Source organism: Pseudaminobacter sp. Soil_N_29 (genome assembly GCF_057656055.1).
Genome location: NZ_JBDGLC010000011.1, coordinates 3257 through 60618 on the forward strand (window position 1 = coordinate 3257; position 57362 = coordinate 60618).

Genomic DNA, 57362 nt, shown 5'->3' on the forward strand with positions numbered 1-57362 from the left:
CGCCACTGGAGACACCGGCGCGACCGGCGATACCGGAGCGACTGGAGATACCGGCGCGACCGGAGATACCGGCGCGACCGGCGATACCGGCGCCACGGGTGACACCGGCGCGACGGGTGACACCGGCGCGACGGGTGACACTGGCGCCACGGGAGACACCGGCGCGACCGGCGATACCGGCGCCACTGGAGACACCGGCGCGACCGGCGATACCGGAGCGACTGGAGATACCGGCGCGACCGGAGATACCGGCGCGACTGGCGATACCGGAGCGACTGGAGATACCGGCGCGACGGGCGACACTGGCGCGACGGGTGACACCGGCGCAACCGGCGATACCGGCGCGACTGGCGATACCGGCGCGACTGGTGACACGGGCGCGACGGGTGACACCGGTGCCACGGGAGACACTGGCGCCACGGGTGACACCGGCGCGACGGGAGATACCGGCGCCACGGGCGATACCGGCGCGACTGGCGACACCGGCGCCACGGGCGACACCGGCGCCACGGGCGACACCGGCGCGACTGGCGACACCGGCGCCACGGGTGGCACCGGCGCCACCGGCGCGACTGGAGACACCGGTGCCACTGGCGATACCGGCGCGACTGGAGACACCGGCGCCACTGGCGATACTGGCGCGACGGGAGACACTGGTGCCACCGGCGATACCGGAGCCACCGGCGATACCGGCGCGACGGGCGACACTGGCGCGACCGGAGACACTGGCGCAACCGGCGACACCGGCGCGACCGGAGATACCGGCGCCACGGGTGACACCGGTGCGACGGGCGACACCGGCGCGACGGGAGATACTGGCGCCGCCGGCGATACCGGCGCGACGGGAGATACTGGCGCGACTGGCGACACCGGCGCCACGGGTGGCACCGGTGCGACGGGCGACACCGGCGCGACGGGAGATACCGGCGCGACGGGAGACACCGGCGCCACGGGTGGCACCGGCGCCACGGGCGACACTGGCGCGACTGGTGATACCGGCGCGGCGGGAGATACTGGCGCGACCGGAGACACTGGCGCAACCGGCGACACTGGCGCAACCGGCGACACCGGCGCGACCGGCGATACCGGAGCCACTGGCGACACGGGCGCGACCGGAGATACCGGTGCCACCGGCGACACCGGCGCGACTGGCGACACCGGCGCGACCGGAGATACCGGTGCGACCGGCGACACCGGCGCCACTGGAGATACCGGTGCGACTGGCGACACGGGCGCGACCGGAGATACCGGTGCGACTGGCGATACCGGCGCCACGGGTGACACCGGCGCGACCGGCGATACCGGAGCCACTGGCGATACCGGTGCGACTGGCGACACCGGTGCGGCGGGTGATACTGGCGCGACGGGTGACACCGGCGCGACGGGAGACACTGGCGCGACGGGTGACACCGGCGCGACTGGCGATACCGGCGCCACGGGAGACACTGGTGCGACCGGCTCGACAGGCGCGACCGGCGCCACCGGCAAGACAGGCGCGACCGGCGCCACTGGCAAGACCGGCCCGACAGGTCCGACCGGTGCCACGGGCAAGACCGGCCCGACAGGCGCGACCGGTGCCACCGGCAAGACCGGCCCGACCGGCGCGACCGGCGCTACCGGAAAGACCGGCTCGACAGGCGCCACCGGCAAGACCGGCCCGACAGGCCCGACAGGCCCGACCGGCGCGACCGGCAAGACCGGCCCGACGGGCGCGACCGGCGCCACTGGCAAGACCGGCCCGACGGGCGCGACCGGCGCCACTGGCAAGACCGGCCCAACAGGCGCGACCGGCGCCACCGGCAAGACTGGTCCGACGGGTCCAGCCGGTCCGACGGGCCCGACAGGCCCGAGAGGCCCGGCAGATCCGCCCGGCGGACATACCGGTGGGCATGGATGGCCTGGCTGGCCGAAATGGCTTCCCGGCTGGAGCAATCTGGGGCAGTTGAAAGACCACATGTCCTTCATGCCCGCTCAAAATGCCTATCGAGGCGTAGGGTCGACGGCAGACGGTGTCACGTTCGGCAGTGAAGTGTCTCTCCGGAGCATTGCGCAGGGGCTGAACGGAAACCTGACGCCAACCGATATCGTGCCGCATTGGGGATCGTCGTTGCCTGCAAGCAGCGGAAACACTGCGCTCGCGTCGATCGGAACGACCGTCCAGCAGACCGGTCACTCGGGCACGATGACCTCGCTCAACCTGGAGGACTACGCACGTAAACTGACGATGCCAAAGGACTAAGCCCGAATTGGTGAAAGGAGACCGGCCATCGTGGCCGGTCTCTTCACTTCGACAGAAACCTGCCAGCTTCTATCGAGTGATCCAAGATGAGCAAGAATATTGCGCCAACTGCCGATATGAATTTCTGCCCGGCTGGGCCGATGCCGCAAGAGGCTGCGGCTGACGGACCTGCAAATGCGGCCGCTGCAAGCCGCGGAGCGCGCCGGACGGGTGCACGCCTGGCTGCCGCCATGAAAGTTGCCCGCTATTACGGAGCCGATCCTGACCCGCTGAAGCTCGGTGCTGCGGGAGCCGTGCCTTCCCCGGCAGTTCTGACGGACTGGTTTCGCCAGTCGGGGCTGTGGGCACGCTGCGTGCGTCTTACCTTTCGTCAACTGCTGAAGATCGACAGCCCGGCACCTATCCTGTTGCTGCTCGCCGATGGCGATGCTGCCCTGGTCGTCGGCCGTGATCATGAGCATCGGATGCTTCTGGTGCGCGACCCATGCGCGCCGAACTCGCAAGCGCCGGTAGAAGTCGACGAACTCCGTCTCAGGCATGTCTGGGATGGCGCAACCTTGCTGGTTCGCACCTCACGCCAGGACAATGAAGACGAGGCACCGTTTAACCTCGGGTTGCTTACCCGCCTTGTGTGGGGAGAAAAGACGATCCTGCGCGACGTGGCGATCGGCTCGATCACCATCACCATCCTCAGCGTGATGCCCATCCTGATGATCATGACGACCCTGAACACGGTGGTGATGCATCAAAGCTCCAACACGCTCGCCCTGCTCGTCGTCATCCTGGTGATCGCACTTGCTTTCGAGATGCTCATCGCCTTGTCGCGGCGGATGCTGCTCGTCATTCTCGCCAGCCGCCTGGACACCAGGATGAACCTGGCCATCTTCGACCGGCTGGTGGCGCTCCCGATGGATTTCTTCGAGCGGAACCAGGCGGGCGAACTGTCTTACAAGGTCAGCCAGCTCTACCGCGTGCGCGAGTTCCTGACAGGGCGGATGATAACGACGTTCCTCGATCTCTCGATGGTTCTGCTGCTGTTGCCTGTGCTGTTCTACATGGAGGCAACGCTTGCATGGACCGTGCTGGCCGCCGCCTGCTGCGTCACGCTGGTCATAGCGGTCTTCCTGAAACCCCTGGCTCGCATGACGGCCAAGCAGGTCCAGGCAGAGTCTGACAGAGGCTCGACGCTTGTCGAAAGTATTTACGGCATCCGCACCGTCAAGTCGCTCTGCCTGGAAGACAGCCGCGCGGCGGAATGGGACCAACGGACGGCGAGGGTAGGCGAACTCAACCTGCAGATGGGCAGGCTGAGCAACTGGCCGATGGTGCTGGTGATGCCGTTCGAGAAATACACCCAGGCCGGCGTGTTGGCGCTCGGCGCCTATATTGCGCTTACATCCAGCAACCCGCTGTCGCTCGGCGGTTTGATCGGCTTCATGATGCTTGGCGGCCGCGTCGCCGGCCCATTGGTGAATCTCGCGCGCCTGCTGCAGGACGTGCAAGAGGCGCGCGAGGCGCTTTCGCAGGTCGGCTCGGTTCTCAACCGGCCAACCGAGAAGCGGGCGCTGACCCATGGGCTGCGGCCGAAATTCGAAGGCGCGATCAATTTCGAGGACGTCACCTTCAAGTACGAAGGCACCAAGACCCCCGCGCTCGACAAAGTCAGTTTCTCCATCGCGCCGGGCACCATGCTCGGGCTGGTAGGTCGCTCGGGCTCGGGCAAATCCACCGTCACGCGGCTGCTGATGGGTATCAACCGCGAGTATTCGGGGGCGGTCAAGATCGACGGGACAGATCTGCGCGAAATCAATCTGCGCCACCTGCGCCAGAGCTTCGGCGTCGTGCTGCAGGAGAATTTCCTGTTCCGCGGCACGGTCAAGGACAATATCCTCGCCGGGCGACCAGGCCTTAGCTTCGAGGACGCGGTGCGCGCGGCCAGGCTCGCCGGCGCGGAGGAGTTCATCGAGCGCCTGCCGCAGGGCTATGAAACCTGGATCCAGGAAGGCTCGCCCAACCTTTCCGGCGGCCAGCGCCAGCGCCTTGCCATAGCGCGCGCACTGATCGTCGATCCGAAGCTCATGATCCTCGATGAAGCCACCTCCGCGCTCGACCCGGAAAGCGAGGCGCTGATCAACGCCAACCTCCAGCGCATAGCGCGCGGACGCACGATGGTGATCGTCTCGCACCGGCTGTCTTCGCTGGTCTATTGCGACCAGATCCTTGTGCTCGACCGCGGCCAGGTCATCGATCTCGGGCCCCATGACGAACTGGTCGAGCGCTGCGCCGTCTATCGCCATCTCTGGCTGCAACAGAACCGCCATATCGATCCTCGAGGAAAGGCACATGCGAACCCGGCTCCGGTTCTCGCCCGCCAATGACAGCGCGTCGGCGGGCGCCGGCCCGCTGCCACTCGCCGCCCTGGAATTCGGCAGTCCTTCAGCCGCGATCATCGCCACTCCGGTGCCGAAGCTCGCGCGCGCGATGACCTTCCTGGTCTTTCTTCTGGTCGTTTCGATGCTGGCGGCGAGCGGGCTGATCCGCATCGACAAGATTGTTTCGGCCAGCGGCAAACTTGTTGCCGAGGCGCCCAACATTGTCATTCAGCCTTTCGATCAAACCATCATCGAGAGCATCGATGTGAGGAAGGGTGACATCGTCCGGAAGGGCCAGGTGCTTGCCCGTCTCAACCCGACTTTCAGCACCGCCGATCTTACCGCGCTGAAGGATCAGGTCGATTTGTTCAGTGCCGCGGCGGCGCGATTGCAGGCAATAGGCGACGGCGATGAATACGTGCCCGACCGGACCAACCCGCACGCCAGCCTGCAGATGGCGATCTTCGTCCAGCAGAACAACGAACGCAAATTTTCCCTGGAGAATTTCGACCAGAAGATCGACCAGCTGAAGACGCAGATCGCGGGCGATGAAGCGCAGGCCACCTATTATCGCCAGCGCATCGGCCTCGCCACCGGCATAGAAGAGATGCGCCTGAAACTTCAGGATCTGCAGGTCGGCAGCCTGCTCAACACGATGCTTGCAAAGGATGTTCGGCTCACGATGCAGGCTTCGCTTTCCCAGGCTGAATCGGATGCCGCCCAAGCGCGCCGCAAGGTGGCCGCCTTGCAGGCTGAGCGTGAAACCTTCGTCCAGCATTGGAGCAGCCAGAACTCGCAAGATCTCGCGGAGACGCGTCGCAAGCTGGTGCAGGCCCAGCAGGACTATTCCAAAGCCACACTGCACAGCGAGCTTGTAGTGCTCACCGCACCGCGCGATGCGGTCGTGCTTTCGGTGGCCAAGATTTCGGCAGGCTCGGTCGTCACCACGGCCGAGCCGCTCATCCAGCTGGTGCCGCTCGACGCGCCGCTTTCGGTCGAGGCCGATATTTCGGGCATCGAAAGCGGCTATGTCCGATCGGGCGACGAGGTAACGATCAAATTCGATACCTTGCCGTTTCTTCAATATGGCAGTGCACATGGCGTGGTGCGCTCGATCAGCGCCGATAGCTTCAGCCCCGAAACTACGGCGCAGGAAGGCGGCACGGCGCTGCCGAACCGGCCAAGCACGCTCTATTACAAAGCCGACATCGCAATTGGAAAGCTGTTGCTGCACGGCACGCCGCCTGGCTTCCGCCTCATGCCGGGCATGCCGTTGACCGCCGATGTGAAGGTCGGGACGCGTTCCATCCTGGCCTACTTCGTCAACAAGATCCTCCCCGTTGCCTATGACAGCATGCGCGAGCCGTGACTCGTATGACTGGATTGAACCTACTGGCCACGCCATTTGATCGTCTCGCATCCCGCTCGGCGAGGTGGGCACGCTCGCGTGCGCAACGCCTCGCGGAGAAGGAGCCGGAGCGATCTCTGGCCCTGTTCGTTGCGGCGGCCGAACGAGGCGATGCGGAAGCGGCGTTTATCGTCGGCGAGCGTTACCTTGGAGGCAACGGCACGGTGCAACATCAGGCCTCCGCGGCTCGCTGGTACTACCGCGCTGCCGAGGCCGGCCATGTGCGTGCGCAGTGCCGTCTGGCCCAACTCCATCTGTTCGGTTTGCCGCGGACTGCGGTGGAGCAGGGCGGCGGATTGTTTGAACCGGTTGCGGCGCAGAATGCGGAGCCCGATTACCACGCGGCCGCGCTCTGGGCCCGTCGCGCGGCCGAGGCGGGTGCACCGGATGCCCAGGCAATGCTCGGCTTCATCCTTTCGTCCGGACCCGATGATTTGCGCGATCCGGACGCAGCGTTCAGCTGGTACCGCAAATCGGCCGGGCAGGGTTGCCCGCAGGGCAGGCTTGGCTACGCCATTGCATTGATAGTACGCGCAAACAGAGCGACCATGACGATGGCCGCCCATGCCGAGCTCGCCCGCGCCGCGGAAGCAGGCTTGCCAACCGCGCATTACCTGCTTGGCGTTAGTGCCGAATGCGATGCTGGCGTGCCGGACGATGCAAAGGCGCGGCATCACTTCACAATCGCAGCAGAGGCCGGGCACTGCAAGGCCCAGGCGAGACTTGGCATGATGCTGCTCGAGGGCCGCGGGGGGCCGGCCGATCCGCTCAACGGTGAAAGCTGGCTGCGCCGCGCCGCTGTCGGCGGCGACCGCGACGCGGCAGCCATGCTCGGCGATATCTATGCCCGTGGCGGTTCCATGCCGCCCAACTACGCCGAGGCCGCGCACTGGCTCCACACCGCGGCCGAGCGCGGGCACAGGGCGGCGGCGCGTGCGCTTGGGATGCTTTATCTTACCGGTGCCGGCGTAGTGCGGGACGCGGACGAGGCAGCCATTTGGTTCAATCGGGCGGCTGAGGCCGGCGATCAGGAAGCCCAAACCGACCTCGCGGTACTGCTGCAGACGGGAGAGGCAGCCTCGCTCGCGGGCGAGCCACCGCCCGTGCATGAATGGTTCAAGCGCGCGGCCGAGCAAGGCGACCTGATTGGCGCGTTCAACTACGCCGTCTGTCTGGCTGAAGGCGTGGGCGAACCCCGCAACGACGAGCTTGCCGCTTTCTGGCTGAAGCGCGCCGCGGCGGGAGTTCCGAACGCGCAATACTGGTATGGCCGAATGCTTGTCGAAGGCCGCGGCGTGGCAAGGGACGATGCCGAGGCCGCGGCCTGGCTTGCCCGTGCCGCAGACGCCGGCGTAGAGGACGCCCAGCTTGCGCTTGCGGAGCTGCACGTGGTCGGCCGCGGCGTGCCGCGCGATCATCAACTGGCAAGATCCTGGCTCCTGCGCGCAGCGTGCGAAGGGCACTCGGGCGCAATGTTCGCTCTGGGCGTCCTTCACGGCGGCGATCATGATCTTGAAGCCGATCATCAGGAGGCCCGGCGCTGGTTCGCCAAGGCCGCCGACCAGGGCCACCCGACGGCTGCCCTGATGCTCGCCCGTTACGCCGCGAAAGGACTGGGCGGGCCGGAGGATCTCGAAACGGCAAGACGTTGGTACGCGCATGCGGCTTCCCTCGGAGCAGCCGAGGCGAGCGACGAGCTCGCCGCACTCGAGCGCGTGCCGCCTCGCCAGTCGGAAGCCATGCCTGGAACGGCTTCGCTGCCGGATATGGAAAGGGGGTAGGGGAATGGCTTACTCGGCCGTGGCAAAAGCAGGGGCCCATCCGAAACGGCGTCCGCTCAGGGGCCGGCGAAAAGCTCGCCCAGTCGCGCCGGCAAGAGGCCAGGCGCGTTCAGATCCGTGCAGCTCTTTTCCCAGAAGTTGAGGTAGTCGTGCAAGGGAACGCCGCTCCGCTCCGGCCATCGGTTCAGTGCTCCCAAGTCGGCGACCATGGCGGGATCGCCTTCCAGAAGATCGAGCATCGTCAGCACCGCGCCGCGCGCGGAATCAAGGCCCCCGTGCTCGTCAAGGAAAGGCTTCTGCCTCTTGTACCAGGCGCCGAACCCCGCCGGAACGCGTTGCTCCTGCGCGGTCTTGCGATAACCGGTCACAAGGGCTTCCCGGTATTTCCGAATGGAGCTGGCGTATTTCGCGTCGTTCGGGAAGGGAGGGGCGTGCATCCAGTCGTCGGCCAGGAGCCGCAGGCCGCGCAGCGAGAAGGCTTCGGCCAGCGCTTCCTCGATCCACTGGCAGGGGTTGCGCGGGTTGGCGTCCCGCTGCCAGCTGTTGCAGAACACGTGGCCGAATTCATGCCCGAACTGATAGGCGAGATTGCACCAGTCGCGAGTGCCGACGATGACTTTGATCCAGGCGGTCGTCGGCTTGTCGGTGTGAAGCCAGATGGAGGGATTGCTCCCCGACTTGTCGTCGACGCGAAGTCTTTGGGGCTGGCGGTCGGAGAGCAGGGCAACATCCGCCAGACAGGCCTTGCGCATACGCTCGATCACTGCGGCTGCATCTGCAGGCGCGGATCCGCCCCACTCACCCCCAAGCTCCAGTTCGGCGTTGAGCAGCGTCACGCCCGAAGAAGTGGGGCGCGCCATGGCATTCTTCAACGGAAGCGCTACGCCAATCCCGAGCAAAGACAGAAAATGCCGTCTCTTCATGGGATGGCCGCAGGCGGGCATGAGTGCACCTCATCATCCAGCTCTTCTCGACGGAGTATACGATGACCACCCCAAGCCGGAAAGTTTGCCTGAACATGATCGTCAAGAACGAGGCGGCGGTGATCCGCCGGTGTCTCGACAGTGTGCGGCCGATCATCGACTACTGGGTGATCGTCGATACCGGGTCCACCGATGGCACCCAGGACATTATCCGCGAGCACATGCGCGACCTGCCCGGCGAGTTGCACGAGAGGCCCTGGCGCGACTTTGCCCACAACCGCTCCGAAGCCCTCGATCTGGCCCGCGGGAAGAGCGAGTACACGCTGATCATCGACGCGGACGACGCCCTGGAGATCGGGCCCGGTGGTGGTCTTCCTCCACTGGCGGCAGATTCCTACTCGATAGACATTGCCGATACCTCGATCTCGTATCGACGCACGCAGCTGGTGCGCAGCGCCCTGCCGTGGCGCTACGAAGGCGTGCTGCACGAATATATCACCTGCGATGATGCCGGCCCGTCAGGGCACCTCTCCGGGATCCGCATGCGACGAAACCACGACGGTGCGCGCCGGAAGGACCCGCAGACCTATCGGCGCGACGCAGCGGTGCTTGAAGCCGCGGTGGAGACGGAGACCAACGCATTCCTGCTTTCGCGCTACCGGTTTTATCTGGCGCAGAGCTACCGCGATTTCGGCGAGCGCGAAAGGGCGTTGGAAAATTACCTTATCAGGGCCGAGATGGGGTTTTGGCCGCAGGAAGTATTCGTCAGCCTCTACTATGCAGCCCAGCTCAAGGAGTGGCTCGGCTACGCCGAGCAGGAGGTGATCGATGCATATGTTCGCGCGTCGGATGCCTTGGCCACCCGGTCCGAGGCGCTGCACGCAGCAAGCCGGTTCTGCCGTCACAGGAAGCGCTACGAGGAAGGGTACCAGCTTGCGAAGCGGGGACTGGCCATAGCCATGCCGGCCGACGGGCTGTTCGTCGAGCGCTGGATCTACGAGACCGGCCTTCTGGATGAGTTTTCTGTCAACGCGTACTGGTCAGGGCACTATGCGGAGAGCCTCGACGCCTGCCTGAAAATCCTCGCGACGGGAAAATTCGCGGGCGCCGACCTGTCTCGTTTGGTGTCGAACGCCCGGTTTGCCAGCGGACGATTGATGAAGGAGCCGGACCTGGGATCGGCGGCAACGAAGAGCTTCGCGGAACAACATGCCCTGATGCCGCCGAGATGGCTCCATTCGCGCGTCGCCGGATCGCCAAGGGTGCTTCTTGCCATCTTGGCCAAGCAGAAAGAGGAGTTTCTGCCGCTATATCTCCGGTGCATCGAAGCGCTGGAATACCCGAAATCTTCCATCTTCCTGTACATCCGCACCAACAACAACACGGATGGAACAGAACGTATCCTGCGCGATTGGGTGAGCTGTGTGGGGCATCTCTACGCCGGTGTTGAATTCGACGCAGAGGACGTTCAGACCCGCGTCCAGCAGTATGCAGTGCACGAATGGAACCCCGCGCGGTTCCGGGTTCTCGGCGAAATCCGCGACATCAGCCTGAGGCGCGCCGTCGAGAATGACTGCGATTTCTACTTCGTGGCCGATGTGGACAATTTCCTGATGCCCTCCACACTGCGCGAGTTGCTGTCGCTAGACATGCCGATTGTCTCGCCGTTGTTGCGGTCAATGAATCCTCATTTGATCTATTCCAACTTCCACGCGGAGATCGATGAGAACGGTTACTACAAGGACTGCGACCAGTATTACTGGATTTTGAACAGATGGATCCGCGGTGTCCATGAGGTGCCGGTCGTCCACTGCACCTATCTCGTACGCTCGGACGTCGCAAAGAGCCTGCGATACACCGATGATACGGGCCGTCACGAATACGTAGTGTTTTCAGAAAGTGCGAGAACGGGCGGGATTTCCCAATATATCGACAACCGGCAGGTGTATGGATACCTGGCATTCGCCAATGGCCATGAATACCATATGCCGGAAGGTACTGACGCGATAGGAAAATATATCGACGAATATCTAAGTTCCGGCCATGATTCAGGTAAGATTTAGCGGTTTGTTGAATGCGCCTGCGGCAGCGTGGCTCGACTGCCACGAACCCAGCGGCTGACCACCTGAGCGACGGAGCTTATTCGTCAGGGGCTGAGGTGTCCGTCGCGTTCCAGGACCTGGCAAGCGCCAGCCTGGTCAAGGCCGGCAGGGATTTCACACCTGTCTTTTTCATGATGGCGGAGCGATGGTTCTCGACCGTGCGTCGACTGATGCCGAGATCCGCAGCGATGTTCTTGCTTGGGTGGCCGGCGAGTACCAGTTCCATGATCTGTACCTGCCGGGGTGTCAGCCTCGAGATATGGCTGCCGGAAAACTCTTCCGGGTCGGGTGGCCTGAACCCTCGCCTCGACCACTCAAGCGCACGCTTGATACCAAGCAGCAGTTCGTCGCGTTTGACCGGTTTCGAAATGAAGTTCGACGCGCTTATCTTTACGACCTGAATGGCCATCGACATGTCGCTCTCGCTCGCAATGATGATGGCGGGCGACCAGCGGCAGGGTTCATCCGGTGAATGCAGACGGCAGGCTTCGAGATAATCGTCGGGCGTCTCACGGTCCTCGACGGTCCAGCCAGACTGCACAAGGATCGTGCGAATCCTGTCGCGAAGTTCATGGTCGTGGTCCGCAATGAATATGAGCGGGCGTTCCGGACGATGGTCCGGCTGTGACACGCGCGCATGGTCTGTGGTCGCCGGATCATATCCGGCGAGAAGGAGCCTCGGCTTTGTCTCGTCTCGAGTGGACCCGGGCGCCGTCGCGCGCAATTTCTTCGGTTGAGGTCGTTGCTTTGGCATACTTCCTCTCCCTCCAGATTGGGGTACACCGCCAAGTAGGTTTCTACCTCTGGCTGTCAAGTGCAAAAAATGCCAGCAAAGGTAGCGATGGCGAACCCACGCCCCAGCCGGGCAAGCTATGGTACTGCTCGGGCCCGCATTGCGCGGTCCCGCGAGGCCTTCAGGTCGACGATGGGGCGTGGGTAGGTTCCGCCGAGTGTCACGCCGGCGGCCGTTAGCTCGGTTTCGGGGGCTTCGAACGGGCGGTGCACCCAGATGGCGGGCAGGGCGGCCAGTTCAGGCACCCAGCGTTTGACATAGCTGCCGTCCGGGTCGAACCGCTGGCCTTGCAGGACGGGATTGAAGATGCGGAAATAGGGCGCGGCGTCCATGCCGCAGCCGGCCACCCACTGCCAGTTCCCGGGGTTGCTGGCCATGTCCGCGTCGACCAGCGTGTCCCAGAACCATCTTTCGCCCAGCCGCCAGTCGATGAGCAGGTTCTTTGTCAGCAGTGACGCCGCCAGCATGCGCACGCGGTTGTGCATCCATCCGGTTTCCCAAAGCTGACGCATGCCAGCATCCACGATCGGGAACCCGGTGAGGCCCCGCTCCCAGGCACGCAGCGCAGCTTCGTCGTTGCGCCATTCCAGGCCGGCCAGGCTGTCGCGCATATCGAGACTGGCGATGTCAGGGCGATGATAGAGCTGGTGATAGTTGAAGTCGCGCCAGATCAGCTCGGAAAGGAATTTTTCCACCTGCGCTGCCTTTGCCGGGTCTTGCGCCGAGACGGCGCCGGCGGCGTGCCACACCTGCCTGGCGCTGATCTCGCCGAAGCGCAGGTATGGCGATAGCGACGAGGTTCCGTCGATGGCTGGGCGGTCGCGGTTCTCGGCGTAGCCTGCGAGGCAATTGTCCAGGAAGCGCAGCAGAGCCGCGCGGGCGGCCTCTTCGCCCACGGCCCAGTGTTTCGCGAGCTTTTGCGACCAGGCCGGCTCGCCGGTGAGGGGGCCTTCAGGGTCCGGTGAAGACAGGGTTGTTCGGGAGCCTGCCTCAGGGTGAGAGAGTGGAGGCGCCACGTGATGCTGCCGCACCGCCTTGGCAAACGGAGTGAAGACCTGGTAGGGGCCGCCGCCGCCGGTGCGAACTCCCCAGGGCTCGACGAGCACATTGCCGGGAAAGGAAGCGGCGGCGGCTCCGTTTGCGCGCAGGGTTGTCTTTATGGCGGCGTCGATGTCACGCTCGGCGGCCGCATATCTGCGGTTCCAGCATACGAAAGCCGCCTTCAGGCGCGCGGCCCCCTTAGGCACGATTTCCCTGGCATCGCCGGTCTCGACCAGAAGCTCGATGCCCGCTTCAGCGAGACTGTCCCGAAGCGAAGCGAGGCTTCTTTCCAGCCACCAGCGTGCCGCGCCCCCGGGAGGCCTGAGACCGGGAGCGGTCTCGTGAACATAGAGCGCGACCACGCCTGCGCCGCGGGCGATTGCCGACGCGAGCGCGGGATTGTCGGCCAGGCGCAGGTCGTTGCGCAGCCAGACGAGCGAACAGCCACTCATGCCCGTTTCCATCTCTCCGCGAGGGTCCTGGTCGATCACGTCATCTGGTGGTCGGCGGCAAAACCCGCCGCAACGATGTTCACGTTATGGAACCGGAAAACCCTGCTGCAAGGATAATTTGGATGAAAGGCGCATATCCGCATTGGGTATTGTCCGTAAAAGACCTGTCAATGGTCGGGCATTGTCTCGAATAGACGCCACCGTCGGTGGTGTGCAACATTGCCATGTCGGCACCATTGCTGCCGATTGCCGGGGGGCTGCAGACAATCCGATTGGGAGAACGGGATGACTTCCCACAGTCACCGGCAATATCTTTCGTCCTCTGACATGGCGCTCATCGAGCAGGTCCTGGCCGACGCCGGCTTCGTTAAGGGTGTGCCTTCGGAAAAGGGACGAGATGCAGCAAAATTCCTCACGCGGAAGTTTCAGGACGGCGTGGTCGATGGGGCGGGGCTTGCCAAGGCCCTGAGGGGGCATCTGGTAGCGCTTGAGTTTCAGCATCGCCGCAGGACCGCCAGGTGGTGAACTGGCCTTGCCGGCCCGGGGCACGGAGCTCCTATGTTTTGCTGAACGGCGCCAGAACAAGCCTCTCCATGCGCTCCGCGAGAGACAGCAGCTGCGCGCCGTGGCGATCCATGATCCAGAGCGAGGCCATCGCCGCCAATGCGGCGAGCACGACGGAGCCGAGCATGTCGAGAGGGTAGTGGACGCCGATATAAATTCTCGACCAGGCGACGATGATGCCCGCCGCCGTCGCGATCCAGGCGGCTCCCTTGCGCCTGACCATGAAAAGCACTGCTGCACAGGTGGCAAAGGCGAGCGCGTGATTGCTGGGGAATGAAGAGTTCGGGCGGTGGTCGACCAATGCGTGGCCGAGACCGACCATGAAGGGGCGAGGCCTGAAGAAGACCAGCCCGACAATGGCGCTCATGACGATGGCGATTGCGAGCGCGGCGCAGAGAGCTATCGCGGTGAGGCGGCTGCGGCGCCCGCCGGAAATCCAAAGGCCAGCCAGACCGAGCGGAATCAAAAGAACGAGAAACCTGGTTATGAAAATAGCCAGCCACGCCACCGTGGCGTTGGGCGCCGAGCCGGCATTCAGAAGCAGGAACAGGTCGTTATCGAATTGGAACATGCGCAGTCTCGGGGGCGCCACGATGGTCATCGTAGGCGCTCAACAAATTATTAATCGACCAATCAGCTTTGGTGTTCGGCCAGTGAAACGACTCCGCCTTGCCAGCGGATTTGGATGGCATTGCGGCGAAATTTCCGCGCACCGGCGGACGGTGGTTCGGTGCGGAGATGGGGGAGGACGAGCCATCGGGAACCGGTGCTCTGACCGGGAAGGCGGCCACGCCGCCCGTGGGTGGCGACTCCGGGTGGGGTGTTGGGGGAACCGGAGCCGCCTGCATGAACTTCAGGGAGAATTTCATGCGTCGTGACCCTGCCTGACGCAGGGTTAACGACACTTAAACCGAACCCTTAAAATGATAAGGCTATCGAAGTTTTTCCACAGCCGCTTTTCTTCCGACGATCCTGAAGGGGTGGCGGCGGGCTCGGACCGGCACCGCTCGTCGCGAATTTTTGTGGGATCCGCCGGCTTGCCGCGACAATTGCGGAAAGATCCGACGGGCGCCTGAGGCGCTTTTTCCTGGACGGTCCATTGCGGATGCGCGGTTTCGGAAAGCCTCTTGTCATTTCGACAGAATACAATATATGAAAACGTATATTGAGTTCTGGAAAGGGAAAGTACCCATGCAGACGATCAAGATCGACGAGCGGCTCTCTGTCGCCGGGCAACCGCAACTCGCCGATTTCGCGCGGCTGGCGGAAGAAGGGGTTTCGAAGCTTGTCAACGTGCGCCCCGATGCCGAAGAAGCCGGACAGCCCGGAACGGCCGCCGAAAGGCGCGCGGCCGAGGGCGCGGGTATCGACTATGACTTCATCCCCGTCACCGGACAGACCATCACCGAGGCCGACATCCGCGCCTTTCGGGCGACAGTTGCACAGGCCAAGGGCCCTGTGGTGGCGCATTGCAAGAGCGGCGCGAGAGCGCTGGCGCTATATGCCTTGGGCGAAGTTCTTGACGGCCGCATGAAGGCGGATGAGGTGCTGCCCTTCGGCAAGGCGCACGGCCTCGACCTTTCCATGGCCGCCAACTGGCTGGCGCGCGACCGCAAGCATCCGGACGTGGAGGCGTTCTTCGACCCGCGCACCTGGAGCGTGCAATATGTCGTGACCGATCCCGAGACGAAGAAATGCGCCATCGTCGATCCCGTGCTCGACTTCGACGAGAAATCCGGCTCGACCTCGACGGACAGCGCCGACGCGATTCTCGCCTATGTCGAGAGAGAGGGGCTGACGGTCGAATGGATTCTCGACACCCATCCCCATGCCGACCATTTTTCGGCCGCCCACTACCTGAAGCAGAAGACCGGCGCGCCAACGGCAATCGGCGAGCATGTGGTCGACGTCCAGAAGCTCTGGAAGGAGATCTACAACTGGCCCGAACTGAAGGCTGACGGCTCGCAGTGGGACCGGCTGTTCGCCCATGGCGACAAGTTCAAGGTCGGCAATATCGAAGCGCATGTGCTGTTCTCGCCCGGCCACACGCTGGCCTCGATCACCTATGTGATCGGCGATGCGGCCTTCGTGCACGACACGATGTTCGTGCCCGACAGCGGTACGGCGCGCGCGGACTTTCCGGGCGGCAGCGCGCAGGTTTTGTGGCGCTCGATCCAGGACATCCTGGCGCTGCCCGACGAGACCCGCATCTACACCGGGCATGACTACCAGCCCAACGGCCGTGCGCCGCGCTGGGAAAGCACGGTGGCGGAGCAGAAGCGCGCCAACCCGCATATCGCCGGCATGGACGAGGCCTCCTTCGTGAAGATCAGGGAAGCGCGCGACAAGACGCTGCCGATGCCGAAGCTGATCCTGCACGCGCTGCAGGTCAATGTGCGGGGTGGCAGGCTGCCGGAGCCCGAAAGCAACGGCCGGCGATATCTGAAATTCCCGCTCGATGCGCTGGAAGGAGCAAAATGGTGAACGTGATGGAAAACATCCGGCCGGCGGGCAAGCCTCTGGCCGACATGGCGGCGAGCGCCGGAGAGGTGGCTGTGCTGCTCAAGACGCTGGCTCACCCTGTGCGCCTGATGCTCGCCTGCACCTTGGTGGAAGGCGAGTATTCGGTGGGCGAGCTGGAAGAGAAACTCGACGTCCACCAGCCGACCTTGTCGCAGCAGCTTACCGTGCTGCGGCAGGCCGGCATCGTGGAGACGCGCCGCGAGGGCAAGCAGATCTTTTACCGGCTGACGGAGGAGAGGGCGGCCCGGCTCATCGAGGCGCTCTATGGCATCTATTGTAATGAAGGAGAGCGGGCATGACCGCTTACTGGCCCTCGCTCGCGGGCGGAATGCTGATCGGGCTTTCCGCCGCAATCCTGCTTGTGCTCAACGGACGTATTGCCGGCATCAGCGGCATCGTCGGCCGGCTGGCCTGCGGGATCAACATTTCCACCAACCTAGCCTTCGTCGTCGGCCTTCTGCTCGGGCCGGTGCTGTTCCTGTCGCTGTTTGGGCAGTGGCCGGCGGTCACCGTCACGGTTGCCTGGCCGATCATCATCGTCGCGGGCCTGCTGGTGGGCTTCGGCACGCGCATGGGCTCCGGCTGCACCAGCGGCCACGGCGTGCTCGGCCTGGCGCGGTTTTCGCTGCGATCTCTAATGGCACGTTCGGCACAGATTTTCGTAGCACTTGCGGCTGGTTTGATCTTCGGCTTCGGCCTGGCGCTTTCGGGCATGCTCAACCCGGCGCGGGTGCAGGGCTTCCTCGACATATTCGGCAATTGGGACCCGAGCCTGGCCTTCGTGCTGGGCGGCGCCGTCGTGGTGGCGTTCGGCGGTGTGACGCTTGCCCGGCGCATGAACCGTCCCGCCTTCGAGCCGGCCTTCCACTTGCCTGAGATGAACCGGATCGATGGCCGGCTGATCCTGGGTTCGGCGATCTTCGGCCTTGGCTGGGGGCTTGGCGGCTTCTGCCCGGGCCCGGCGGTCGCGTCGCTATCGCTGGGCATTTGGCAGACCGCGCTTTTCGTTGCCGCAATGGTGACGGGCATGGTGGTGCATGACAGGCGCTATCGGAGGCTCCGGTCATGACCGGGACAATGCTGAGCGCGGTCGGCTCGGGCAGCCTGGTCGGCTTCATGCTCGGGCTGGTCGGCGGTGGCGGCTCGATCCTCGCCACGCCGCTCCTGCTCTATGTCGTCGGGGTGGCAAGCCCCCATGTGGCGATCGGCACCGGCGCGCTGGCGGTGTCGGTCAATGCCTTCGCCAACTTCACCGGCCATGCACTGAAAGGCAATGTGTGGTGGCGCTGCGCCATCGTCTTTGCCGTGATCGGCACGCTCGGGGCGCTGGCCGGCTCGAGCATCGGCAAGGCGATGGACGGACAGCACCTGCTCGCCCTCTTCGCGCTGCTGATGATGGTCGTGGGCGGTCTGATGCTGAAGCCTCGGCGGGACCGCGGCTCGGCCCAGCGGCCGGTGGACCTGCGCATGTGCCTGCTGACGGCGCTGGTCGCGCTGATGGCCGGCATGGCCTCCGGCTTCTTCGGCATCGGCGGCGGCTTTCTTATCGTGCCGGGGCTGATGTTCGCCACCGGCATGCCGATGTTCAGCGCCGTGGGGTCCTCGCTGCTGGCCGTCGGTGCGCTCGGCCTTGCCACGGCGGTGAGCTATGCCGCGTCGGGCCTCGTGGACTGGCCGCTGGCGGCGGAGTTCATCGGCGGCGGCGTTCTAGGCGGTGCCGTCGGCACGGCGCTTGCGTCACGGCTTGCAGGCAAGAAGGGCCTGCTCAACAAGATCTTCGCAGCGATCATCTTCGCGGTGGCGATCTACATGCTGTGGAACAGCCTCGCGGCGCATTGAGCTGACCGGGCTGGCGCGCCGGTGGGAAGGTGAGCGAGAAGAAAAAGGCTTCCGCCGACACCTGCGGAAGCCTTTTCCATATCAATACCAGGCGTCGTCCATCGATGCCTTGCGGCGTGCGATAAAATCCTTCAGGGCCTCGTCGATGCCTTCGTCGAGCGGCGGCGCCTCATACTCGGCCAGCGCCTTCTTCCAGCGCTTGTTGGCGCGGGTGGCGGCATCCTCCGAACCGGCGACCTCCCATTTCTCGAAGGCCTCGTTGTCGGCGATCTCCGAATCCCAGAAAGCGGTCTCGTAGTTCGCCATGGTGTGGGCGCAGCCGAAGAAGTGATTGCCTGGGCCGACCTCCTGGAAGGCGTCGAGCGCGAGCTGGTTGTCATCCACCTTCACGCCGTCGAGATAGCTGTGCAGAGCGCCGCAGAAGTCGGAGTCCATGACGAATTTCTCGTAGGACATGGACAGAAGGCCGTCGAGGAAGCCGGCAGAATGCAGGATGAAGTTGGCGCCGCAATGCACGGCTGCCAGCATCGACACGGTGCCCTCGTTCATGGCCTGGGCGTCGGGCAGCTTCGACGTGGTGAAATTGCCGGAGCACCTGAGCGGCAGGCCAAGCCTGCGCGCAAGCTGGCCGATGACCATCGAACCGACGGCCGGTTCCGGCGTGCCGAAGGTGGGCGAGCCGGACCGCAGCGACATCGAGGACAAAAAGTTGCCGAAGATCACCGGCGCGCCCGGGCGTTCCAATTGGGTCAGCGCGCAGCCAGCCATGGTCTCGGCCAGCGACTGGGCAATCGCGCCGGCATTGGTGACGGGCCCCATGGCGCCGCCCAGGATGAAGGGCACCACGACAGCGGCCTGGTTGGCGCGGGCATAGGCGCGCAGCGCCGTGGTCATGGTGGCGTCCCACACCAGCGGCGAGTTGACGTTGACGTTTCCAAGGATGACGCAGTTCTCGTCGGTGAATTGCTCGCCGAAGACGAGGCGGGCCATGTCGATGGAATCCTCGGCCCGGCTCTCGGCCGTGACCGAACCCATGAAGCCGCGATCCGAATAGCGGATGTGGGCATAGACCATGTCGAGATGGCGCTTGTTGACCGGCACGTCGACCGGCTCGCACACCGTGCCGCCGGAGTGGTGCAGCCAGGGCGAGGACTGCGCGAGCTTCACGAAGTTCTCGAAATCCTCGATCGTGCCGTAACGGCGGCCCTTGTCGAGATCCATGACGAAGGGCGAGCCATAGGCCGGCGAGAAGACGACATTCTTGCCGCCGATCTGCACCGAATTGGCAGGGTTGCGCGCATGCTGGGTGAACTCGACCGGCGCGGTCTTTAGGATCTCGCGCAGCATGCCGGGCTCGAACTTCACCAGCACGCCCTCGACCTTGGCACCGGCCCGCTTCCAGTGGTCCAGCGCGACCGGGTCGTCACGGAACTCGATGCCGATCTCGGCAAGGATGCGGTCGGCGGTCGCCTCGATGCGCAGCAGGTTCTCTTCCGACATCACGTCGTAGGTGGGGATGCCGCGCACGATATAGGGCCGGTGCAATCCGCTCGGCGAACGGGTCATGCGGGCGCGCCGGCGCGCTTCGCGTCCGCCCGATCTCTGTTCCTGGGTGGGCGTGGCAGGGGTGGTCATGGTCTCGAGTTCCGTTTCTCAGCTGCTGCGCCAGCATGATGGCAAGCGGCCCCATGCTTTGATTGCGATCTCCTCCCGCAAGAAACGCCGCTGTGAGGCAGGCCCGCGGAATCGACGATGCATAAACTCTCATCATGCGATAAAGCGTCAACGGCATTTTTTGGAACGCCTTGCATGAGGTTTTGTAATGTCAGGCTTTCGGCGGCAATTGCCTTCGATGACGGCTCTGGTGGTGTTCGAGGCGGCGGCGCGACAGGCAAGTTTTACCCGCGCGGCGGCCGAGCTTGGCATCACCCAGGCGGCGGTGAGCCGGCAGGTACAGGCGCTGGAAAGCAGCCTCGGCTTTCCGCTGTTTCGCCGCATGCATCGCGCGATCGAGCTTACCGAGCCGGGCAGGGCGCTGGCCGCCTCGATGTCGGAGGCGCTCGGCATCGTGGCGCAGACGGTGCGCACCATCACCAGCGGCAGGGATGCCGGCGAACTGACCATCTCGGCCACGGTGGCGTTCTCGCATTTCTGGCTGCTGCCGAAGGTTTCGAGCTTCCGGCGCACCGATCCCGATATCAAGCTCAAGATCGTGACCCAGGACCCCAGCGTCGACCTGCTGCGCGACGAGATCGACGTGGCGATCCGCTACGGCGACGGCAACTGGCCGGATGGCAAGGCGGTCCTGCTGTTCGGCGACGACGTGTTTCCGGTGTGCAGCCCTGACTATCTCGCCCAGCGCAGCGCGCCCGATTGCGTCGCCGACCTTGCCCGCCACAATCTTATCGCCAGCGACGCGCATGAGCCGACCTGGGTCGACTGGGACCATTGGCTGGGCGCGTTCGGGCACGGCGGCGAGCGCAAGAACATCACGCTTAGCTGCAATTTCTACACCGACGCGCTCTACGCGGCGATGCGCGGCGAAGGCATTGCGCTGGGCTGGCATCGGCTGGTGGATGATCTGCTGCAGCGCGGCCAGCTCGTGCGCGTGTCGGTGGAAACGTTGCGGCCGCGCTCGGCCTACTATGTGGTCATCAAGCACGGGGCGCCGAAGGCGTCGGTGGTGTCCTTCCTGAACTGGATACGGGCAGAGGCCGACGCGACACCGCCCAGGCCGCTTGGGAACAGCCTCTTCGCAAACGAAAACGTCCCCTCCGGTGGGTAGGGCTATCGCTATACGGATGCTTCGAGGCGGTTTGTAACCCCACCCCTAGCCCCTCCCCACAAGGGGGAGGGGGATGATTTCGCCGCCGTGATCACCAAAACGGTGAAGGTTGGTACCAGACGGCCAAGCCGCGAGATTCTCCTCCCCCTTGTGGGGAGGGGGTAGGGGTTGCTTCAAACGAAAACGCCCCCTCCGGCGAGGGAGGAGGCGTAGAAGCTGCCGCAGCGCGGCAATGCCGGGTTGCCTTATTCGGCGGCCATGCGGAATTCGGGGAACTCCAGCGCGCGGTCGCCGTCGGCATCCTTGATGCGCGTCGGCAGGCCGATCTCGTTGAGCACGCCCAGGAACGGCCGGGGCGGCAGGTCCTCGACATTGGCCATCTTCTTCACGTCCCAGTCGCCCTTCGCGACCAGGAGCGCGGCGGCCACAGCCGGCACGCCGGCCGTGTAGGAAATGCCCTGGCTGCCGACTTCCTGATAGGCTTCGGCATGGTCGGCGACGTTATAGATGAAGACTTCGCGTTCCTTGCCGTCCTTCACGCCCTTCACGAAGTCGCCGATGCAGGTCTTGCCGGTGTAGTTCGGCGCCAGCGAGGACGGATCGGGCAGGACTGCCTTGACCACCTTGAGCGGCACGACTTCCACGCCTTCGGCGGTCTTGACCGGCTTCTCGGACAGAAGACCGAGGTTCTTCAGCACGGTGAAGACGTTGATGTAGTGGTCGCCGAAGCCCATCCAGAAGCGGACCGTCGGAATGCCGAGGATCTGCGACAGCGAATGCACCTCGTCATGGCCGGTCATGTAGGCCTTCTGCTTGCCGACCACCGGCAGGTCCCACTCCTTGCCGACCTCGAACATCTTGTTCGAGACCCACTGGTTGTCCTGCCACGACCAGACCTGGCCGGTGAATTCGCGGAAGTTGATCTCCGGGTCGAAGTTCGTCGCGAAATACTTGCCATGGCTGCCGGCGTTGATGTCGACGATATCGACGGAGTCGATCTTGTCGAAATACTCGTCGAAAGCCAGCTTGGCATAGGCATTCACCACGCCGGGGTCGAAACCGGCGCCCAGAATGGCGGTGACGCCGGCCTTCTCGCACTCTTCACGGCGCTTCCACTCATAGTTGGCATACCATGGCGGCGTTTCGCAGATCTTGGTCGGATCTTCGTGGATGGCCGTGTCGATATAGGCCGCGCCCGTGGCGATGCATGCAGACAGCACCGACATGTTGAGGAAGGCCGAGCCGACATTGATGACGATTCGACTTTTGGTCTTCTCGATCAGCGCCTTGGTCGCCTCGATGTCCATCGCGTCGAGCGCGTGTGCTTCCAACACGCCGTCAGCCTTTTTCAGGCTGTTCTTCTGCCGGATAGACTCGATGATGGCAGTGCATTTGCCGAGTGTGCGCGAAGCGACGTGGATGTCGCCGAACACGTCGTTATGCCGTGCGCATTTGTGAGCGACGACCTGGGCCACGCCGCCCGCGCCGATGATCAGAACGTTCTTCTTCATTCGGGCGTTTGTCTCCTTCTGTCCCGTTGGCAAAACCCGGCAAGCCTCACGAGAGGCTTGCGACGTAATCCTCAAAACCGAACTCGCGCACCACGCGCACGGTGCCGTCCAGCTCGCGCACCGCGATGGACGGCATGCGCACGCCGTTGAACCAGTTCTTTTTGACCATTGTGTAACCGGCCGCGTCCTGGATCGAGATCCGGTCGCCGACCTTGAGCTTTTCCTCGAAGCGGAACTCGCCGAAGATGTCGCCGGCCAGGCACGACTTGCCGCAGACCATGTAGCTGTGCGGCCCCGCATCGGGCGAGACCTTGGCGTCCTGGCGGTAGATCAGCAGATCGAGCATGTGAGCCTCGATCGAGCTGTCGACAATGGCGAGGTCCTTGCCGTTGTTCAGCATGTCGAGCACGGTCACTTCCAGCGTCGTGCTCTTGGTGATGGCGGCTTCGCCCGGCTCCAGATAGACCTGCACGCCGTAGCGCTCGGAAAATGCCTTCAGGCGCGCGCAGAACTTGTCGAGCGGGTAGTTCTCGCCGGTGAAGTGGATGCCGCCGCCAAGGCTCACCCATTCGGCGCGGCCGAGCAGGGCGCCAAACTTTTCCTCGATCTGCGTGAGCATGCGGTCGAAGAGGCCAAAGTCCTCGTTCTCGCAGTTGTTGTGGATCATGAAGCCGCTGATGCGGTCCATTACGGCTTCGACCTTGGTCACATCCCACTCGCCCAGACGGCTGAAGGGGCGCGCCGGATCGGCGAGATCGAAACTGGACGAACTGACCTGCGGGTTGAGGCGCAGGCCGCGCGCCAGACCGTTTGCCCGATCGGCGAAGCGCTCCAGCTGGCCGATCGAATTGAAGATGATCTTGTCGGCATTGGCCACGACCTCATCGATCTCGTGATCGGCATAGGCGACCGAATAGGCGTGGGTCTCGCCGCCGAACTTTTCGCGGCCGAGCCTGACCTCGTTGAGCGACGACGAAGTGGTGCCGTCCATATATTCGCGCATCAGGTCGAAGACCGACCATGTGGCGAAGCACTTCAGCGCCAGAAGCAGCTTGGCGCCGGAATGCTCGCGCACATAGGCGATCTTTTCCATGTTGGGGAGCAGCCGGGACTTGTCGACAAGGTAGTAGGGGGTCTGGATCATCAATTCAGTGCTGGCTCAAGAGGCTTTCGGTTCAATGCACGCCGCATGCCGGGGCCGGCGATACGGTGCGCGTTGCGGGAGATTTTTGGCCTTTTAGGAAGTGACGGTCGCAATCTCAAGCAATTTGGGCTCGAAAGGCGATAAAGCCGTGTTCCCGGCGGTCCTGCCGTTGGGACCCGCCGAAGCGCGGCCCCGCATCATCAGGCTTCCATTTGTGGTTATCGCCCTTCGGCGAAATGGGTGCGGCTGGGTTGTAGTTGAGCAACCTGGCTGCCCCGGACGCGAAGCCAGGCTTCGATCGCGCCCGGGCTAAATTCCCGCTTTTATGCGCTGAGGCTCTCGCTGAAAGATGAGGCGGAATTCGACCATGCGCGCATGGTAACCATAGGTGGGGCGATGTCAAGCAAGCGCCCTGGGACATATTGCCGTTGCGCTGGCAGGCGGCACCTCTCGGCGGGAGGGCGTCAGGCCGGCTTGTCGCCGTCGTCGATCAGGATGCGGGAGGCGGCGCCGTCAAGATCGTCGTACTGGCCGCTTTTCAGCGACCAGAGGAAGGCGGCCAGGCCAAGGCCGCCCAGGAGCAACGCGATCGGGATCAGATAGACGAGGACCGTCATTTGGCCGGTTCCATCGTGCCCATTGCGCGGTGCGTGCCGTTTTCCTTGGACGCCTTGGCGGTGGATTTTTTCGCGCCCTTGAGACGAAGCGCGTTGGACACCACCAGCACCGAGGAGAACGACATGGAAAGCGCCGCTACCAGAGGGGTAACATAGCCCAAAATGGCGATCGGCACAGCAATGACGTTGTAGATGCCGGCAATGGCGAGGTTCTGCCGGATCAGCCGGCCGGAATCCCTGGAGATGCGCAGCGTCAGCGGCACGGCGGCCAGGCTTTCGCGCAGGAAGACGAAATCGGCGGCGTTGCGGCCGACATCGGCGGCGGTGGCAGGCGCCATCGAGACGTGAGCAGCCACCAGTGCAGGCGCGTCGTTGAGGCCGTCGCCGACCATCAGCACCTTGCGCCCGTCGGCTGCAAGCGCGGCCACGCGGCCTGCCTTGTCGCCCGGCAGCACGCCGGCGCGGAAGTCCCTGATGCCGAGCGCCTGGCTCAACCTGGCCACCGCCGCTGGCCGGTCGCCGGAGAGCACCTCGAGGCGCAGGTTCTTGCCGGAAAGCTGCTTGACGGCATCGGTTGCGCCGTCGCGCAGACGGTCCTCGAAGGCGAACTGCGCCAGCAGCTTGCCGTTTTTGGTCAGCACGGTGCCAGCCTCCGCTTGCGCCTGCCCTTCGGTCAGCGCCCAGTCCGCCCGGCCGAGGCGATAGAGGTCGCCGCGTGCGGTCGCCTCCATGCCGTAGCCGGGCAGTTCCTGGATGTCGCCAAGCGCGAAGCCGGGACCTTCGGCGCCGGTCTGGGCGAGCGCCTTCGACAGCGGGTGGCGTGAATGCGCGCCCATGGCGGCGGCGATGCCGAGCGCCTTGGGATCGATGGCTTCGACGTTGACCAGCCTCGGCGTGCCGACGGTCAGCGTGCCGGTCTTGTCGAAGACGATCGTGTCGATGGTGGCCAGGCGTTCCATCGCAGAGCCGTCCTTGACCATGATGCCGCTCTCGAACAGGCGGCGTGCGGCAACGACCTGCACGATCGGCACCGCCAGCGCCAGCGCACAGGGGCAGGTGATGATCAGCACCGAAATGGCGATGGTGATGGAGCGGTGCAGGTCGCCGGTCATCGCTGCCCAGCCGATAAAGGTGAGCAAGGCTGTGAGGTGGACGACCGGCGAATAGAGCGCGGAGGCGCGATCTGCGATGCGGCGATAGACGTTGCGACCGCCTTCGGCCGCTTCCATCATCCGCACCATTTCGGCAAGGAAGGAATCCTTCGCCGCCGCCAGCGCGCGGATGGTCAGCGGGCCGGTGAGGTTGAGCGTGCCGGCGCGGATTTCCGCACCCGGGGCCACATGCTGCGGCTCGCTTTCGCCAGACACCAGCGAGCAGTCGAGATCGGAGGCGCCTTCCTCGATGCGCGCATCCACCGGTACGCGCTCGCCTGCAGCGAGCAGGATGCGCATATCGGGCTCGATTTCGTCGACCGGCAGATAGTCGCGCGAGCCGTCGGGGCGCAGCACCATTGCACCGCGGGCGGCAAGCCGCGCCAGCCCCTTCACCGCCTCGCGGGCGCGTTCGCGCATGACATGGTCGAAGGTGCGGCCAATCAGCAGGAAGAACAGCAGCGTGGCCGAAGCGTCGAAATAGGCGTGCTGACCGTGATGCATGGTTTCATAGATGCTCATGCCATAGGCGAGCAGGATGCCGAGCGAGATCGGCACGTCCATGTTCATGCGGCCGCGCCTGAGGCCGTTCCAGGCCGAGCGGAAGAAGATGCGACCCGCAAAGACAAGTGCTGGAATGGCGATCAGCGCCGAAACCCAGTGAAACAGGTCGCGGGTCGAGCCTTCGGCGCCCGACCACACTGAAACCGAAAGCAGCATGATGTTGGCCGAGGCGAAGCCCGATATTCCCAACGCCCGGATCAGTTCGGCAAGCGTCTTGTCCTTCTGGCCGACCTCCGGGTCGAACAGGTGCGTTTCGTAGCCGAGGCCCTCGATGGTAGGCACGATCGGCGGCACCCGGCCTTCGTGCCAGCGCACGCTGACGCGCCGCGTCGACAGGTTGACGCGGGCGTTTTCCACGCCTTCGAGGCGGGAAAGGGCGCTCTCGATCTTCTGGATGCAGGCCCCGCAATGGATGCCGGGCACCGCAAGGTCGCTCTGGCGAAGTCCTTCGCCGACGGCCCGGCTGGCCAGCAGCATTTCCTCCGGCGAGGGGCCGGCGCGCTCGGCGCGCTCGAGGTCGGAGACGATTTCGGTGGGGGCGCAGCAACTCATTTGAAAGCTCCCTCCTTCACGACGACGCGCCGGACATCGCGGTAGGGCAAGGTTTCCCCGATGTCGGCCTCGACTTCCACGATCCAGATGCCGTCGCGGATCGTCCGTTCGGCGCCATAGGCGCCGTCAGGCAACGGCTTCAGCGTGATGGTCTCGTCTTCCGCTTCATAGGCGGGGCGGCGGAACTTGGCGGTCACGCCCTTGGGGTGCACCGCCGCGCCGCTGGCGTCGGCAAGGACGAAGCGCACCAGGCCCGGCTGCAGTTCCAGCGTGGTCTGCCAGCCGCGCGCGGCCTGGGCGCGGCCTTCGGCAGCCTTGCGGTTGAACTCCTGGCTGGCGACATAGGTGTTCTGGACCACGAGCCCGGTCCAGCTCGTATTGGCGTAGACCGCCATGACGATGTTCACGGTGATGATGGTGCCGAAGAAGAGCACCATCACGACCAGCATGTGCCAGCCGGTGAATTGCCTGGGGCGGAACGCGCGCGCAATCATCATCTCTTCTCCGGTGCCTTGAAGGTCGCGACATAGGCGTCATGCTCGCCGCTCGCCTGGTCCTCGACCATGAACTTGAAGGAAGTCGCGGTGCCCGGCACGCGATACCTCGGCAGTCGCACAAAGACCTTGAGCGTCTTCAGCCGGTCCGGCTCGAGCGCGACCTCGACCGACCGGTCTTCCGAGTGCTCCATGCCTACCACCGACATTGTGGCGCCGGGCAGGCCGTCGAGCGACAGCACGACGGTGCGCGGCTCGGGGATCATGTTGAGCAGCTTGACGGTGTAGCCGTTGCGGAACGAGCCGTCGGAAAGGGTGACGAACTGCGGGTTGCGATCGTGCAGAACGCTGAGCTCCAGCCGATCGCGGCTGAGCAGCGCGTAGAACAGCGCGAGCCCGACCAGCGACCATGCCGCAAAATAGATGATGGTACGCGGCCGCACCAGCTTGCGCAGGCGGAACTGCGCCACCTTCTCGGAAAGCGTGCCCGCGGGCGTGCGGACCTTGGCCGGGTCGATCGCATGGGCGCCGTTGCCGGTGGCGAGCGCCATGTTGGCCTGGTAGTCGTTCAGCGTGGCGTAGGAAATGAGCCCGCGTTCCTTGCCGATCTTGTCCATGACGCTGTCGCAGGCGTCGATGCAGAGCGCGCAGGTGATGCATTCGAGCTGCTGGCCGTCGCGGATGTCGATGCCCATCGGGCAGACGGCCACGCAGGCATTGCAGTCCACGCAATCGCCGATCGTCTCGCCGGCGGCGGCGGCCTTCTTGGCGTGGCGCGAGCGGGGCTCGCCGCGCCAGTCGTTGTAGGTGACCGTCAGCGAGTTCTCGTCGAGCATCGCAGCCTGGATGCGCGGCCACGGGCACATGTAGGTGCAGACCTGCTCGCGCATCAGCCCGCCGAAAGTGTAGGTGGTGGCTGTGAGGATGGCGACGGTAATGTAGGCGATCGGCGCGGCCTGGAGCGTGAAGAGTTCCTTCAACAGCGTGGGGGCGTCGGCGAAGTAGAAGATCCAGGCGCCGCCGGTGGCCACCGCAATCAGCAGCCAGATCAGGTGCTTTGTCACCCGCCTCCAGAGCTTGTCGAACGACCAGGGCGCGGAATCGAGCTTGATGCGGGCGTTCCGGTCGCCTTCGATGGCGCGCTCGATGACTAGGAACAGGTCGACCCAGACCGTCTGCGGACAGGTGTAGCCGCACCAGGCGCGGCCGACCGTCGAAGTGATGAGGAACAGGCCGATGCCGGCCATGACCAGCAGGCCGGCGACGAAGAAGAACTCCTGCGGCCAGATCTCGATGGGGAAGAAGTAGAAGCGGCGGTTGGCCATGTCGAGCAACACGGCCTGGTCGGGAGCGTATGGCCCCCGATCCCAGCGCAGCCACGGCGTCAGGTAGTAGATGCCCAGCGTGACCGCCATGATCAACCACTTGAAACGCCGAAAACTTCCCGAAGCACGCTTCGGGAAGATTTTCTTGCGCGGCGCATAGAGCGGCTGACGGCTCTTGGCCGAGTTGACCGGTGTGGCCTCAAGCCGTTCGATGTCGGCCCGCTCCATGGTGCGCTTGTCCAATGTTATTCTCCCCCGCCCAGCGAGTGAACATAAACGGTGAGTTCCTTCACCGTGCTGTCGCCCAGCCTGCCCAGCCAGGCAGGCATCACGCCATGCCTTGGTGCGCGAACCTGCCTGGCGACCTCGGCTTCGGTCGATCCGTAGAGCGAGATCGCGTCGGTGAGGTTCGGAGCGCCGAAGTCGCGGTTGCCCTTGGCGTCTTCGCCGTGGCAGCTGGCGCAGTTGTCGGCAAACACCTCCTTGCCGGCGGCGGCCGCCGTTGCGTCGGCGGCGTTGCCCGTCAGGCTGGCGACATAGGAGGAAACCTGCCGGATCTGTTCCTTGTCGAGAATGTCGCCGAACGCCGGCATCTCGGAGGAATGGCTGTCCGGGTCGCCGGCATAACGAATGCCGTGCGCGATCGTCTGGTAGATGTTGTCAGCGCTTCCGCCCCACAGCCAGTCGTCGTCATTGAGGTTGGGGAAGCCGGGCGAGCCTTCCGCGCCCGAGCCGTGGCACTGGATGCAGTTGACCTTGAAGGCGGCCGCACCCGCCGCGGTGGCGAAGTCACGCAGCTGGTCGTCGGCCATGATCTCGCTGACCGACTTGGCCGCAATGGCGTCGGCGAAGCTCTGCTTGGCGGCGTCGGCAACGGCCATTTCGTTCTTGAGGTCGCCGCGGCTCGAATAGCCGAGTATGCCGGAGGTGGCGGACGTCAGCATCGGCCAGGCCGGATAGGCGACGGTGTAGCCGACCGCCCAGACGATGGTGGCGTAGAAGCACAACACCCACCAGCGCGGCATGGGGTTGTTGAGTTCGCGGATGCCGTCCCACTCATGACCGGTGGTTTCGACGCCGGAAACTTCGTCGATATGCTTTTTCGTCATAGTCATTCATCCTTGAGCGGGATTTGCGCGGCCGCTTCGGCATGCTTGCGACTGCCGGGGCGGAAGGCGAACAGAACGACCCCGACGAAGAACAACACCATGGCCAACAGCCCCCAGCTGTCGGCGAAGTGGCGCATTGCTGTGTAGGTTTCCATCGCGACCTCCTCAGCGGTAACCGGCGGCGGCGTCATAGGTCGAGAAGTCGACCAGCGTGCCGAGCATCTGCAGGTAGGCGACCAGCGCGTCCATCTCGGTGAGGACTGCGGGGTTGCCGTCGAAGTCGCCTATTTTCGCCTTTGGGTAGCGCGCCAGCAGGGCCGACGTGTCCGCATTCGGATCGGCCTGGGCCTTCAGGTCGGCATCCGCGCTGTCGATCATCTCCTCGGTATAGGGAACGCCCACCGCCTTGTTGGCCTTGAGGTGATACTTGATGTCCTTCACCTCCAGCCGGCTGGTCGCGAGGAAGGCGTACGAAGGCATGACCGATTCCGGCACCACCGAACGCGGTTCGATCAGGTGCTGGACGTGCCATTCGTTCGAGTAGCGGTCGCCCACGCGGGCGAGGTCCGGCCCGGTACGCTTGGAGCCCCACTGGAAGGGATGGTCGTACATGGACTCGGCCGCCAGGCTGTAGTGGCCGTAGCGTTCCACCTCGTCACGGAAGGGCCGGATCATCTGGCTATGGCAGGTGTAGCAACCCTCGCGGATGTAGATGTTGCGTCCCGCCAGCTCCAGCGGCGAGTAGGGGCGCATGCCCTCCACCTTCTCGATGGTGTTGTCGAGATAGAACAGCGGCGCGATCTCGACAATGCCGCCGATGGTGACGACCAGGAACGAGCCCACGAAGAGCAGCGTCGCGTTCTTCTCGATGATGGAATGTTTGTCGAGCAATGACATTTAAAGCTCCTATTCGGCCGGCTGCAGCGCGGGTGTCGTGCCGGGGATCGGCTTTTCCTGGCGCTGATGGCCACGAATGGTCATGAACACGTTCCAGGCCATGATCAGTCCGCCAGCCAGGTAGAGGACACCGCCCATCATGCGCAGCACGTAGTAGGGCAGCATGGCGGCCACGGATTCGGCGAAGGAGTAGACCAGGAAGCCCTTCTCGTCGTATTCGCGCCACATCAGGCCCTGCTGGATGCCGGCGACCCACATGGCGGCCGCATAGATGACGATGCCGAGGGTTGCGAGCCAGAAGTGCCAGCTGACCATGCGGATCGAGTAGAGCCGCTCGCGGTTCCACAATCTCGGCACAAGGAAATAGACCGCGCCAAAGGTGATCATGCCGTTCCAGCCGAGTGCGCCGGAGTGCACGTGGCCGATGGTCCAGTCGGTGTAGTGCGACAGCGAGTTGACCGTCTTGATCGACATCATCGGGCCTTCGAAGGTCGCCATGCCGTAGAAGGCCACGGCCATGACCATCATGCGGATGATGGGGTCGGTGCGGATCTTGTCCCAGGCGCCAGAGAGCGTCATCAGGCCGTTGATCATGCCGCCCCAGGAAGGCATCCACAGCATGATCGAGAAGACCATGCCCAGCGTCTGCGCCCAATCGGGCAGGGCGGTGTAGTGCAGGTGGTGCGGGCCGGCCCAGATGTAGAGGAAGATCAGCGCCCAGAAGTGGATGATCGACAACCGGTAGGAATAGACCGGGCGCTCGGCCTGCTTGGGGATGAAGTAGTACATCATGCCCAGGAAGCCGGCGGTGAGGAAGAAACCGACCGCGTTATGGCCATACCACCACTGCGTCAATGCGTCCTGCACGCCGGCGAAGGCCGAATAGCTCTTGGAGCTGAGGAAGGAGACCGGAACCGCCAGGTTGTTGACGATGTGCAGCATCGCAATCGTCACGATGAAGGACAGGTAGAACCAGTTCGCGACGTAGATATGCGGTTCCTTGCGCTTCAGGATGGTGCCGAGGAACACGGCCAGATAGGCGACCCAGACGACCGTCAGCCAGAGGTCGACATACCATTCAGGCTCCGCATATTCGCGGCTCTGGGTGATGCCCAGCAGGTAGCCCGTGGCGGCCATGATGATGAAGAGCTGATAGCCCCAGAAGACGAACCAGGCGAGATTGCCGCCGAACAGCCGCGCGCGGGAAGTGCGCTGGACAACGTAGAACGACGTCGCGATCAGCGCGTTGCCGCCGAAAGCGAAGATCACCGCCGAGGTGTGCAGCGGGCGAACGCGCCCGAAATTGAACCAGGGCTCCAGGTTGAGGTCCGGAAAGGCGAGCTGTGCGGCGACGAGGACGCCGACCAGAAAGCCCACTGCGCCCCAGAACACGGTCGCGATGACGCCGTAGCGGATCGGACCGTCCAGATACTCGGACGTATCGGCTGCGGTGGCGGCCGCGCCGAAGCGGGTATTGCGCATCAGCAATATCGCGCCGGACGTCAGCGCGAAGAACAGCACCCACATATGTGCGCGGAACAGGTCGTCCCCCGCGAAGGCGGCGCCCAGTAGTGCCAGAAAGGCAGCGACTGTGACGCCGATGATTTCGACACCAAATTTCATGAACGGTCCCCTATGAGGCAATTCGACAGCGAATCCCCCGGAAGGACGGTCGATCCGCGGCCGGACATTGGCCGCCCCGCGGTGCCCTCTCCTTGATCTGGATCAAAGAGCAGGGGCATGCAGACGTGCATCTTGGTCGCACCCTGGGGGCCGTAAATCGGCGCTGTTGTGGGAGGGAGGGGGAATGTTCATGGCGGCGACGGAGGAAAGCAGCGTGCTTTCAGCAAGGCCCGAGAAAGACGACTTCGAAGACAAGGTTTGCCGGCTTGGCGATGGCCCACCTGCTGACGTCATGGCGCGTCTGCACGCCCAGAAGCTGGCGCTGTGCGACCTGCTGGAAGAAGTTGCCGATTCACTTCCGCAGGACCTCGACCGCGCCCGATGCGCCGAGATTGCCGCCACCCTGGAGCCGCTGATGCGGGCCGTTCACGCATACGAGGAAGAGGTGCTGTTTCCCGCCTATGTCGCCAGCCAGGGCGCGACGCCGCAGGCAGACGAACTGATTGCCCGCCTGAAGGCCGAGCACATCGAGGACGTGGATTTCGCAACCGAGCTGGCGGAGGGGCTGTCGCTAGTCGCCACCGGCTCGGACATGCCCAACGCCGACGCGCTGGGCTATATGCTGCGCGGCTTCTTCTCGGCGGTGCGTCGCCATGTCGCCGGCGAACGCGAGGCGATGGCGCCGCTGCTTTCGGAAAAGGCGTGAGCGACCTAGACGTTCGCTCGCTTTGCCAGGCGCGCAATATCGGGGATCGTGATCTGACGATTGTTCTCGATCTCGATCACGCCGTCCTTGCGCAGCTTGGTCATCTGGCGGCTGACCGTCTCGATCGTCAGGCCGAGGAAATCGGCGATGTCGGCGCGGGTAAGCGGCAGGTCGTAGGTGATCGGCCCGTCGCCGGCCGAAGCTTCCGGATCGATGCGGATTGCCACCATGTGCAGGAAGCTCGCGACCTTTTCCGCGGCCGTCTTTCGGCCGAGGGTCAGCATCCAGTCGCGGGCTTCGTCCAGTTCGTCCAGCGTCTGCTTCAGGAGCCTGTGCTCGAGCTCCGGGGCTTCCTTGATCATCCGATCGATGACCGATCTGGGGAAGGAACAAAGCGAAACCGGCGTGGCCGCAACCGCGTTGAGCGTGCTTTCCGACTTGAAGGGCCGCCCCAGGAAGTCGGGTGCGAACTGCAATCCGACGATCTGCTGGCGCCCGTCCGACAGAACCTTGCTGAGCTTGACCACGCCCGACAGCATGTTCGAGAAGGTGGTGATGGGTTCGCTGTCGCCGATGAGCTCGGTGCCAGCCGCGATCTCGTGTTTGGACGAGTGCTTGCTGAGCGCCAGCAGTTGCTCGGGCGCAAGCGCTCCGCAGACTCCACGGTGCCTCGACTCGCACGCCCGGCAAAGCACCGGAATGTCCGAATTGTGGATGTCTTGCCTGACATTCATCTTGATTGCCGATCTGACCATTGAAGTTCTTGTCATACAGCGTCCCGTTGCGGAAATCTCGCGTCAGTTTGTCTCCCGCCGCGCCGGACAGCACCTTGGCGCTGCGGCAATATGCTGTGCGCTGGCTTTCCCGGCGGCGACGAAAACCACTTGACAGCGGTTCAAGAGGCCGGAAGACTGTAGCCGACAATCAGATTTTGCTTGGCACTTGGGCCTTGTTCCGGAATTCATGTTCCGTGAGCGAGGCCGTTTGCGTTTTTGGAGTGGGCCGCAAGGCATGGGGAGATCGATACCGATCGGGTTGCTGTTTTCGCGGTCCGGGCCCTATTGGGCTCCCGGACAGCAGGGCTATTATGGCGCCCTGGCCGCGATCGAGGCGGTCAACGCCAGCGCCGATCATCCGTTCGAATTCGTCGCCCATGCGGCCGATCCAGAAGGCAACACGGACCGCTATGCCGGGCTGTGCCGCGACATGATCAAGCGCACGGGGCTGCGGCACGTGGTCGGCTGCACCACCTCCTGGAGCCGCAAGGAAGTCATTCCGGTCGTGGAAAAGGCGGACGCGCTGCTTTGGTATCCTTGCGTCTACGAGGGCTTCGAGGCGAGCGAGAATGTCGTCTACATCGCCGCCAGCCCCAACCAGCACCTTTTGCCGCTGCTCGACTACATCGTGCCGCGCTTCGGGCGTAACGCCTTCCTGACCGGATCGAACTACATCTGGGGCTGGGAGATGAACCGCATCGCCCGCGAGGTGCTGCACCATTCGGGCGGCAGCGTGTTGGGCGAGCGCTTCGTGCCGATCGGCGACGTCGACATCCATCACATCATGGGCGAGATTCGGGCGAAGAAGCCGGATTTTATCCTGAACAATCTGATCGGCCCTTCATCCTACGCCTTCCTGAAGGCCTATTACGAGCTCGGGCTCGCCGATCCGAGCTTCGCGCCGGGCGCGCGGCCGGTGCTGAGCTGCAATTTCTACGAAGGCGAGGGGGCGCTGCTCGGCGAAGCCGTGGCCGGCCACTACACGGTGAGCTGCTATTTCCAGTCCTTGCAGACGCCGGCCAACCAGGCGTTCCTGAAGGCCGTCGAAGGCCGGCCCGGCACCGAGCAGGTGACCAGCTTCTTCGCCCAGAGCTATACCAGCGTGCTGATGATCGCCAACGCGATCCGGCAGGCAGGCACGGACGCCATCACCGAGGTTCTGGCAGCCGCCAAGGCGCATCGCTTCTCGGCGCCCTTCGGCGAAAGCGTCGTGGATGCGCGCACCAATCACGTGCTGATGCCGGCCCATATCGGCAAGGCGCGGGCCGACGGCGACTTCGACGTCGTCCATGAGGCTGCCCAGGCAATCGAGCCCGACCCATTCTTGACGCGCACGCGCCTTGGCGTTCCGACGGCCGGGGGCGAGGCCAAGTCCGCTCATTTGAGGGTTGTCCAATGAGCATGTCGCGACCGACACCATCCTTCATCGGCTGGCGGGCTTTGGTTGTGCACAAGCCGCATCCAAACGTCGACGCGCTGCTTTTGCAGTTCGAGCGCATCGGCATGGCGGCTTCGCACTGCTGGCCGGAAATCACCGACCTGCCGGACCTCGACCAGTTCAACGTGGTGCTGATCGACGCCGACATGGGCTATGACGGGCAATTTCCCTGGAAGCCCGGCGAGGCGCCGGTGCCCACCATTGCGCTCATCGGCAGCGAGGCGCCGGGGCGCGTTTCCTGGGCCATGAACCAGGGCGCCGACGCCCAGATGCTGAAGCCGATCGGCAGCGCCGGTCTCTACAGCGCGCTGGTGGCGGCATCCCATGCATTTGCGCAGCGCAAGGCGCTGCTGGCGGAAGTCGCGGCGCTGCGCGCGCGCCTCGACAGCCGCGAACTCCTGGCCGAGGCGACGGCCGTGCTGATGCTGCGCGACAACATCAGCGCAAAGGCGGCTTTCCAGAAGCTGCGTCTCATGGCGATGGCCGACCGCGAAACGCTGGAAGCGGCTGCCGAGCGCCTCATCGACACATTCAGCGAGGCAAGACTGGCCCGATGACCACCATTGAAGCAACCCAACCCGCCGCGACCGCGCCATCCAGGGGCGTGTGGAGCCGGCTTGTCCGGCGCCCCCTGGCAGTGTTCGGACTGATCATCATCGCCGTCGCGGTGTTCGCCGCAGTCTTCGGGCCATGGATCGTGCCCTATGATCCCTATGAGCAGTTCTTCGACGGGCTGACCCTTGAAGGCGCGCCGCTGCCGCCGGATGCGAAATTCTGGTTCGGCACCGACCTCGTCGGCCGCGACCTGCTCAGCCGGCTTATCTATGGCGCGCGCACCTCGCTCATCATCGGCGTCGTGGCCAATGGCACCGCCGTGTTCACCGGCGCGGTGGTCGGCATCTGCGCCGGCTATTTCCGCGGCTGGGTCGAGACGATCCTGATGCGCTTCACCGACCTGATGATGGCCTTCCCGGCGCTGCTGCTGGCCATCGTGCTGGCCGCCATCTTCACGCCCAGCCTGTGGATCGTCGCTATGGTGATCGCCATGGTCAACTGGGTGCAGATCGCCCGCGTCATCTACACCGAGACGCGCTCGCTTTCGGAGCGCGACTTCATCGACGCCGAGCGCGCGATGGGTGCGGGGCACATGCGCATCATGCTGCGGCACATCCTGCCGCATCAGCTCTCCACCATCATCGTTTGGGCGACGCTCGGCATCGCCACTACCGTGCTGCTGGAGGCGACGCTGTCGTTCCTCGGCATCGGCGTTCAGCCGCCGATCCCGTCGTGGGGCAACATCATCTTCGAAAACCAGACCTATTTCACCAGCGCGCCCTGGCTGGTGTTCATTCCGGGTGCGGCGATCCTGCTGCTCGCGCTTGCCTTCAACCTCGTCGGTGACGCCCTGCGCGACATCCTCGACCCGACGCAGCAGGGACACCACTGATGCTCGCCTATATCTCCCGCCGCCTGCTGCAAACGGTGCTGATCCTGCTGGGGATCAGCCTGGTCACCTTCGTCCTGCTCTATCTCGTGCCGGCCGATCCGGCGCGCCAGATCGCCGGCCGCAGCGCCACCGCGCAGACGGTCGCCAACATCCGCGAGCAGCTCGGCCTGAACCTGCCGTTCTACCAGCAGTATCTGCGCTATCTGGGCGGGCTGCTGCAGGGCGACCTCGGCCGCTCCTACCTGCAGAAGACGGAAGTGGCCGAACTGATCTGGTCGCGCCTGCCGGCGAGCCTGCTGCTCATGTGCGGCGCGATTTTCTGCGAGCTCTTGTTGGGCTTGACCATGGGCGTCATCGCAGCGCTGCGCCGCGGCACCAAGGTCGACAACGGCCTGATGATCGTTTCCTTCCTCGGCGTCTCGGCGCCGCAGTTCGTGATCGGCATCCTGCTGCTCTACGTCTTCGCGGTGCAGCTCGGCTGGTTCCCGATCGGCGGCTACGGTACCTTCGCGCATCTCGTGCTGCCGTCGATCACGCTCGGCTTCCTCGGCGCCGGCTGGTATTCGCGCATGATGCGCTCGTCGCTGCTCGACGTGCTTCGGCAGGATTACATCCGCACCGCGCGCGCCAAGGGCCTGACGCGCGCCAAGATCCTGTTCGGGCACGCCATTCCCAACGCCATCCTGCCCATCATCGCCATGATCGGCATCGACATCGGCCTGTTCATGTCGGGCATCGTGGTGGTGGAAAGCGTGTTCGGCTGGCCCGGCATCGGCCAGCTTGCCTGGCAGGCGATCCAGCGCATCGACATCCCGATCATCATGGGCGTGACCATGGTGTCGGCCTTCGCAATCGTGCTGGGCAACCTGCTGGCCGACCTGATCGCGCCGTGGGTCGACCCTCGCATCAAGCTTCGTTGAAGTGCAATCCATGACAACAAGAACCCTGGAGTAAAGGAACAGAATATGAAGACAAAGCTTCTCAAGAGCGTTGCGTCGCTCGCTCTGGCCGTCGCCATCGCCGGCCCGGCCTTCGCCGACGATATCAAGAAGGGCGGCTCGATGATCGTCACCTACAAGGACGACGTCTCCACGCTCGACCCGGCGATCGGCTACGACTGGCAGAACTGGTCGATGATCAAGTCGCTGTTCGACGGCCTGATGGACTACGAGCCGGGCACGACGAACCTGAAGAAGGACATCGCCGAGGACTACACGATCTCGGAAGACGGCAAGACCTTCACCTTCACCCTGCGCAAGGGCGTCAAGTTCCACAACGGCCGCGAGCTGACCGCCGAGGACGTCAAGTACTCGATCGACCGCGTCGTCGACCCGAAGACGCAGAGCCCCGGCGCCGGCTTCTTCGGCTCCATCGTCGGCTTCGAGGAAGCCTCCGAGGGCAAGGCAGATGGCCTCTCCGGCATCACCGTCGTCGACCCCTACACGATCAAGTTCGAGCTCTCGCGCCCGGACGCCACCTTCCTGCACGTCATGGCGATCAACTTCTCGCACGTCGTGCCCAAGGAAGAGGTCGAGAAGTACGGCGCCGACTTCGGCAAGCATCCGGTCGGCTCGGGCGCGTTCAAGCTGGCCGAATGGTCGCTCGGCCAGAAGCTGGTATTCGAGCGCTTCGCCGACTACTGGAACCCGGACCTGCCCAAGCTCGACCAGATCACCTTCGAGGTCGGCCAGGAGCCGATCGTGGCGCTGCTGCGCCTGCAGAAGGGCGAGGTCGACATTCCGGGCGACGGCATCCCGCCGGCCAAGTTCATCGAGGTCAAGGACGACCCGGCGTTCAAGGACCTGATCATCCAGGGCGGCCAGCTGCACACCGGCTACGTCACCATGAACGTCAAGATCGCTCCCTTCGACAATGTGAAGGTGCGTCAGGCGGTCAACATGGCGATCAACAAGGATCGCATCGTGCGCATCATCAACGGCCGCGCGATTCCCGCCAACCAGCCGCTGCCGCCGTCCATGCCGGGCTATGCCAAGGACTATGCCGGCTATGCCTATGACGTCGAGAAGGCCAAGGCTCTGCTGGCCGAGGCCGGCCTGGCCGACGGCTTCGAGACCGAGCTGTTCGTCGCCAACACCGATCCGCAGCCGCGCATCGCCCAGGCGATCCAGCAGGACCTGGCGGCCATCGGCATCAAGGCTTCGATCAAGGCGCTGGCGCAGGCCAACGTGATCGCGGCCGGCGGCGAGCCGGACGGCGCGCCGATGGTCTGGTCGGGCGGCATGGGCTGGATCGCCGACTTCCCGGATCCGTCCAACTTCTACGGCCCGATCCTTGGCTGCGGCGGCGCGGTCCAGGGCGGCTGGAACTGGTCGTGGTACTGCAACGAGGATCTCGAGAAGAAGGCCACCGAGGCCGACTCCATCGTCGATCCCGCCAAGCAGGGCGAGCGCGAGGCCATGTGGCGCGACATCTACGTGAAGATCATGGAAGACGCGCCGTGGGCGCCGGTGTTCAACGAGGAGCGCTTCTCCGTGCGTTCGGCCCGCATCGGCGGCGCGGACAATCTCTTCGTCGATCCGGTCCACATCCCCGTCCACTACGATCAGGTCTACGCCAAAGATGTGCAGTAACTGCGACTACACAATCCACAGCCTTCACCATCACTATGGGTGGGATCGTTCGATCCCGCCCGTGGCGACGGTAGCGCCCGGGTCGAGCCTGAAGTTCGAGTGCGTCGACAGCGGCTCCGGCCACTTCAAGCCGGACAGCACGGTTGCCGACGTCTCGACGCTGGACTTCTCCAAGGTCAATCCGGTCACCGGTCCCATCTATGTCGATGGGGCCAAGCCGGGCGACGCGCTGAAGGTCACGATCCATCAGTTCGAGCCGTCGGGCTTCGGCTGGACGGCGAACATTCCGGGCTTCGGCCTGCTCGCCGACCAGTTCAAGGAACCGGCGCTGGCGCTGTGGAAGTATGATCCCGACACGATGCAGCCGGCGCTGTTCGGCAAGCATGCGCGCGTGCCGTTGAAGCCTTTCGCCGGCACCATCGGCGTGGCGCTCGCCGAGGAGGGACTGCACTCCGTGGTTCCGCCGCGGCGTGTGGGTGGCAATCTCGACATCCGCGATCTGGCCGCCGGAACGACGCTCTACCTGCCCGTCGAGGTGGAGGGCGCGCTGTTCTCCATCGGCGACACGCACGCGGCCCAGGGTGACGGCGAGGTTTGCGGCACGGCGATCGAAAGCGCCATGAACGTGGCGGTGACGCTCGACGTGGTAAAGGACGCAAACCTTTCCATGCCGCGCTTCACCACGCCGGGACCGGTCACGCGCCATCTCGACGAGAAGGGCTACGAGGTCACCACCGGCATCGGCCCCGACCTGATGAGCGGCGCAAAGGCTGCGGTGTCCAACATGGTCGACCTGCTTTGCAAGCAGCACAACCTGTCGGCGGAAGACGCCTACATGCTGTGCTCGGTGTGCGGCGATCTGAGGATCAGCGAAATCGTCGACATGCCCAACTGGGTCGTGTCGTTCTATTTCCCGCGCGTCGTTTTCGAATGAAATCGTGGGACGCGGGCATTCGTCCGCGTCCCACTCCCCCTCTCGGAGCTATCCAGGCATAATGAACAAGCCAACGCAGGACACGCTTCTCAGCGTCAAAGATCTCGTAACCCAGGTGGCGACGCCCGAGGGCGCAAAGATCGTGGTGAACCGGCTATCGTTCGACCTGGCTCGCGGCGAGACGCTGTGCATCGCCGGAGAAAGCGGCTCGGGCAAGTCGATGACGGCGCTGTCGCTGATGCAATTGCTGCCCAAGCCGATGGCGCGGGTTGCCTCCGGCACGGCCATGCTCAACGGCCAGAACATTCTGGCACTTTCCGAAAGCCAGATGCGCCATGTGCGCGGCAGGCACATCGGCATGATCTTCCAGGAGCCGATGACTTCGCTCAACCCGGTGCTGACCATCGGGCGGCAGCTTGCCGAGGCGATCGTCGCCCACAAGCCCGTCTCCGCGGCCGAAGCAAGGAAGGCGGCGAAGGACCTTCTCGACCAGGTCCAGATTTCCGACGCGGCACGCCGGCTCGACCAGTATCCGCATGAACTTTCGGGCGGCATGCGCCAGCGCGTGATGATCGCCATCGCACTCGCGCAAAAGCCCGAGATCCTCATTGCCGACGAGCCGACGACCGCGCTCGACGTGACCGTCCAGGCGCAGATCCTGGCGCTGATCCGCGAACTCCAGGCCCAGAACGGCATTTCCGTGATGCTCATCACCCACGACATGGGCGTGGTGGCCGAGATGGCCGACCGCGTTCTGGTGATGAACCGGGGCATGGAGGTCGAAAGCGGACCGCTGAAGCAGATCTTCACCCAGCCTGCTGACGAATATACCCGCACGCTGCTCGCTGCCGTGCCGCGCCTCGGCGAGATGACGGGCACCACGCAGCCCAAGCGCGCCCCCGCGCAGCCCAAGGCCGAGGAAGCCGCGCCCGCGCAGGCCGCCGCCGAGGCGCCGGTCGTGGAAGTCGACAACCTGGTGGTGCGCTTCGACATCAAGGGCGGCATTTTGCAGCGCCCGGTCAAGCGCGTGCATGCCGTCGAAGGCGTGTCGTTCCAGATCAAGCCGGGCGAGACGCTGTCGCTGGTGGGCGAATCCGGCTGCGGCAAGTCGACCACCGGCAAGGCACTGCTCAACCTCATTCCCTGGAGCGGCAGCATCCGCGTCGGCGGCAAGGAAACCGCCAATCTCACGCGACCCGAGCGCAAGCAGGTGCTGCGCGATATCCAGATGATCTTCCAGGACCCCTATGCCTCGCTCGATCCGCGCATGCGGGTGGGCGATCTGGTGGCCGAGCCGCTGGTGATCCACGGGCTGGCTTCTGGGTCGGAACTCAACGACCGCGTGGAATATCTGTTCCGGCGCACCGGCCTCTCGGCCGACCAGATGAAGCGCTATCCGCACGAGTTCTCGGGTGGGCAGCGGCAGCGCATCTGCATCGCGCGCGCGCTTTCGCTGTCGCCCAAGGTCATCGTAGCCGACGAAAGCGTGGCAGCACTCGACGTGTCGATCCAGGCGCAGGTGCTGGACCTGCTTCAGGACATCCAGAACGAGACCGGCATATCCTACCTGTTCATCAGCCATGACATGGCGGTGGTGGAGCAGATCAGCCACCGCGTGGCGGTGATGTATATGGGCCGTTTCGTCGAAACCGGCACGCGCGCGCAGGTGTTCGAAAACCCGCAGCACGCCTACACCAAGAAGCTGATGGAAGCCGTTCCTGTGGCCGATCCGGATCGCCTGCGCAAGCCTTTCGTGCGCACCGACGGCGACCTGCCAAGCCCGGTCCACGGGCTGGACTACGTGCCGCCGAAGCTGGTGATGCAGGACATGGGCGCCGGCCACATGGTCTGGAACTGACTATTTTACGGCGGGCGGCGCGACGACATAGCGCCGCCGCCGCTTAGGTGCCGCCGGCCGCGTCAGCGTTCGGATGCGGCAATCATCATGCCGAGCGCGTCGGCCGTCATATCCAGCGCATCATCCGAAAGCACCGAGACCAGCTTGCGCTCCACCTCGGCGTGCTCGGCCATGGCCGCATCGGCGATTTTCAGACCTTCCTCCGTCAGTTCCACGATAACGCCGCGGCCGTCGCGCTCGTCGGCCATGCGGCGCACCAGCCCGTCTTTCTCCATGCGGCGCAGCAGGTTCGACAGGCCCCCCGACGAAAGCAGCAGCGTGTCCAGCAGTTCGCCCGGCGACATGCGGTAGGGGCTGCCGGCCACGCGCAAGGTGGCCAGAACCGCATAGGTCGGATATTTCAGCCCGTGGCGGGCAAGCACGCGATCCACCGCGCGCAGGATGACGTCGTGGAGATGCAGGATGCGCCCGACCACGGCCTTGCCCGAACAATCGATGTCGGGGCGCTCGCGACGCCATTGCGCCATGCCGCGCGCGACCCTGTCATTGGCCCAGATCTCGGCGTTCTCAGCTTTCATCGCGTTCCCGGCAATCTGCTTCGGCATTCATCATATCCAATTTCGTACCGCAAGCCATGCAACGGACACATCGTTGCGGCAGGCTCCCGTTCAGGTAATTTATCTTCCGGTTTTCTTTCTTGAAAGACATATTCTTCCATGTTAGGCGTCCGGCCCGGCGCAGGCGCATCAGGCGCGGCGCCAGGAAAGATAAAAAGCCTGGAATTGGCCCCACGCACCGAAATGGGAGCGCACATGAAAATCACTGCCCGAATTGCCAAAGCCGCCGCTCTTGCCGGCGCCATCCTGTTCCCGGCTGCCGCCGGTGCCGAGGAACTGGTCGTGGGAGCCTTCGGCGGCTCCTTCGCCGACAATGCCAAGGCCTGCTATGTCGAGCCCTTCGAGAAGGCGACCGGCGCGACCGTCACGCTGAAGCTGGCGAACTCCTCGCAGCACGCCGCTTCCGTGCGCGCCACCGCGGGCGAGTCCGACATGGACGTCGTGTTCATGGACGATGCCTTCGCCGCCCAGCTCAAGAACGAAGGCCTGACCGAGAAGCTCGACCGCTCCAAGCTGACCCACGCCGACGAGATCGTCCCCGACGCCTGGGGCGCGGACGACGCCTATGTCGTGGCGATGCTGAGCGCGACCACTCTCGTCTACAACCCGCAGACGGTGACCACGCCGCCGACCTCCTGGAAGGACCTGTTCGACCCGAAATATGCCGGCCGCGTCACCATCGGCGACATTTCCGGCACCACCGGCTGGCAGTTCCTGATGGCCGTCAACAAGATGGAAGGCGGCTCGCTCGAAGATATCACCCCCGGCCTGAAGGCGATCAAGCCGCTGGCTCAGAATTCGGTGGTGCTCTACACGCAGGCCGACCAGGTCGTGTCGTTGTTCGAGCGCGGCGAAGTGGACATCGCCGTCTGGTATCCGGACCGCGCCGGCGTCGCCGCGCAGAAGGGCCTGCCGGTGGCGGTCGCCTATCCGCAGGAAGGCGCTGTCGCCATCAAGCCCAGCGTCGTCATGCCCAAGGGCACGCAGAAGAGCGATCTCGCGCTGAAGTTCATCGATCAGGTGCTGTCGGCCGAGAGCCAGAAGTGCTTCTCCGAAGCTGCCTTCATCGGCTCGGTCAACAAGAACGTGAAGCTCTCGGACGAGGCCTCCAAGATCGTGCCGACCGGCGAGGTCGTCGAAAAGCTCCTGTTCCTGGACCCCAACACCATGTCGCAGAAGCTGCCCGAGTGGACACGCCAGTGGCAGCGCGAAGTCGCGCGCTGACAAGCTTCATCGGCGGCGGGCATTGAAGCGCCCGCCGCGGAACCTCCGAGGTAGATCGTGAGCAGCCTGAAACTCGACCATCTTTCGAAGCACTACGGCGAGGCCGTTATCGTGCGCGACCTCTCGCTGGAGATCGCCAATGGCGAGTTCGTGTCGCTGCTCGGCCCTTCCGGCTGCGGCAAGACGACGGTGCTGCGCATGGTCGCCGGCCTGATTGCGCCGACCGGAGGCAAGATCACCATCGGCGAGCGCGAGATTACCGTGCTGCCGCCGAACAAGCGGCGCATCGGGCTGGTGTTCCAGTCCTATGCGCTGTTCCCGCATCTCACCGTGTTCGAGAACGTCGCCTTCGGCCTGCGCCGGCAGGGCGTGAAGGGTAGCGAGCTCGAAAAGCGGGTCAAGGACGCGCTGGCGCTGGTGCGGCTGGACACCTTCGGCGATCGCTATCCGCGCCAGATGTCGGGCGGCCAGCAGCAGCGCGTCGCCATGGCGCGCGCGATCGCGCCGCGCCCCGACGTGCTTTTGTTCGACGAGCCACTGTCGAACCTCGACGCCAAGCTGCGCGACGAGATGCAGATCGAGCTGAAGCGCCTTCAGCGCGAGCTCGGCATCACCACGCTTTTCGTCACCCACGACCAGGCCGAGGCGCTGTCGCTTTCGGATCGTGTGTGCGTCATGGCCCATGGCAATATCGAGCAGTTCGCTTCGCCAGAGGACATCTATCACCGCCCCGCGACCGCCTTCGTGGCGAGCTTCATCGGCAAGCCCAACCGGCTGCCCGGCAAGGTTGCGAGCCGCAACGGGGCAGGGGGCACGGTCGAGATCGGCGGCGGGCTGACGCTGAACGCCGACCGGCTGGAAGCGGCCGTCGGCGACGAGGTCGAGCTGTTCCTTCGGCAGGAAGCCATTGAGCTGCGCACGACGCCTGCCGAGGCTCCGGCAAACTCTATTCCCGGCACGGTGCAGCTGCGCTCCTTCTCGGGCGCGCATGTGCAATATGTGGTGCGCATCGGCGCGAACACCGAAATCGTGGTCGAGGCGCCGTCGAGCGGCGCTGCGAGCAACCTCGAGAAGGACGCTTCTGTCTACCTCGCCGTCGCGCCGGCCAATGTCTTCGCTCTCGCGGCCAAGGGAGCGCGCTCGTGAGCAACTGGAAGGCGGGCGCGCTGCTTTTCGGGCCGCTGGCGCTGCTGCTTGTCGGCGCCTTTATTGTCCCGGTGCTGCTGCTGGCTCCGACCAGCTTTCACGAATATTCGCCCGGCGTGGGCATCGTCACCGATTCCTGGACGCTGCAAAACTACATCCGCATCATCGCCGACGACTATTATCGCGAGGTGGTTTGGCGCACGCTCTATCTCGGGCTCGGCGTCACCGTTTCGTGCCTGCTGCTCGGCTATCCCGTGGCCTATCTCATCGTGCGCGGGCCGGCGCGGCTGCGCCTGCCGCTGACGCTGCTGGTCATCTTCCCGCTGATGCTCAACCTCGTCGTGCGCTCCTTCGGCTGGATCGCGCTTCTGTCCAATCGCGGGCTGGTCAACAATTTCCTGATGCAGACCGGGCTGATCGGCGCGCCGCTGAAGCTGATGTTCAACCTCACCGGCCTCATGATCGGCATGACCCATATCTACCTGCCATTCATGGTGCTGATGCTGGTGGCCGCACTCCAGAACGTGCCGCGCGATGTCGAGGCGGCCGCTGCTACGCTTGGCTCTAGCCGCAGCCATGTCTTCACTTCCGTGACGCTGCCGCTGACGGCGCCGGGCATCATCTCCGGCTCGATCCTGGTCTTCGTGCTCACCATCAGCGCGCTGGTCACGCCGCGCATGCTGGGCGGGCCGACCTACAAGGTCATGGCGACGCTGATTTATGACGAATACATGCAGCTTCTCGACTGGCCGAGCGGCTCGGCACTGTCTTTCTCGCTGACTGTCATCGCCATTGCCATCATCTGGGCTTCCAGCCGCATCACCAAACGCTGGGCGGGCATGGCATGAACGAGAGCAAACCCGGTCTCACCATCACCTCGATTGCGCTGCTGGTCATATTGTTCCTGCAGCTGCCGGTCATCGTCGTGGTGCTCGCGGCCTTCAGCACGACTTCCTATCTGACGATCCCGCCGCAGGGGCTGACCCTGAAATGGTTCGCCAAGGTGCTGAGCGATCCCGTCTATCTCGACGCGATCCGCATCAGCCTGACGCTGGCGGTCGGCTCCACGGCGATCTCGCTGGTGCTGGGCGTGGCGGCGGCCTATGCGCTGTTCAAGCGCATGCTGCCGGGTACGGAGGCGCTGACCTCGTTCCTGATGGCGCCGCTGATCCTGCCGTCGGTCGTGATCGGCGTGGCGCTGCTGCAATATTACAGCCTGATCGGCTGGCGCGGCAGCTTCGCCGCGCTGCTTCTGGCGCATGTCATCATCACAGTGCCCTATATCGTGCGCTCGGCGCTTGCCAGCCTTGCCGGCGTCGACATGTCGGTGGAGGAGGCCGCGCGCGTGCTGGGGGCCAATGGTTTTACCGCCTTCCGGCTGGTGACCCTGCCGCTCATCAAGCCGGGCCTCGTCGCCGGCGCGCTGTTCGCCTTCGTAACCTCGATGGAGAACGTGCCGGTCACCATCTTCGTCGCCAGCGCCAAGCAGACGACGCTGCCGATCCTCATCTTCTCCTCGGTGGAAATGGGCGTCGACCCAAGCATTGCCGCGGTCTCGACGCTGCTGATCGTCGCCACGGTCGTCGTTCTGTGGCTGGCCGAGCGCTGGACCGGCTTCCACCGCTTCATCTGAAAATACGGGTACCGACATGAGCTTGACCAGCAAGGGCTTTCCGCTGTTCCTCACCTTTGATCTCGACGCCGAGACCATGTGGACGGCGCGCGACCCCTCCTATGCCTCGCGGCCGATCCTGATGTCGCAGGGCGCGTATGGCTGGAAGGTCGGCACTGGCCGCGTGCTGGAACTGCTGGCGCGCTACGGCGTCACCTCCACCTTCTTCGTGCCGGGCCTCGTCATCGACCAGCGGCCTGAGTTGATGGAGCAGATCCTGAAGGCCGGCCACGAGATCGCCCACCACAGCTACAGCCACGCCTGGATCCTCAGCCTCACGCCCGAGCAGGAGCGCGAGGAGATGGAGAAGGGCATCGAGGCCATCCAGCGCGTCACCGGCCGCAAGCCGCGCGGCTGGCGTTCGCCGGCGGCCGAGATCAGCGCCGTCACCATGCCGATGCTGGTGGAATACGGCTTCGACTATTCCTCCAACTTCTTCGACGACGACTCGCCCTATCTGCACACGGTGGAGGGCAAGAAGACCGACATCGTCGAGCTGCCCTTCCGCTGGGTGCTCGATGACGCGCCGTTCTTCCAGTATTCGATTGTGCTGCCCGGCCGCACCATGCAGGCGCCCTCGGCGGTGGCCGAGGTGTGGAAGTCGGAGTTCGACACGCTCTATGCCGAAGGCCGCATGATGATGGTGGGCATGCACCCGCAGCTCATCGGCCAGCCGTCGCGGCTCAAGGCGCTGGAAGCGCTGATCGAGCACGCGCTGAGCCACCCCAATGTCTGGATCGGCCGCTGCGACGAGATCGTCGACGACATGCGCCCGAAGCTGAAGGCAGCCGGACTGTGAGCCAGGGTTTTGCGGGCCGCCGCATCGTGGTGACGGGCGCGGCCCAGGGCATCGGCCTTGCGACCGTGGAGCGTTTTTTGGCGGTGGGCGCGAAAGTCGGCTGCCTTGATCGCGATGCGAAGGCCCTGGCGGCGCTAAGCGAACGTTTCGAAGCCGAAACCATCCACATTGTGGTCTGTGACGTAGCCGTTTCGACCGAGGTGACGAGAGCCATCGACGCCTGCGCCGAAGCTCTTGGCGGCTTGGATGGCGTGGTCAATTCGGCCGGCGTCGATCTGGTGAGCCCGATCGAGGAGATGAGCGACGAGGCCTGGGCTCGCATCATGGCCGTCAATCTCAGCGGCCCTATGCATGTGTGCCGCGCGGCATTCCCGCATCTGCGCGCGGCCGGCGGCGGCACCATCGTCAACGTTTCGTCCGGCGCGGGGCTGCAGCCGCTGCGCCATCGCAGCGCCTATTCGGCTTCCAAGGCCGCGCTGCAGATGTTCTCGAAATCACTCTCCATGGAAGCGGCCGAGTTCGGCATCCGAGTCAACACGGTCTGCCCGGGTGCTGTGGAAACGGCACTCCTGCATTCCAGCATCGCCGAGGACGCCGAGGCAGCCCTGGCCGCCATCCGCAACCGCTACGCGCTCGGCCGCATTGCCTCGCCGGACGAGATCGCGGCGGCGATCTTCTGGCTGTCGGGGCCGGAGTCATCCTACGTCACCGGCACGGCCATGGCCGTCGACGGCGGCCGTACGTTCCATTGATTTGGAGAACGGAGCCATGAGCGCAGCGACAGGTCGTTTCGAGGGCAAGCTGGCCATGGTCACCGGCGCCGGCAACGGCATCGGCGCGGCGACGGCCCGGCGTTTTGTCGCCGGGGGCGCGCATGTCGCCGCGATCGACCTCGATGTTGCCGGCTTGGCTGAGGGCCTTGGCGACCTGCCGCAGGACCGCGTGCTGACCATGGCCGGCGACTGCACCGACGCCGCCGTGCTGGAAGCCTTCCATGCGGCCGCGACGGAAAAGTTTGGGCCGGTCGACATCCTCTTCAACAATGTCGGCCAGAGCGGCCGCGAGCGCTCCGCGCCCTTCCACGCCTCGCAGGAGGATGTCTGGCGTTTTGTCTTTGAAGTTTCGCTGTTCAGCACCATGCGGCTGTCACGCCTCGTTGCGCCGGCAATGCGCGAGCGCGGCGGCCGCATCGTCAACATGTCGAGCGACGCCGCTTTCGTCGGCGATGCCGGGCTGGTCGACTATGCGACCGCCAAGATGGGCATTGTCGGCTTCACCCGCTCGCTGGCGCGGGAACTGGCACCGCATGGCGTGACCGTCAACGCAGTCGCCCCCGGCGCCATCCGCACCCGCGCGCATGACAAGATGCCGGCAGACGTGCTGGACCGCATCAAGGTGGCGACGCCGGCCGGTTTCGTCGGCGAACCGGAGGACGTGGCAGGCGTGGTCTGCTTCCTCGCCAGCCAGGACGCGCGCTTCATCACCGGCCAGACGCTGCTGATCGACGGCGGCCGCTGGATGATCTGACCGAACTTTTCTGCCGGAGGCTGCCATGACCGAGATTGCCGAACTGTCCGCCGTAGCCTTGGCCACCGCAATCCGTGCGAAGGAGATTTCGCCGGTGGAGGCAGTGGAGGCCGCGTTCGCGCGCATCGCGGACCGCTCCGACCTCAACGCCTTCATGGCGCTGGCGCATGAGCGCGCCCGCGAACAAGCCAAGGTTGCCGAAGTCGCCGTTATGCGCGGCGACGAACTTGGCGCGCTGCACGGCTTGCCGTTTTCGGTGAAGGACCTGACCACCACCGAAGGCATTGCCACCACCCAGGGCTCGGCGCTTTATGCAAACCAGATGCCGGCAGCCGATGCGGTCGGCGTGGCCCGTGCGCGGGCTGCGGGGGCAATCGTCATCGGCAAGACGACGACGCCGGAATTCGGTCACAAGCCATTTACGGAAGGCCCGTTCTTTGGACGCACCCTCAATCCGTGGAATGCGGACTATACCTGCGGCGGCTCCAGCGGCGGCGCGGCCGTGGCGGTCGCGGCCGGCATGGGGCCGCTGGCGCTCGGCACCGATGGCGGCGGCTCGATCCGCATTCCAGCCGCCTGTTGCGGCGTGGTGGGCCTGAAGGCAACACTCGGCGTCATCCCAAACCTGCAAGCACCCGATCTCTTCGGCGCGAACTCTTATGTCGGGCCGATGGCCCGCAACGTCGCCGACACGGCGATGATGTTCGACGTGTTGGCAGGACCCGACCGCCGCGATCCGTTCGGGCAGGCGGCACCCGCGCCGGCCGACCGCGATGCCGGCAAGCCGGTGCGTGTGGGCTTTTTGTTGAAATGCGGCAATATCCTCGATCCGGAGGTCGAGGCCGCGACCGTGGCGGCGATGCGCAAGGCAGAGGCGCTGGGCATGAAGGTTGAACCCATCGAACTTGATTTCGTCTCGATGGAAGAGCCGTTCCTGGTCGTGTTGCGCTCGCTGCTTTGGGCACGCGTCGGCAAGGCGATGGAAAAGCTCGACCTGACGCTGATTGAGACCATCAAGGCCGGCATGAATTACTCGGCGGCCGACCTCTGCGAGGCGCAGTTCGCGCGCACGGCATGCTTCGCCAAGGTGCAGGAAGTGCTGGAGCGCTGCGACGTGATCGCTTCGCCGACACTTTCGGCCCCGGCGCTGCCTGTCGGGCTCGATCCGCTGGGCCGTGTCGAGATCGCGGGTCGCGATGCTGGCACGATCCGGGGTGCCTGGTATCCGTACACGTTCCCGTTCAACCTGACGGGCCATCCCGCGCTGTCCATTCCGAGCGGCTTGTCGTCCGCCGGCCTGCCGATCGGCCTGCAGCTTGTCGGGCGCTGGCACGAGGACCGCTTCCTGCTCGACTGCGCGGCGAAGCTGGAAGAGGCGGTCGGCTTTTCGTCGGCTCACCTCTTGCCGCGGTGAGCCTTCTGCGAGGCCTTTAGGCCGAAGGAATTTCCCCGCGCAGCACCTGCATATAATCTTCGGCGTCGATATTGCCGCCGGAGACGATGCAGACGACATTGCCGGTCGTGTGCGGGTTGGTCATCGCCGCTGCAAGTGCGGCAGCGCCTGCACCTTCGGCAACGATCTTCGCCCTGGCAAACAGCAGGCGCATGGCCTCCACCACCTGCGCGAGCGTGACCACGGCGGAGCCGTCTATCAGTTCGCGCACCAGGGGCCACATCTGTGGCAGTAGCGAAGGGCCGCCGATGCTCTTGATGAAGGCCGGCGTGGTTTCGATATCCACGATGCGCCCGGCGGCGAGGGCTGCCGTGACTGGCGCGGCGTGCTCGCCTTCGACGGCGAAGACTTTTGCCTCCGGCCGCAGCGCCTTCACCGCGCTGGCGACACCGCTGGTCAGGGAGCCGCCGCCATAAGGCGTCAGCACGCAGTCGACCTCGGGCAGGTCCTCGATAATTTCCAGGCCGATGGTGCCGTTGCCGGCCAGCACTGCCTGGTCTGTCACCGGGTTGATGAGAAGTTCGGTCAGCTCCGGGCGCTCGGCATCGGTGATGTATTGCCACCACGCCTCGTGCGAGATGAAGCGCACCTCGCCGCCGAGTTTCTGCACGCCTTCTATCTTGGCCTTCGGCGCGTCGGCATACATGTAGGCCGCCATCGGGATGCCTACGTGGCGCGCGGCCCAGGCCATGCCATAGGCCATGTTGCCGGAGGAAACGGTGGCGACGCCGTTGCGCAACTCGGCGGCATCGCGCGTCAGCACGGCATTGAGCGCGGGCCTGATCTTGAATGCGCCGATGGGCGACAGGGTTTCGAGCTTGAGGAAAATCTGGCGGTCGGGCAGGCCGAGGTCGAGAGGGACCAGGGGCGTGCGGGCAAGATGCGGCGCGAGACGGTCCCGCGCGGCGTGAACCTCGTCCAGCGTCGGGCGACGGGGAGCAGTCTTCTCTATCATGATCAGCTGGTCGCTTCGGCCTTTGCGGGAGCTGCGGAGTTCGTCCGCTCTTCCTCGGCGTGAATGTAGACATGCAGCGTGTAGCCGATGTGCTCGGTCATCAACGCCTTGGCGCGTTCCACATCGCGGTCGAGTGCGGCCTCCATCAGCGCGGTATGGTGCTCCAGCGCCATGGCTTCGCGCAGGGCGGCCACGGCTTCCTCATAGCCGCTCTTGAGGCCGGCGGCGGCGCGCAGCGTCGGCGCAAGGCCGAGGAAGCGATGGTGCCGCCGCAACTGGTCGGCAAGCGTCTTGCGGAAGTGGAGCAGCCAGCGTGATTGGGCGGCGCTCAGCAGCGCGGCATGGAAAGCCTGGTGCTTCTCGTCCCATTCATTGACGGCATCGTCTGATGGATCGTCCACGGCCAGCTTGCAGCGCGACAGGCGAAAATGTGCCGTCACGACAGCCTCTTCCCAGTCGCTGCCTCCGTTTTCGATAGACTCGATGAAGAGCGGAACTTCCACCACCTGCCGTGCCCGGGTGAGGTCTTCCAGCTCAGCGCGCGACACGGGCGCGACGGCAAAGCCGCGATTGCTCTCCGCCGTCACCAGGCCTTCCGCCTCCAGCCGCGACAGGGCTTCTCGAAGTGGTGTCCAGCCGATGCCATAGGCGGTGCGCAGAGCGCCCAGCTTCAAATGCTGGCCGGGGCTCAGGCGCGTCTCCAGAATGTCCCGCCGAAGCGTCTGGTAGGCGGCTTCGGTCTTGGTGGTGTGTTCGCCGTTCTGCATCTCGGTAACTAGGGTTATATATCATGAGGGTGCTTCGCAAGAATTATATATAATGTTTGACAGGTGATTTGCGCCGGCTATGATCCTTCTCCAATCGCAGCCACCAGCTGCGGTCCGCGATCGTCGCGGCACGTTTCGATATGGGAGGAATGACATGAACAAGGCAAAGACCGGCTGGCTGCGCGGCATCGTGGCGGCTGGCGTTTTCGCGGCGGGCATCGGCTCCGCGCTGGCTGATCCGATCAAGATCGGCATCGCCAATTTCGGCGAGCATCCGCAGCTCAACGCTTCGATCGAAGGCTTCAAGAAGGCGCTGGCCGACGCCGGCTATGTCGAGGGCACGGACGTCGTCTACACCGAAAGCCATACCAATTTCGACGCCTCGCTGGTGCCGCAGATGATCGCCAAGCTGCAAGCGGAAAACCCGAAGCTGATCTACACCGTGACCACGCCGGTTTCGCAGATCGCCAAGAAGGCGCTGGCCGGCTCCGGCATCCCGGTCGTCTTCACCGCTGTCACCGATCCGGTCGCGGCCAATCTGGTTCCGTCGTGGGATGCCGGCGACGAAGGCATCACCGGCGCAACCGACCTGCAGGACATCGCCGCGGTGATGGAATTCACGCGCAAGCTGCTGCCCAATGCCAAGCGCTTCGGCCAGCCCTACAATCCGGGCGAGGCCAATGACGTGGCGCTGCTCGACAAAGTGAAGGAAGCGGCTCCGGCAGCCGGTTTTGAGGTCGTTCCGGTGGGCGTCGACAATGTCAACGACATCCAGCAGCGCATCGCCTCCCTCGCCGGCAAGGCCGACGTGATCTACACGCCTGCCTCCAATTTGCTGCAGCCGGCGATCGCCGCCGTTGCCGCCGCTGCCCGCCAGGCCGGCATCCCGATCGTCAACTCCGACGACGACGCCGTGCGCAAGGGCATCGTGCCGGCGAGCTTCGCCGTCAACTACACGCAGGTCGGCATGAATGGCGGCAAGATCGCGGCCGAGATCCTGAAGGGCGCCGACCCGAAGACCATCGCTCCGAGCCGCCCGGCCTATGAGGACCATGCGCCCCTGATCAACAAGGCGACCCTCAAGGAATTCGGCGCCGAGCTGCCGGCTGAGCTGGAAAACTGCAACTGCTTCGTCGACTGATCTGTCGTCATCTAACAGATGCGGCGGCGCGGTTCGCGCCGCCGCATCCGTAAAAGGGAGGTGCCCGTGCTGGAAATCCGGTCGGCGCAAAAAACATTCTACCGCGGACAGGCAGACGAAAAGGTCGCCCTAGACGGGCTGAACCTGAAGCTTGCCACCGGCGAATTCGGGGTCGTCATCGGCTCCAACGGCGCCGGCAAGAGCAGCATGCTCAATGCCATTTCGGGCGCCCTGGGCCTCGATTCAGGACAGATACTGGTCAACGGCAACGACGTTTCCGGCATGCCTGTGCACAAGCGCGCGGTGCGGCTGGCCCGCGTGTTCCAGGACCCCATGAAGGGCACTGCCGCTTCGATGACGGTGGCCGAAAACATGCTGCTTGCCGAATTGCGCAGTTCGAAACGCACGCTGCGGCGCGGCCTGACCGCTGCCCGGCTCGCTTCCTATCGCGAGCGCCTTTCCATCCTGGGCCTTGGCCTTGAAAATCGCCTCGACACGCGCGTGGAGCTGCTTTCGGGCGGCCAGCGCCAGTCGCTCTCATTGATCATGGCGGTGGGCGGCTCGCCCGACCTGCTGCTGCTCGACGAACATACGGCGGCGCTGGACCCGCGCACGGCCGACATTGTCATGGACGCCACGGTTCGCGCCGTGGAGGCGCTGAAGCTGACGACGCTGATGGTCACCCACAACATGCAGCACGCGGTCGATTTCGGCCATCGCGTGATCATGCTCGATGCCGGCCGCGTTCGGCTCGAAATTGGTGGCGACGAGAAGGCGAAGGTTACTGTCGCCGACCTGATCGGCCACTTTGCCGTCAAGACCGACCGCATGCTGCTGGCGAGCTGACCGATGCTGGATTTCGTTCAAACCACCGTGGCGAGCTTCATCTCGCTCATTCCCGTCACGCTCGCGCAGAGCCTGATCCTCAGCTTCGTGGTGCTGGGCATCATGATCCCGTTCCGCATGCTGAGCTTCCCCGACCTCACCAGCGAGGGCGCGTTCCCGCTCGGCGGCTGCGTATGCGGCGTCATGCTGGCCGCCGGGGCCTCGCCGCTGACGGCGATTGCCTGCGCGCTGCTGGCCGGCTTCGCCGCCGGCTGCTGCACGGCCTTCATCCATCTGCGCTTCCGCATCCACACGCTGCTGGCCGGCATTCTCATGATGACGATGCTCTACAGCATCAATCTGCGCATCATGGGCAAGTCCAACCTGTCGGTGTTCGGTGCGCCCACCGTGTTCGACTGGGTGCCGTTCGTGCAGCCGGGCTTCCCGGTCAGCAAGATCATTGCGGCCGGCCTGATCGCGCTCGTCGTGTTCATCCTGCTCAACATGTTCTTCAAGACCGAGCAGGGCACGGCCGTTCGCGCCGTCGGCGCCAACCCAGACATGGCCGAGGCGCAGGGCATTAACGTCTGGGCCGCGACCATCGGCGGTGTCGGCCTGGCCGGCGCCTTCTCCGCGCTCAGCGGGGCGGTGATGGTGCAGTCGCAGGGCTTTGCCGACGTCAACATGGGCCTCGGCATCCTCATCAACGGCCTGGCCGCGCTGATGATCGGCGAGGCCATCGTCGGCAAGCAGACGGTCTTGCGCCAGCTGACGGCGCCTTTCGTCGGCGCCATTGTCTACTACCAGCTCGTGTCGCTCTGCCTTGCAGCCGGCATGCCGCCTCCGGACCTGAAGCTCGCCACCGGCCTGTTCGTGCTCGCCATGCTGGCGTTGCCGAGCCTGCGCCGCGGCCGCAGCCGCGGCCCGGCCCCCGCCCGCGAAGCCTTCCGCGAATGATACGAGGATAGTCGAAGTCATGACTGCAATTCCCGACCTGGCGTCGATCGAAGCCCGCGACGCCGCCGATCCACTGCGCCATATGCGCGACCGCTTCGTGCTACCGGATGGCGTGATCTATCTCGACGGAAACTCGCTTGGTGCAGCTTCCAGGAACGTCTTCGTCGAGCTGGACAAGGCGGCCAAGGAAGAATGGGCCGAGGGCCTGATCCGCAGCTGGAACAAGGCGGGCTGGTTCGACCTCACCGTCGAACTGGGCGACAAGGTGGGCCGGCTGATCGGCGCGGAAGCCGGCGAAACCGTGGTCTGCGACACCACCTCGACCAACATCTACAAGGCGCTGCATGCGGCGTTGTCGATGCGGCCCGGCCGTTCGGTGATCGTGGCCGAGGGTGACAGTTTTCCGACCGACCTCTACATGGCCGAGGGCGTGGCGGCGACCCGGCCGGGCGTGACCATCCGTCTCGAAGGCGTCGACGCCGAAAACATCGAGGACCTGATCGACGAGAGCGTGGCCGTGGTTCTGGTCAACCACGTCAACTACAAGTCGGGCGAGCTGCGCGACATGGCGGCATTGACCGCCAGGGCGCATGCCGTCGGCGCGCTGGTGGTGTGGGACCTCTGCCATACGGCGGGTGCGCTGCCGGTCGATCTCAACGGCGCCAATGCCGACATGGCCGTGGGCTGCACCTACAAATATCTCAATGGCGGCCCGGGCGCCCCGGCCTTCATCTTTGCGGCCAGGCGTCATCATGACCAGATCCAGCAGCCGCTGTCGGGCTGGTGGGGCCACGCCCGGCCGTTCGCCTTCACGCAGGGCTATGAGGCAAGCCCCGGCATCCGTCGCTTCCTGTGCGGCACGCAGCCGATCCTGTCGCTGAGGGCGCTGAAGGGCGCGCTCGACGTGTGGGACGACGTCGACATGACGCTGCTGCGCAAGAAGAGCATCGAGCTGACCGAGCTGTTCATCCAGCTCGTCGAGGCCCGGTGCGGCGAATTCGGCGTCGAGCTGGAATGTCCGCGCGAGGGCGCGCGGCGCGGCAGTCAGGTCTCGTTCTCGCACGAGAATTCATACGAGATCATGCAGGCGCTGATCGAGCGGGACGTCATCGGCGACTTCCGCGCGCCGAACGTGATGCGCTTCGGCTTCACGCCGCTCTATGTCGGCTATCGCGACGTATGGAACGCCGTGGAGGTGCTGCGCGACATCCTCGCGACCGGCGCCTGGCAGGACAAGCGCTTCGCCGTGCGCACGGCCGTTACCTAGGCCAAGCCACGGCTTGGGCGTTGGCCTCGGGCCGACGCCCCGAAAGCATCTCATGCCACCGGGAATTTGCGGGAGAGGCCTTAGCTCGCCTTTTTCCCTTGCTCTTCGATGATCTTCTCGAAGTGCGCTATGTGCTGCTCAAGTGCCTTGTTGTCCATGAACGGGGTCAAGGTGGTTATGTCCTTGCCTCTGACCAGGTCGTGGCTCTGCACGGACTTCAGGCGAGCAAGCAGCTCGACGCGTTTCATCGCGGCTCCTTTCCCAGCGCACAATCCGCCAAAGCTGCGTGAGAAGATCGTGCGCTGCTTCAATGATTGAGCGGACCGGACGAAGGGCGGCGCTTGCCGCCTGCCGACCGCACTTCACGGGGTGATTTGGCACCCGATTCCTTGGAAGGGCTAAGTTGCCCTTCTTGTCAACTTCAGAAAAATTCGCCCACGCCCTTGACCTTCCAGTTACTGGAAGCCCTAGCTTCCGATCCTATATGAAGCCGGACATGGATTTGGAGCGATGAAACATCATCAACACGCAAGCTGCTGCCAGGCGCACGGAGGCGGCGATGCGCCCTCCGCGGGAGTCGTTCGCGACCCTGTCTGCGGGATGACCGTCGATCCGGCCGCCGGCAAGCCGACGGCCCAGTACATGGGACACGTCTACCATTTCTGCTGCGCGTCCTGCCGCGACAAGTTCACCAAGGCGCCGGAGAACTATCTGGAAGCGACCGACCCGGTCTGCGGCATGAAGGTGGACCGCGCGAGCGCAAAGCACTTTTCGCGTCATGAGGGGGAGGCCTTCTATTTCTGCTCGGTCGGCTGCAAGACCAAGTTCGAGGCCGCACCCGAAAAATATCTTGGCGACCGTCCGGCGCCGGAGCCGATGCCGGCCGGCACGCAATACACCTGCCCCATGCATCCCGAGATCATCCGCGACAAGCCCGGCTCCTGCCCGAAATGCGGCATGGCGCTGGAGCCGATGGGCGTGCCCACCGGCGAAGAGGGGCCGAACCCCGAGCTCATCGATTTCACCCGCCGCTTCTGGGTCAGCGCGGCGCTGTCGATCCCGCTTCTGGTCCTTGCCATGGGCCCGATGGTCGGCCTGCCGGTGCGCGACTGGTTCGGCGAGCGGCTTGCCGTCTGGATCGAGCTGGTGCTGGCCACGCCGGTGGTGCTGTGGGCAGCCTGGCCGTTCTTCCATCGTGGCTGGGAATCCATCGTCAACCGCAGCCCCAACATGTGGACGCTGATCGCGATCGGCGTCGGCGCGGCCTATCTCTACAGCGTCGTCGCCACGCTGTTTCCGGATGCCTTCCCGCATTCGTTCCGCGGCCATGGCGGTGCGGTGCCGGTCTATTTCGAGGCGGCGGCCGTTATCGTCGCGCTGGTGTTTCTCGGCCAGGTGCTGGAACTGAAGGCGCGCGAGCGCACCGGCTCGGCAATCCGCGCGCTGCTCGACC

At 64.6% G+C, this 57362-nt stretch carries 51 protein-coding genes and 1 pseudogene (1 of these 52 cut by a window edge); 32 read left to right on the forward strand and 20 right to left on the reverse strand.

Annotation, left to right across the window (positions count from 1 at the left end):
* The 4 genes and pseudogenes from AC3A4H_RS21290 to AC3A4H_RS21305 all read left to right on the forward strand — a co-directional run.
* Positions 1–2239 (forward strand): annotated as a pseudogene (locus AC3A4H_RS21290) (hypothetical protein); the annotation flags it as partial.
* A 230-nt stretch (positions 2240–2469) separates the two neighbouring features.
* A complete protein-coding gene (locus AC3A4H_RS21295) occupies positions 2470–4617 on the forward strand; it encodes a peptidase domain-containing ABC transporter (RefSeq protein WP_487768500.1) in 2148 nt (715 codons plus the stop codon).
* Positions 4583–5980 carry an HlyD family type I secretion periplasmic adaptor subunit gene (locus AC3A4H_RS21300; RefSeq protein ID WP_487768501.1) on the forward strand — a complete coding sequence of 466 codons (1398 nt, stop codon included), beginning with the start codon at positions 4583–4585 and terminating at the stop codon, positions 5978–5980. The genes AC3A4H_RS21295 and AC3A4H_RS21300 overlap by 35 nt, the downstream gene beginning before the upstream one ends.
* A gap of 5 nt (positions 5981–5985) precedes the next feature.
* Positions 5986–7800, forward strand: coding sequence for a tetratricopeptide repeat protein (locus AC3A4H_RS21305; RefSeq protein WP_487768502.1), 1815 nt, complete (start codon positions 5986–5988; stop codon positions 7798–7800).
* Between the two features lie 56 nt (positions 7801–7856).
* Here AC3A4H_RS21305 and AC3A4H_RS21310 read toward each other — a convergent pair whose 3' ends face one another.
* Positions 7857–8660: a hypothetical protein gene (locus tag AC3A4H_RS21310; protein WP_487768503.1), complete on the reverse strand. Its 804-nt coding sequence runs from the start codon at positions 8658–8660 to the stop codon at positions 7857–7859.
* Between the two features lie 86 nt (positions 8661–8746).
* On the opposite strand from AC3A4H_RS21310, the gene AC3A4H_RS21315 reads away from it, so the two are divergent.
* On the forward strand, positions 8747–10786 hold the full coding sequence (locus tag AC3A4H_RS21315) for a glycosyltransferase family 2 protein (protein WP_487768504.1): 2040 nt from the start codon (positions 8747–8749) through the stop codon (positions 10784–10786).
* 76 nt (positions 10787–10862) lie between these two features.
* Here AC3A4H_RS21315 and AC3A4H_RS21320 read toward each other — a convergent pair whose 3' ends face one another.
* Both AC3A4H_RS21320 and AC3A4H_RS21325 read right to left on the reverse strand, forming a co-directional pair.
* Positions 10863–11549, reverse strand: a complete 687-nt coding sequence (locus AC3A4H_RS21320; protein WP_487768505.1) for a response regulator transcription factor — start codon at positions 11547–11549, stop codon at positions 10863–10865.
* Positions 11550–11695: 146 nt separating this feature from the next.
* Positions 11696–13111: a cryptochrome/photolyase family protein gene (locus tag AC3A4H_RS21325; RefSeq protein ID WP_487768506.1), complete on the reverse strand. Its 1416-nt coding sequence runs from the start codon at positions 13109–13111 to the stop codon at positions 11696–11698.
* A gap of 285 nt (positions 13112–13396) precedes the next feature.
* On the opposite strand from AC3A4H_RS21325, the gene AC3A4H_RS21330 reads away from it, so the two are divergent.
* Positions 13397–13636, forward strand: a complete 240-nt coding sequence (locus AC3A4H_RS21330; RefSeq protein ID WP_348780753.1) for a hypothetical protein — start codon at positions 13397–13399, stop codon at positions 13634–13636.
* A 31-nt stretch (positions 13637–13667) separates the two neighbouring features.
* Here the strand turns inward: AC3A4H_RS21330 and AC3A4H_RS21335 are convergent, their stop codons facing one another.
* On the reverse strand, positions 13668–14246 hold the full coding sequence (locus AC3A4H_RS21335) for an undecaprenyl-diphosphatase (RefSeq protein WP_487768507.1): 579 nt from the start codon (positions 14244–14246) through the stop codon (positions 13668–13670).
* A gap of 620 nt (positions 14247–14866) precedes the next feature.
* On the opposite strand from AC3A4H_RS21335, the gene blh reads away from it, so the two are divergent.
* Genes blh through AC3A4H_RS21355 form a run of 4 tightly spaced genes read left to right on the forward strand, consistent with a single transcriptional unit; the run spans position 14867 to position 18037 of the window.
* Entirely contained in the window at positions 14867–16159 is a 1293-nt protein-coding gene (blh, locus tag AC3A4H_RS21340) for a bifunctional sulfur transferase/dioxygenase Blh (RefSeq protein ID WP_487768508.1), read from the forward strand.
* On the forward strand, positions 16153–16497 hold the full coding sequence (gene bigR / locus AC3A4H_RS21345) for a sulfite-sensing transcriptional repressor BigR (protein WP_487768509.1): 345 nt from the start codon (positions 16153–16155) through the stop codon (positions 16495–16497). Before blh ends, bigR begins: the two co-directional genes overlap by 7 nt.
* Positions 16494–17267 (forward strand): YeeE/YedE family protein, encoded by a 774-nt coding sequence (locus tag AC3A4H_RS21350; protein WP_487768510.1) that lies wholly within the window; start codon positions 16494–16496, stop codon positions 17265–17267. The genes bigR and AC3A4H_RS21350 overlap by 4 nt, the downstream gene beginning before the upstream one ends.
* On the forward strand, positions 17264–18037 hold the full coding sequence (locus AC3A4H_RS21355; protein WP_487768511.1) for a sulfite exporter TauE/SafE family protein: 774 nt from the start codon (positions 17264–17266) through the stop codon (positions 18035–18037). The genes AC3A4H_RS21350 and AC3A4H_RS21355 overlap by 4 nt, the downstream gene beginning before the upstream one ends.
* Before the next feature lie 81 nt (positions 18038–18118).
* On the opposite strand, the gene AC3A4H_RS21360 is transcribed toward AC3A4H_RS21355, so the two are convergent.
* Complete coding sequence (locus AC3A4H_RS21360; protein WP_487768512.1) at positions 18119–19672, reverse strand: trimethylamine methyltransferase family protein; 1554 nt, start codon at positions 19670–19672, stop codon at positions 18119–18121.
* A 187-nt stretch (positions 19673–19859) separates the two neighbouring features.
* On the opposite strand from AC3A4H_RS21360, the gene AC3A4H_RS21365 reads away from it, so the two are divergent.
* Positions 19860–20822, forward strand: coding sequence for a LysR substrate-binding domain-containing protein (locus AC3A4H_RS21365; RefSeq protein WP_487768513.1), 963 nt, complete (start codon positions 19860–19862; stop codon positions 20820–20822).
* A 245-nt stretch (positions 20823–21067) separates the two neighbouring features.
* On the opposite strand, the gene AC3A4H_RS21370 is transcribed toward AC3A4H_RS21365, so the two are convergent.
* From AC3A4H_RS21370 to ccoN, 10 genes are all read right to left on the reverse strand, one after another.
* On the reverse strand, positions 21068–22333 hold the full coding sequence (locus AC3A4H_RS21370) for a saccharopine dehydrogenase family protein (protein ID WP_487768514.1): 1266 nt from the start codon (positions 22331–22333) through the stop codon (positions 21068–21070).
* A 46-nt stretch (positions 22334–22379) separates the two neighbouring features.
* Complete coding sequence (gene nspC / locus AC3A4H_RS21375; RefSeq protein WP_487768515.1) at positions 22380–23477, reverse strand: carboxynorspermidine decarboxylase; 1098 nt, start codon at positions 23475–23477, stop codon at positions 22380–22382.
* 464 nt (positions 23478–23941) lie between these two features.
* Entirely contained in the window at positions 23942–24094 is a 153-nt protein-coding gene (gene ccoS / locus AC3A4H_RS21380) for a cbb3-type cytochrome oxidase assembly protein CcoS (protein WP_487768516.1), read from the reverse strand.
* Positions 24091–26361 carry a cation-translocating P-type ATPase gene (locus tag AC3A4H_RS21385; RefSeq protein ID WP_487768517.1) on the reverse strand — a complete coding sequence of 757 codons (2271 nt, stop codon included), beginning with the start codon at positions 26359–26361 and terminating at the stop codon, positions 24091–24093. Before AC3A4H_RS21385 ends, ccoS begins: the two co-directional genes overlap by 4 nt.
* Positions 26358–26855: a FixH family protein gene (locus AC3A4H_RS21390; RefSeq protein ID WP_487768624.1), complete on the reverse strand. Its 498-nt coding sequence runs from the start codon at positions 26853–26855 to the stop codon at positions 26358–26360. Before AC3A4H_RS21390 ends, AC3A4H_RS21385 begins: the two co-directional genes overlap by 4 nt.
* Entirely contained in the window at positions 26855–28408 is a 1554-nt protein-coding gene (gene ccoG / locus AC3A4H_RS21395) for a cytochrome c oxidase accessory protein CcoG (protein ID WP_487768625.1), read from the reverse strand. The genes AC3A4H_RS21390 and ccoG overlap by 1 nt, the downstream gene beginning before the upstream one ends.
* A gap of 17 nt (positions 28409–28425) precedes the next feature.
* Positions 28426–29289 (reverse strand): cytochrome-c oxidase, cbb3-type subunit III, encoded by an 864-nt coding sequence (gene ccoP / locus AC3A4H_RS21400; RefSeq protein ID WP_487768518.1) that lies wholly within the window; start codon positions 29287–29289, stop codon positions 28426–28428.
* Between the two features lie 2 nt (positions 29290–29291).
* A complete protein-coding gene (locus AC3A4H_RS21405; protein WP_348780740.1) occupies positions 29292–29444 on the reverse strand; it encodes a cbb3-type cytochrome c oxidase subunit 3 in 153 nt (50 codons plus the stop codon).
* 10 nt (positions 29445–29454) lie between these two features.
* On the reverse strand, positions 29455–30186 hold the full coding sequence (ccoO, locus tag AC3A4H_RS21410) for a cytochrome-c oxidase, cbb3-type subunit II (RefSeq protein WP_487768519.1): 732 nt from the start codon (positions 30184–30186) through the stop codon (positions 29455–29457).
* Between the two features lie 9 nt (positions 30187–30195).
* Entirely contained in the window at positions 30196–31809 is a 1614-nt protein-coding gene (ccoN, locus tag AC3A4H_RS21415; protein ID WP_487768520.1) for a cytochrome-c oxidase, cbb3-type subunit I, read from the reverse strand.
* Positions 31810–31993: 184 nt separating this feature from the next.
* Here ccoN and AC3A4H_RS21420 point away from each other — a divergent pair, with 184 nt between their 5' ends.
* Complete coding sequence (locus tag AC3A4H_RS21420; protein ID WP_348780737.1) at positions 31994–32515, forward strand: hemerythrin domain-containing protein; 522 nt, start codon at positions 31994–31996, stop codon at positions 32513–32515.
* 5 nt (positions 32516–32520) lie between these two features.
* Here the strand turns inward: AC3A4H_RS21420 and AC3A4H_RS21425 are convergent, their stop codons facing one another.
* On the reverse strand, positions 32521–33249 hold the full coding sequence (locus AC3A4H_RS21425) for a Crp/Fnr family transcriptional regulator (RefSeq protein WP_487768626.1): 729 nt from the start codon (positions 33247–33249) through the stop codon (positions 32521–32523).
* 277 nt (positions 33250–33526) lie between these two features.
* Here AC3A4H_RS21425 and AC3A4H_RS21430 point away from each other — a divergent pair, with 277 nt between their 5' ends.
* From AC3A4H_RS21430 to AC3A4H_RS21460, 7 genes are all read left to right on the forward strand, one after another.
* Entirely contained in the window at positions 33527–34690 is a 1164-nt protein-coding gene (locus AC3A4H_RS21430) for a transporter substrate-binding domain-containing protein (RefSeq protein ID WP_487768521.1), read from the forward strand.
* The gene (locus AC3A4H_RS21435) at positions 34687–35286 is read left to right on the forward strand and encodes an ANTAR domain-containing response regulator (RefSeq protein WP_487768522.1); all 600 of its coding nucleotides are present in this window, start codon (positions 34687–34689) and stop codon (positions 35284–35286) included. Before AC3A4H_RS21430 ends, AC3A4H_RS21435 begins: the two co-directional genes overlap by 4 nt.
* Positions 35283–36176, forward strand: a complete 894-nt coding sequence (locus tag AC3A4H_RS21440; RefSeq protein WP_487768523.1) for an ABC transporter permease — start codon at positions 35283–35285, stop codon at positions 36174–36176. The genes AC3A4H_RS21435 and AC3A4H_RS21440 overlap by 4 nt, the downstream gene beginning before the upstream one ends.
* Positions 36176–37096, forward strand: a complete 921-nt coding sequence (locus tag AC3A4H_RS21445) for an ABC transporter permease (RefSeq protein WP_348780733.1) — start codon at positions 36176–36178, stop codon at positions 37094–37096. The genes AC3A4H_RS21440 and AC3A4H_RS21445 overlap by 1 nt, the downstream gene beginning before the upstream one ends.
* A 45-nt stretch (positions 37097–37141) precedes the next feature.
* On the forward strand, positions 37142–38767 hold the full coding sequence (locus AC3A4H_RS21450) for an ABC transporter substrate-binding protein (protein ID WP_487768524.1): 1626 nt from the start codon (positions 37142–37144) through the stop codon (positions 38765–38767).
* A complete protein-coding gene (locus AC3A4H_RS21455) occupies positions 38757–39701 on the forward strand; it encodes an acetamidase/formamidase family protein (protein WP_487768525.1) in 945 nt (314 codons plus the stop codon). The genes AC3A4H_RS21450 and AC3A4H_RS21455 overlap by 11 nt, the downstream gene beginning before the upstream one ends.
* A 61-nt stretch (positions 39702–39762) precedes the next feature.
* Positions 39763–41559 (forward strand): ABC transporter ATP-binding protein, encoded by a 1797-nt coding sequence (locus AC3A4H_RS21460; protein WP_487768526.1) that lies wholly within the window; start codon positions 39763–39765, stop codon positions 41557–41559.
* A gap of 62 nt (positions 41560–41621) precedes the next feature.
* On the opposite strand, the gene AC3A4H_RS21465 is transcribed toward AC3A4H_RS21460, so the two are convergent.
* Complete coding sequence (locus AC3A4H_RS21465; protein WP_487768527.1) at positions 41622–42164, reverse strand: MarR family winged helix-turn-helix transcriptional regulator; 543 nt, start codon at positions 42162–42164, stop codon at positions 41622–41624.
* Between the two features lie 207 nt (positions 42165–42371).
* Here AC3A4H_RS21465 and AC3A4H_RS21470 point away from each other — a divergent pair, with 207 nt between their 5' ends.
* From AC3A4H_RS21470 to AC3A4H_RS21505, 8 genes are read left to right on the forward strand one after another with little or no spacing between them, the layout of a single operon-like run.
* Positions 42372–43400: an ABC transporter substrate-binding protein gene (locus AC3A4H_RS21470; RefSeq protein ID WP_487768528.1), complete on the forward strand. Its 1029-nt coding sequence runs from the start codon at positions 42372–42374 to the stop codon at positions 43398–43400.
* A gap of 57 nt (positions 43401–43457) precedes the next feature.
* Complete coding sequence (locus AC3A4H_RS21475; protein WP_487768529.1) at positions 43458–44546, forward strand: ABC transporter ATP-binding protein; 1089 nt, start codon at positions 43458–43460, stop codon at positions 44544–44546.
* Positions 44543–45394, forward strand: a complete 852-nt coding sequence (locus AC3A4H_RS21480; protein ID WP_487768530.1) for an ABC transporter permease — start codon at positions 44543–44545, stop codon at positions 45392–45394. The genes AC3A4H_RS21475 and AC3A4H_RS21480 overlap by 4 nt, the downstream gene beginning before the upstream one ends.
* Entirely contained in the window at positions 45391–46179 is a 789-nt protein-coding gene (locus tag AC3A4H_RS21485) for an ABC transporter permease (RefSeq protein ID WP_487768531.1), read from the forward strand. The genes AC3A4H_RS21480 and AC3A4H_RS21485 overlap by 4 nt, the downstream gene beginning before the upstream one ends.
* A gap of 16 nt (positions 46180–46195) precedes the next feature.
* On the forward strand, positions 46196–47017 hold the full coding sequence (locus AC3A4H_RS21490; protein ID WP_209709991.1) for a polysaccharide deacetylase family protein: 822 nt from the start codon (positions 46196–46198) through the stop codon (positions 47015–47017).
* Positions 47014–47769, forward strand: coding sequence for an SDR family NAD(P)-dependent oxidoreductase (locus AC3A4H_RS21495; protein WP_487768532.1), 756 nt, complete (start codon positions 47014–47016; stop codon positions 47767–47769). Before AC3A4H_RS21490 ends, AC3A4H_RS21495 begins: the two co-directional genes overlap by 4 nt.
* Positions 47770–47785: 16 nt before the next feature.
* Positions 47786–48544 carry an SDR family NAD(P)-dependent oxidoreductase gene (locus AC3A4H_RS21500; RefSeq protein ID WP_487768533.1) on the forward strand — a complete coding sequence of 253 codons (759 nt, stop codon included), beginning with the start codon at positions 47786–47788 and terminating at the stop codon, positions 48542–48544.
* A 25-nt stretch (positions 48545–48569) separates the two neighbouring features.
* Positions 48570–49958, forward strand: coding sequence for an amidase (locus tag AC3A4H_RS21505; protein ID WP_487768534.1), 1389 nt, complete (start codon positions 48570–48572; stop codon positions 49956–49958).
* A 16-nt stretch (positions 49959–49974) separates the two neighbouring features.
* Here the strand turns inward: AC3A4H_RS21505 and AC3A4H_RS21510 are convergent, their stop codons facing one another.
* Both AC3A4H_RS21510 and AC3A4H_RS21515 read right to left on the reverse strand, forming a co-directional pair.
* The gene (locus AC3A4H_RS21510; RefSeq protein ID WP_487768535.1) at positions 49975–50952 is read right to left on the reverse strand and encodes a threonine ammonia-lyase; all 978 of its coding nucleotides are present in this window, start codon (positions 50950–50952) and stop codon (positions 49975–49977) included.
* A 2-nt stretch (positions 50953–50954) separates the two neighbouring features.
* Positions 50955–51719 carry a GntR family transcriptional regulator gene (locus AC3A4H_RS21515; protein WP_487768536.1) on the reverse strand — a complete coding sequence of 255 codons (765 nt, stop codon included), beginning with the start codon at positions 51717–51719 and terminating at the stop codon, positions 50955–50957.
* 154 nt (positions 51720–51873) lie between these two features.
* On the opposite strand from AC3A4H_RS21515, the gene AC3A4H_RS21520 reads away from it, so the two are divergent.
* The 4 genes from AC3A4H_RS21520 (at position 51874) to kynU (ending at position 55909) form a co-directional block, all read left to right on the forward strand.
* A complete protein-coding gene (locus AC3A4H_RS21520; RefSeq protein ID WP_487768537.1) occupies positions 51874–52860 on the forward strand; it encodes an ABC transporter substrate-binding protein in 987 nt (328 codons plus the stop codon).
* 66 nt (positions 52861–52926) lie between these two features.
* Positions 52927–53706 carry an ABC transporter ATP-binding protein gene (locus tag AC3A4H_RS21525; RefSeq protein ID WP_487768538.1) on the forward strand — a complete coding sequence of 260 codons (780 nt, stop codon included), beginning with the start codon at positions 52927–52929 and terminating at the stop codon, positions 53704–53706.
* Positions 53707–53709: 3 nt separating this feature from the next.
* Positions 53710–54642, forward strand: coding sequence for an ABC transporter permease (locus AC3A4H_RS21530; protein WP_487768539.1), 933 nt, complete (start codon positions 53710–53712; stop codon positions 54640–54642).
* A 19-nt stretch (positions 54643–54661) separates the two neighbouring features.
* Positions 54662–55909: a kynureninase gene (gene kynU, locus AC3A4H_RS21535; protein ID WP_487768540.1), complete on the forward strand. Its 1248-nt coding sequence runs from the start codon at positions 54662–54664 to the stop codon at positions 55907–55909.
* Between the two features lie 80 nt (positions 55910–55989).
* Here kynU and AC3A4H_RS21540 read toward each other — a convergent pair whose 3' ends face one another.
* Positions 55990–56157 carry a hypothetical protein gene (locus tag AC3A4H_RS21540; RefSeq protein WP_487768541.1) on the reverse strand — a complete coding sequence of 56 codons (168 nt, stop codon included), beginning with the start codon at positions 56155–56157 and terminating at the stop codon, positions 55990–55992.
* A 262-nt stretch (positions 56158–56419) separates the two neighbouring features.
* Between AC3A4H_RS21540 and AC3A4H_RS21545 the strand changes: the two genes are divergently transcribed.
* On the forward strand, positions 56420–57362 hold the 5' end (the start) of the coding sequence (locus tag AC3A4H_RS21545; RefSeq protein WP_487768542.1) for a heavy metal translocating P-type ATPase. 1550 nt of this gene lie beyond the right edge of the window; the window shows 943 of its 2493 coding nt (coding positions 1–943); its start codon is at positions 56420–56422; its stop codon lies beyond the right edge, outside the window.

Coding starts and splice junctions, on each gene's coding strand:
- AC3A4H_RS21335 (WP_487768507.1), bottom strand. CDS start 14,246: ATGTTCCAATTCGATAACGACCTGTTCCTGCTTCTGAATGCCGGCTCG.
- AC3A4H_RS21460 (WP_487768526.1), top strand. CDS start 39,763: ATGAACAAGCCAACGCAGGACACGCTTCTCAGCGTCAAAGATCTCGTA.
- AC3A4H_RS21310 (WP_487768503.1), bottom strand. CDS start 8,660: ATGGCGCGCCCCACTTCTTCGGGCGTGACGCTGCTCAACGCCGAACTG.
- AC3A4H_RS21430 (WP_487768521.1), top strand. CDS start 33,527: ATGGGGAGATCGATACCGATCGGGTTGCTGTTTTCGCGGTCCGGGCCC.
- AC3A4H_RS21450 (WP_487768524.1), top strand. CDS start 37,142: ATGAAGACAAAGCTTCTCAAGAGCGTTGCGTCGCTCGCTCTGGCCGTC.
- ccoO (WP_487768519.1), bottom strand. CDS start 30,186: ATGTCATTGCTCGACAAACATTCCATCATCGAGAAGAACGCGACGCTG.
- AC3A4H_RS21490 (WP_209709991.1), top strand. CDS start 46,196: ATGAGCTTGACCAGCAAGGGCTTTCCGCTGTTCCTCACCTTTGATCTC.
- AC3A4H_RS21385 (WP_487768517.1), bottom strand. CDS start 26,361: ATGAGTTGCTGCGCCCCCACCGAAATCGTCTCCGACCTCGAGCGCGCC.
- AC3A4H_RS21355 (WP_487768511.1), top strand. CDS start 17,264: ATGACCGGGACAATGCTGAGCGCGGTCGGCTCGGGCAGCCTGGTCGGC.
- bigR (WP_487768509.1), top strand. CDS start 16,153: ATGGTGAACGTGATGGAAAACATCCGGCCGGCGGGCAAGCCTCTGGCC.
- AC3A4H_RS21425 (WP_487768626.1), bottom strand. CDS start 33,249: ATGAATGTCAGGCAAGACATCCACAATTCGGACATTCCGGTGCTTTGC.
- AC3A4H_RS21420 (WP_348780737.1), top strand. CDS start 31,994: ATGTTCATGGCGGCGACGGAGGAAAGCAGCGTGCTTTCAGCAAGGCCC.
- AC3A4H_RS21365 (WP_487768513.1), top strand. CDS start 19,860: ATGTCAGGCTTTCGGCGGCAATTGCCTTCGATGACGGCTCTGGTGGTG.
- AC3A4H_RS21540 (WP_487768541.1), bottom strand. CDS start 56,157: ATGAAACGCGTCGAGCTGCTTGCTCGCCTGAAGTCCGTGCAGAGCCAC.
- ccoS (WP_487768516.1), bottom strand. CDS start 24,094: ATGACGGTCCTCGTCTATCTGATCCCGATCGCGTTGCTCCTGGGCGGC.
- AC3A4H_RS21440 (WP_487768523.1), top strand. CDS start 35,283: ATGACCACCATTGAAGCAACCCAACCCGCCGCGACCGCGCCATCCAGG.
- AC3A4H_RS21405 (WP_348780740.1), bottom strand. CDS start 29,444: ATGGAAACCTACACAGCAATGCGCCACTTCGCCGACAGCTGGGGGCTG.
- kynU (WP_487768540.1), top strand. CDS start 54,662: ATGACTGCAATTCCCGACCTGGCGTCGATCGAAGCCCGCGACGCCGCC.
- ccoN (WP_487768520.1), bottom strand. CDS start 31,809: ATGAAATTTGGTGTCGAAATCATCGGCGTCACAGTCGCTGCCTTTCTG.
- AC3A4H_RS21305 (WP_487768502.1), top strand. CDS start 5,986: ATGACTGGATTGAACCTACTGGCCACGCCATTTGATCGTCTCGCATCC.
- nspC (WP_487768515.1), bottom strand. CDS start 23,477: ATGATCCAGACCCCCTACTACCTTGTCGACAAGTCCCGGCTGCTCCCC.
- AC3A4H_RS21515 (WP_487768536.1), bottom strand. CDS start 51,719: ATGCAGAACGGCGAACACACCACCAAGACCGAAGCCGCCTACCAGACG.
- AC3A4H_RS21325 (WP_487768506.1), bottom strand. CDS start 13,111: ATGAGTGGCTGTTCGCTCGTCTGGCTGCGCAACGACCTGCGCCTGGCC.
- AC3A4H_RS21370 (WP_487768514.1), bottom strand. CDS start 22,333: ATGAAGAAGAACGTTCTGATCATCGGCGCGGGCGGCGTGGCCCAGGTC.
- blh (WP_487768508.1), top strand. CDS start 14,867: ATGCAGACGATCAAGATCGACGAGCGGCTCTCTGTCGCCGGGCAACCG.
- AC3A4H_RS21520 (WP_487768537.1), top strand. CDS start 51,874: ATGAACAAGGCAAAGACCGGCTGGCTGCGCGGCATCGTGGCGGCTGGC.
- AC3A4H_RS21435 (WP_487768522.1), top strand. CDS start 34,687: ATGAGCATGTCGCGACCGACACCATCCTTCATCGGCTGGCGGGCTTTG.
- AC3A4H_RS21500 (WP_487768533.1), top strand. CDS start 47,786: ATGAGCGCAGCGACAGGTCGTTTCGAGGGCAAGCTGGCCATGGTCACC.
- ccoG (WP_487768625.1), bottom strand. CDS start 28,408: ATGGAGCGGGCCGACATCGAACGGCTTGAGGCCACACCGGTCAACTCG.
- AC3A4H_RS21390 (WP_487768624.1), bottom strand. CDS start 26,855: ATGATTGCGCGCGCGTTCCGCCCCAGGCAATTCACCGGCTGGCACATG.
- AC3A4H_RS21510 (WP_487768535.1), bottom strand. CDS start 50,952: ATGATAGAGAAGACTGCTCCCCGTCGCCCGACGCTGGACGAGGTTCAC.
- AC3A4H_RS21455 (WP_487768525.1), top strand. CDS start 38,757: ATGTGCAGTAACTGCGACTACACAATCCACAGCCTTCACCATCACTAT.
- AC3A4H_RS21505 (WP_487768534.1), top strand. CDS start 48,570: ATGACCGAGATTGCCGAACTGTCCGCCGTAGCCTTGGCCACCGCAATC.
- AC3A4H_RS21445 (WP_348780733.1), top strand. CDS start 36,176: ATGCTCGCCTATATCTCCCGCCGCCTGCTGCAAACGGTGCTGATCCTG.
- AC3A4H_RS21465 (WP_487768527.1), bottom strand. CDS start 42,164: ATGCCGAAGCAGATTGCCGGGAACGCGATGAAAGCTGAGAACGCCGAG.
- ccoP (WP_487768518.1), bottom strand. CDS start 29,289: ATGACGAAAAAGCATATCGACGAAGTTTCCGGCGTCGAAACCACCGGT.
- AC3A4H_RS21470 (WP_487768528.1), top strand. CDS start 42,372: ATGAAAATCACTGCCCGAATTGCCAAAGCCGCCGCTCTTGCCGGCGCC.
- AC3A4H_RS21350 (WP_487768510.1), top strand. CDS start 16,494: ATGACCGCTTACTGGCCCTCGCTCGCGGGCGGAATGCTGATCGGGCTT.
- AC3A4H_RS21295 (WP_487768500.1), top strand. CDS start 2,470: ATGAAAGTTGCCCGCTATTACGGAGCCGATCCTGACCCGCTGAAGCTC.
- AC3A4H_RS21485 (WP_487768531.1), top strand. CDS start 45,391: ATGAACGAGAGCAAACCCGGTCTCACCATCACCTCGATTGCGCTGCTG.
- AC3A4H_RS21300 (WP_487768501.1), top strand. CDS start 4,583: ATGCGAACCCGGCTCCGGTTCTCGCCCGCCAATGACAGCGCGTCGGCG.
- AC3A4H_RS21360 (WP_487768512.1), bottom strand. CDS start 19,672: ATGACCACCCCTGCCACGCCCACCCAGGAACAGAGATCGGGCGGACGC.
- AC3A4H_RS21330 (WP_348780753.1), top strand. CDS start 13,397: ATGACTTCCCACAGTCACCGGCAATATCTTTCGTCCTCTGACATGGCG.
- AC3A4H_RS21530 (WP_487768539.1), top strand. CDS start 53,710: ATGCTGGATTTCGTTCAAACCACCGTGGCGAGCTTCATCTCGCTCATT.